This is a genomic window from Gaoshiqia sediminis (assembly GCF_025907915.1).
GTDB classification, from domain to species: Bacteria; Bacteroidota; Bacteroidia; order Bacteroidales; family Prolixibacteraceae; genus Gaoshiqia; species Gaoshiqia sediminis.
In genome coordinates, this window is the sequence record NZ_JAPAAF010000033.1 from 1 (window position 1) to 50,549 (window position 50,549).

At 47.4% G+C, this 50,549-nt stretch carries 41 protein-coding genes and 2 tRNA genes; 25 read left to right on the top strand and 18 right to left on the bottom strand.

The genetic code is table 11. The features are described from left to right. The first annotated feature begins 19 nt into the window (after positions 1–19). The 12 genes from N2K84_RS16130 to N2K84_RS16185 all read left to right on the top strand — a co-directional run bounded on the left by N2K84_RS16130 (position 20) and on the right by N2K84_RS16185 (position 13,076). A tRNA-Gly gene (locus N2K84_RS16130) sits at positions 20–92 on the top strand. An 85-nt stretch (positions 93–177) separates the two neighbouring features. Next, positions 178–249: transfer RNA gene (locus N2K84_RS16135), tRNA-Thr, on the top strand. A 37-nt stretch (positions 250–286) separates the two neighbouring features. Beyond that, positions 287–1,474: an elongation factor Tu gene (tuf, locus tag N2K84_RS16140; protein ID WP_282592863.1), complete on the top strand. Its 1,188-nt coding sequence runs from the start codon at positions 287–289 to the stop codon at positions 1,472–1,474. A 138-nt stretch (positions 1,475–1,612) separates the two neighbouring features. Then, entirely contained in the window at positions 1,613–1,804 is a 192-nt protein-coding gene (gene secE / locus N2K84_RS16145; protein ID WP_282592864.1) for a preprotein translocase subunit SecE, read from the top strand. A gap of 16 nt (positions 1,805–1,820) precedes the next feature. Then, positions 1,821–2,369, top strand: a complete 549-nt coding sequence (nusG, locus tag N2K84_RS16150) for a transcription termination/antitermination protein NusG (protein WP_282592865.1) — start codon at positions 1,821–1,823, stop codon at positions 2,367–2,369. Positions 2,370–2,390: 21 nt separating this feature from the next. Beyond that, entirely contained in the window at positions 2,391–2,834 is a 444-nt protein-coding gene (gene rplK, locus N2K84_RS16155) for a 50S ribosomal protein L11 (RefSeq protein WP_282592866.1), read from the top strand. Positions 2,835–2,848: 14 nt separating this feature from the next. Continuing rightward, positions 2,849–3,544, top strand: coding sequence for a 50S ribosomal protein L1 (gene rplA / locus N2K84_RS16160; RefSeq protein WP_282592867.1), 696 nt, complete (start codon positions 2,849–2,851; stop codon positions 3,542–3,544). Positions 3,545–3,559: 15 nt separating this feature from the next. After that, entirely contained in the window at positions 3,560–4,078 is a 519-nt protein-coding gene (rplJ, locus tag N2K84_RS16165) for a 50S ribosomal protein L10 (RefSeq protein WP_282592868.1), read from the top strand. Between the two features lie 39 nt (positions 4,079–4,117). Then, complete coding sequence (gene rplL / locus N2K84_RS16170; protein ID WP_282592869.1) at positions 4,118–4,498, top strand: 50S ribosomal protein L7/L12; 381 nt, start codon at positions 4,118–4,120, stop codon at positions 4,496–4,498. A 110-nt stretch (positions 4,499–4,608) separates the two neighbouring features. Then, positions 4,609–8,421 (top strand): DNA-directed RNA polymerase subunit beta, encoded by a 3,813-nt coding sequence (gene rpoB, locus N2K84_RS16175; RefSeq protein ID WP_282592870.1) that lies wholly within the window; start codon positions 4,609–4,611, stop codon positions 8,419–8,421. A gap of 51 nt (positions 8,422–8,472) precedes the next feature. Further along, positions 8,473–12,750 (top strand): DNA-directed RNA polymerase subunit beta', encoded by a 4,278-nt coding sequence (rpoC, locus tag N2K84_RS16180; RefSeq protein ID WP_282592871.1) that lies wholly within the window; start codon positions 8,473–8,475, stop codon positions 12,748–12,750. 2 nt (positions 12,751–12,752) lie between these two features. After that, positions 12,753–13,076 (top strand): DUF3467 domain-containing protein, encoded by a 324-nt coding sequence (locus tag N2K84_RS16185; protein WP_282592872.1) that lies wholly within the window; start codon positions 12,753–12,755, stop codon positions 13,074–13,076. A 110-nt stretch (positions 13,077–13,186) separates the two neighbouring features. On the opposite strand, the gene N2K84_RS16190 is transcribed toward N2K84_RS16185, so the two are convergent. Both N2K84_RS16190 and N2K84_RS16195 read right to left on the bottom strand, forming a co-directional pair. Beyond that, complete coding sequence (locus N2K84_RS16190; protein ID WP_282592873.1) at positions 13,187–13,402, bottom strand: dodecin family protein; 216 nt, start codon at positions 13,400–13,402, stop codon at positions 13,187–13,189. Positions 13,403–13,597: 195 nt separating this feature from the next. After that, on the bottom strand, positions 13,598–14,926 hold the full coding sequence (locus N2K84_RS16195) for a Gfo/Idh/MocA family protein (protein WP_282592874.1): 1,329 nt from the start codon (positions 14,924–14,926) through the stop codon (positions 13,598–13,600). A gap of 476 nt (positions 14,927–15,402) precedes the next feature. Between N2K84_RS16195 and N2K84_RS16200 the strand changes: the two genes are divergently transcribed. The 8 genes from N2K84_RS16200 (at position 15,403) to N2K84_RS16235 (ending at position 23,514) form a co-directional block, all read left to right on the top strand. Further along, positions 15,403–15,663, top strand: a complete 261-nt coding sequence (locus tag N2K84_RS16200; RefSeq protein ID WP_282592875.1) for an OadG family protein — start codon at positions 15,403–15,405, stop codon at positions 15,661–15,663. A gap of 54 nt (positions 15,664–15,717) precedes the next feature. Then, a complete protein-coding gene (locus N2K84_RS16205; RefSeq protein WP_282592876.1) occupies positions 15,718–17,628 on the top strand; it encodes a biotin/lipoyl-containing protein in 1,911 nt (636 codons plus the stop codon). 15 nt (positions 17,629–17,643) lie between these two features. Beyond that, positions 17,644–18,855 (top strand): sodium ion-translocating decarboxylase subunit beta, encoded by a 1,212-nt coding sequence (locus N2K84_RS16210; RefSeq protein ID WP_282592877.1) that lies wholly within the window; start codon positions 17,644–17,646, stop codon positions 18,853–18,855. A gap of 167 nt (positions 18,856–19,022) precedes the next feature. Then, positions 19,023–20,255, top strand: a complete 1,233-nt coding sequence (locus tag N2K84_RS16215; RefSeq protein ID WP_282592878.1) for an ROK family transcriptional regulator — start codon at positions 19,023–19,025, stop codon at positions 20,253–20,255. Positions 20,256–20,403: 148 nt separating this feature from the next. Then, on the top strand, positions 20,404–20,946 hold the full coding sequence (locus N2K84_RS16220) for an RNA polymerase sigma factor (RefSeq protein ID WP_282592879.1): 543 nt from the start codon (positions 20,404–20,406) through the stop codon (positions 20,944–20,946). Continuing rightward, positions 20,903–21,448 carry a hypothetical protein gene (locus N2K84_RS16225; protein WP_282592880.1) on the top strand — a complete coding sequence of 182 codons (546 nt, stop codon included), beginning with the start codon at positions 20,903–20,905 and terminating at the stop codon, positions 21,446–21,448. The genes N2K84_RS16220 and N2K84_RS16225 overlap by 44 nt, the downstream gene beginning before the upstream one ends. Before the next feature lie 2 nt (positions 21,449–21,450). Beyond that, positions 21,451–22,038: a DUF4252 domain-containing protein gene (locus N2K84_RS16230; RefSeq protein WP_282592881.1), complete on the top strand. Its 588-nt coding sequence runs from the start codon at positions 21,451–21,453 to the stop codon at positions 22,036–22,038. 375 nt (positions 22,039–22,413) lie between these two features. Continuing rightward, positions 22,414–23,514, top strand: coding sequence for a T9SS type A sorting domain-containing protein (locus N2K84_RS16235; protein ID WP_282592882.1), 1,101 nt, complete (start codon positions 22,414–22,416; stop codon positions 23,512–23,514). A gap of 64 nt (positions 23,515–23,578) precedes the next feature. On the opposite strand, the gene N2K84_RS16240 is transcribed toward N2K84_RS16235, so the two are convergent. From N2K84_RS16240 to N2K84_RS16270, 7 genes are all read right to left on the bottom strand, one after another. After that, positions 23,579–25,675 carry a hybrid sensor histidine kinase/response regulator gene (locus N2K84_RS16240; protein WP_282592883.1) on the bottom strand — a complete coding sequence of 699 codons (2,097 nt, stop codon included), beginning with the start codon at positions 25,673–25,675 and terminating at the stop codon, positions 23,579–23,581. A 145-nt stretch (positions 25,676–25,820) separates the two neighbouring features. Beyond that, the gene (locus N2K84_RS16245) at positions 25,821–26,984 is read right to left on the bottom strand and encodes a hypothetical protein (protein WP_282592884.1); all 1,164 of its coding nucleotides are present in this window, start codon (positions 26,982–26,984) and stop codon (positions 25,821–25,823) included. 4 nt (positions 26,985–26,988) lie between these two features. Beyond that, on the bottom strand, positions 26,989–27,672 hold the full coding sequence (locus N2K84_RS16250; protein ID WP_282592885.1) for an ABC transporter ATP-binding protein: 684 nt from the start codon (positions 27,670–27,672) through the stop codon (positions 26,989–26,991). A gap of 56 nt (positions 27,673–27,728) precedes the next feature. Then, entirely contained in the window at positions 27,729–28,949 is a 1,221-nt protein-coding gene (locus N2K84_RS16255; RefSeq protein WP_282592886.1) for an ABC transporter permease, read from the bottom strand. Between the two features lie 18 nt (positions 28,950–28,967). Then, positions 28,968–30,188: an ABC transporter permease gene (locus tag N2K84_RS16260; RefSeq protein ID WP_282592887.1), complete on the bottom strand. Its 1,221-nt coding sequence runs from the start codon at positions 30,186–30,188 to the stop codon at positions 28,968–28,970. A gap of 64 nt (positions 30,189–30,252) precedes the next feature. Beyond that, positions 30,253–31,002: an outer membrane lipoprotein-sorting protein gene (locus tag N2K84_RS16265; protein ID WP_282592888.1), complete on the bottom strand. Its 750-nt coding sequence runs from the start codon at positions 31,000–31,002 to the stop codon at positions 30,253–30,255. A 1-nt stretch (position 31,003) separates the two neighbouring features. Beyond that, a complete protein-coding gene (locus tag N2K84_RS16270) occupies positions 31,004–31,609 on the bottom strand; it encodes a TetR/AcrR family transcriptional regulator (protein WP_282592889.1) in 606 nt (201 codons plus the stop codon). Positions 31,610–31,834: 225 nt separating this feature from the next. On the opposite strand from N2K84_RS16270, the gene N2K84_RS16275 reads away from it, so the two are divergent. Beyond that, the gene (locus N2K84_RS16275) at positions 31,835–33,154 is read left to right on the top strand and encodes a Gfo/Idh/MocA family protein (protein WP_282592890.1); all 1,320 of its coding nucleotides are present in this window, start codon (positions 31,835–31,837) and stop codon (positions 33,152–33,154) included. 79 nt (positions 33,155–33,233) lie between these two features. Here the strand turns inward: N2K84_RS16275 and N2K84_RS16280 are convergent, their stop codons facing one another. After that, positions 33,234–35,951, bottom strand: a complete 2,718-nt coding sequence (locus N2K84_RS16280; protein WP_282592891.1) for a glycoside hydrolase family 78 protein — start codon at positions 35,949–35,951, stop codon at positions 33,234–33,236. A 243-nt stretch (positions 35,952–36,194) separates the two neighbouring features. Here N2K84_RS16280 and N2K84_RS16285 point away from each other — a divergent pair, with 243 nt between their 5' ends. Beyond that, entirely contained in the window at positions 36,195–36,623 is a 429-nt protein-coding gene (locus N2K84_RS16285; RefSeq protein ID WP_282592892.1) for a hypothetical protein, read from the top strand. 74 nt (positions 36,624–36,697) lie between these two features. On the opposite strand, the gene N2K84_RS16290 is transcribed toward N2K84_RS16285, so the two are convergent. Beyond that, on the bottom strand, positions 36,698–37,381 hold the full coding sequence (locus N2K84_RS16290) for a metallophosphoesterase (RefSeq protein ID WP_282592893.1): 684 nt from the start codon (positions 37,379–37,381) through the stop codon (positions 36,698–36,700). 146 nt (positions 37,382–37,527) lie between these two features. On the opposite strand from N2K84_RS16290, the gene N2K84_RS16295 reads away from it, so the two are divergent. Next, positions 37,528–38,928 (top strand): RtcB family protein, encoded by a 1,401-nt coding sequence (locus N2K84_RS16295; RefSeq protein WP_282592894.1) that lies wholly within the window; start codon positions 37,528–37,530, stop codon positions 38,926–38,928. Between the two features lie 120 nt (positions 38,929–39,048). On the opposite strand, the gene dnaJ is transcribed toward N2K84_RS16295, so the two are convergent. From dnaJ to N2K84_RS16325, 6 genes are all read right to left on the bottom strand, one after another. Beyond that, the gene (gene dnaJ / locus N2K84_RS16300) at positions 39,049–40,209 is read right to left on the bottom strand and encodes a molecular chaperone DnaJ (protein ID WP_282592895.1); all 1,161 of its coding nucleotides are present in this window, start codon (positions 40,207–40,209) and stop codon (positions 39,049–39,051) included. Between the two features lie 19 nt (positions 40,210–40,228). After that, the gene (locus N2K84_RS16305) at positions 40,229–40,819 is read right to left on the bottom strand and encodes a nucleotide exchange factor GrpE (RefSeq protein WP_282592896.1); all 591 of its coding nucleotides are present in this window, start codon (positions 40,817–40,819) and stop codon (positions 40,229–40,231) included. 158 nt (positions 40,820–40,977) lie between these two features. Further along, positions 40,978–41,502: a TlpA family protein disulfide reductase gene (locus N2K84_RS16310; protein ID WP_282592897.1), complete on the bottom strand. Its 525-nt coding sequence runs from the start codon at positions 41,500–41,502 to the stop codon at positions 40,978–40,980. Between the two features lie 99 nt (positions 41,503–41,601). Then, positions 41,602–42,909 carry a UDP-N-acetylglucosamine 1-carboxyvinyltransferase gene (murA, locus tag N2K84_RS16315; protein WP_282592898.1) on the bottom strand — a complete coding sequence of 436 codons (1,308 nt, stop codon included), beginning with the start codon at positions 42,907–42,909 and terminating at the stop codon, positions 41,602–41,604. Positions 42,910–42,924: 15 nt separating this feature from the next. After that, positions 42,925–43,536 (bottom strand): DUF4290 domain-containing protein, encoded by a 612-nt coding sequence (locus N2K84_RS16320; protein WP_282592899.1) that lies wholly within the window; start codon positions 43,534–43,536, stop codon positions 42,925–42,927. A gap of 185 nt (positions 43,537–43,721) precedes the next feature. Beyond that, entirely contained in the window at positions 43,722–46,031 is a 2,310-nt protein-coding gene (locus tag N2K84_RS16325) for an ATP-dependent helicase (protein ID WP_282592900.1), read from the bottom strand. A gap of 27 nt (positions 46,032–46,058) precedes the next feature. Between N2K84_RS16325 and N2K84_RS16330 the strand changes: the two genes are divergently transcribed. Both N2K84_RS16330 and N2K84_RS16335 read left to right on the top strand, forming a co-directional pair. Continuing rightward, a complete protein-coding gene (locus N2K84_RS16330; protein WP_282592901.1) occupies positions 46,059–46,229 on the top strand; it encodes a hypothetical protein in 171 nt (56 codons plus the stop codon). A gap of 109 nt (positions 46,230–46,338) precedes the next feature. Continuing rightward, the gene (locus tag N2K84_RS16335; RefSeq protein ID WP_282592902.1) at positions 46,339–47,622 is read left to right on the top strand and encodes a T9SS type B sorting domain-containing protein; all 1,284 of its coding nucleotides are present in this window, start codon (positions 46,339–46,341) and stop codon (positions 47,620–47,622) included. An 80-nt stretch (positions 47,623–47,702) separates the two neighbouring features. On the opposite strand, the gene N2K84_RS16340 is transcribed toward N2K84_RS16335, so the two are convergent. Continuing rightward, the gene (locus tag N2K84_RS16340) at positions 47,703–49,859 is read right to left on the bottom strand and encodes an elongation factor G (protein WP_282592903.1); all 2,157 of its coding nucleotides are present in this window, start codon (positions 49,857–49,859) and stop codon (positions 47,703–47,705) included. Positions 49,860–50,549 lie beyond the last annotated feature (690 nt).

Here is a 50,549-nt window from a genome sequence, read left to right on the forward strand (position 1 = left end):
CAAAAATCATCAATCAAAAGCGGGAGTAGCTCAGCTGATAGAGCATTAGCCTTCCAAGCTAAGGGTCGCGGGTTTGAATCCCGTCTCCCGCTCAAAAGGAAATGATGAGTGATAATTGATTAATGGTGATTGTGGCTTTAAGCCATGAAGTATCAATCAAAAATCATAAATCGAAACGCCGTGGTAGCTCAGGGGTAGAGCGCATCCTTGGTAAGGATGAGGTCGTGAGTTCAATTCTCATCCTCGGCTCAGATTAAAGATTGAATAAAAATTAAAATTATTTGTTATGGCTAAAGAACATTTTAATAGGGACAAGGACCATGTGAACATTGGTACCATTGGTCACGTTGACCACGGTAAAACTACCCTTACAGCTGCTATTACTACTGTATTGGCAAAAAAAGGTCTTTCTGAAGTAAAATCATTCGACTCTATCGACAGTGCTCCTGAAGAAAAAGAGCGTGGTATTACTATCAACACCGCTCACGTTGAATACCAAACAGCTACTCGTCACTACGCACACGTAGACTGCCCGGGTCACGCTGACTACGTTAAGAACATGGTTACCGGTGCTGCTCAGATGGACGGTGCTATTATTGTAGTTGCTGCTACTGATGGTCCTATGCCTCAAACACGCGAACACATCCTGTTGGCTCGTCAGGTAAACGTACCTCGTTTGGTCGTTTTCATGAACAAAGTTGACATGGTTGAAGACGAAGAATTGTTGGAACTGGTGGAAATGGAAATTCGCGAATTGTTGGATTTCTACGGATTCGATGGTGACAACGCTCCCGTTATCAAAGGGTCAGCGCTTGGTGCATTGAACGGCGAACCACAATGGGAAGAAAAAGTAATGGAACTGATGGACGCTTGCGATACTTGGATTCCACTTCCTCCGCGTGATATCGATAAACCATTCCTGATGCCGGTTGAAGACGTATTCTCAATTACTGGCCGTGGTACTGTTGCTACAGGTCGTATTGAAACTGGTAAAGTACACACAGGTGATGAACTCCAAATTATCGGTTTGGGTGCAGAAGGTCGCAAAACAGTTTGTACAGGGGTTGAAATGTTCCGCAAAATTCTTGATGACGGACAAGCTGGTGACAACGTAGGTTTGTTGCTTCGCGGTGTTGACAAAAAGGAAATCAAACGGGGACAGATTCTGGCAAAACCAGGTTCAATCACTCCTCACACTAAATTCAAAGCTGAGGTTTACGTATTGAAAAAAGAGGAAGGTGGACGTCACACTCCATTCCATAACAAATATCGTCCTCAATTCTACCTGCGTACATTGGACGTAACTGGTGAAATCTCATTGGAAGAAGGACGCGAAATGGTTATGCCTGGTGATAACGTAACCATCACTGTTAACCTGATTTACCCTGTTGCCTTGAACATTGGTCTTCGCTTTGCAATCCGCGAAGGTGGACGTACTGTAGGTGCCGGACAGGTAACTGAAATCTTAGAATAATTACTAAGAAAAAATCAATAGATAAGTCCCGGGTCTAAGGATCCGGGACTATTTACGGATGAAGCTCGGTAGGGAGTTTTTCTGCATTTATGAAAGTAAGTTCGACTCTTACCATCCGAACAACTAAAAAATAGTATAATGAAACTTAAACTATATTTCGAAGAGGCATACAATGAACTTGTACACAAAGTATCATGGCCTACTTGGAAAGAGTTGCAAAATAGTGCCTTTATTGTAATGGTTGCTTCCTTTATTATAGCACTTGTTGTATTCTTAATGGACATCTCTTTTGAGAACATTATGAACTTAGTGTACAGTTTATTCTATTAAGCGATTGGAGATCAACATGAGCGAAAACGTCAAAAAGTGGTATGTTCTGCGAACTGTGGGAGGAAAGGAGAAGAAGGTCAAGGAATATATCGATAACGAAATTGCAAATGCTGGACTTCAAGAGTACATTTCGCAAGTTTTAATTCCAACGGAAAAGGTCTATCAAATTCGTAACGGGAAAAAGATCAGCAAAGAGCGGAACTTTTTTCCAGGTTATCTTTTGATAGAAGCTGCCCTGGTAGGTGAGATTCCACACATGTTGAAAAATATTACCAACGTGATTGGTTTCTTAGGTGACACCAAAGGGGGAGAACCGGTGCCGATGCGCCAGTCTGAGGTAAACCGTATTTTAGGACGCGTTGACCAAATGGCTGAAGCAGATGCAGAGGTGAACATTCCTTACGTTGTGGGTGAAACAGTGAAAGTAACTGACGGTCCTTTTAATGGATTCAACGGAATTATTGAGGAAATCAATGAGGAAAAGAAAAAGTTGAAAGTGATGGTCAAAATTTTTGGACGGAAAACACCTTTGGAACTGAGCTTCATGCAAGTTGAGAAGGAGTAGTAAATTTTATCATTAATTATTATGGCTAAAGAAGTTGCTGGATTAATCAAATTACAAATTAAAGGGGGTGCAGCTAACCCTTCACCACCTGTTGGACCAGCATTGGGTAGCAAAGGGGTTAATATCATGCAATTCTGCAAACAGTTTAATGGCCGCACACAGGACCTTGCAGGTAAAGTGCTCCCGGTTATTATCACTGTTTACGCAGATAAATCGTTTGATTTTGTAATTAAACAACCCCCAGTAGCCATTCAATTGTTAGAAATTGCCAAATTAAAATCAGGATCAGCTGAACCGCACGCAAAAAAAGTTGCTAAGGTAAGCTGGGAACAGGTTAAACAAATTGCTGAAATCAAGATGGCCGACCTGAACTGTTTTACTTTGGAATCTGCTATGAAGATGGTTGCTGGTACTGCCAGAAGTATGGGTATTACTGTAGAAGGTGAATTCCCAGCTAATAACTAATTAAATTTTTAAAGATGGGCAGAATTACAAAAAATATGAAGCTTGCTCAGGAGAAGCTCGAAAAAGGGAAACTTTATACCATGTCCGAAGCCGCAAAACTGGTGAAAGAAATCACTTTCTCCAAGTTTGATGCATCGGTAGATATAGATGTTCGCCTGGGAGTTGATCCGAGAAAAGCAAATCAGATGGTTAGAGGCGTTGTTTCTTTACCCCACGGAACCGGGAAGGATGTCCGTGTACTGGCTCTTGTAACTCCGGACAAAGAAGCCGAAGCCAGAGAAGCCGGTGCTGACTACGTTGGTTTGGACGACATGATCGACAAAATCAAAGGTGGTTGGACTGATTTCGATGTTGTGATTACACAACCTCCTGTGATGGGTAAGATTGGCCCGTTGGGACGTGTTCTGGGTCCAAGAGGTTTAATGCCAAATCCAAAAAGCGGTACCGTGACTATGGAAGTTGGCAAAGCTATCAAGGAAGTTAAGCAAGGTAAGATCGATTTTAAAGTTGACAAATTTGGTATCGTTCATACTTCAATTGGAAAAGTTTCTTTCGATCCGGAGAAAATTGAAGATAACGCCCGCGAATTCGTCAACACGATCATCAAACTGAAACCTACCGCTGCTAAAGGTACTTATGTGAAAAGCATTTACATTTCAAGTACCATGAGTCCTGGAATTCAAGTTGAACCCAAGTCAGTAACTGACTAGTAAAAAGTAGTTGAAATGAAAAGATCGGAAAAATTAGAGATTATTGATAATCTGACGCAAGAGATCAATTCTTACAGCCATTTTTACCTGGCAGATGTTGCTGATTTGAACGCGGAAGCTACAAGCAATTTACGTCGGTTGTGCTATACAAGAGATGTAAAACTGATTGTTGTTAAGAACACCCTCTTGCGTAAAGCATTGGAAAATTCGGAAAAAAATGCCGAAGAGCTTTACGATGTACTTAAAGGCAATACCTCAATCATGTTTTGTGAGGTTGGGAATGTACCTGCCAAATTGATCAAAGAATTCAGCAAAAAGAATAAAAAGCCAATTTTAAAGGCTGCTTATGTTGAAGAATCAGTTTACGTAGGAGAAAACCAACTCGAGGCATTGACTTCAATCAAGTCTAAGGATGAATTACTGGGCGAACTGATCGGATTGCTGCAATCCCCAATCAAAACTGTATTGGGCCAATTGCAATCTGGCGGAAACACCATTCATGGTATCCTCAAGACACTTTCAGAAAAAGAATAATTTTAGTTACAAGTTTATCGCATAAAAATTTTAAGAAAAATGGCAGATTTAAAAGTACTTGCAGAAGAGTTAGTAAACTTGACTGTAAAAGAAGTTAATGAATTAGCTGACATTTTAAAAACAGAATATGGTATTGAACCTGCTGCTGCTGCTGTAGCTGTTGCTGCTGGCCCTGCTGCTGGCGGCGAAGAAGCTGCTGAAGCTGTTCAAACTGAGTTTGATGTGATCCTGAAATCTGCAGGACAATCAAAACTGGCTGTTGTTAAATTGGTTAAAGAATTAACAGGTTTAGGTCTTAAAGAAGCAAAAGAAGTAGTTGACGGTGCTCCTAAAGCAATCAAAGAAAAAGTTTCTAAAGACGAAGCAGAAGCATTAAAATCACAGTTGATCGAAGCTGGAGCCGAAGTTGAACTTAAATAAGAGACTTACGACCTCAATATCAGGTCTGTAATGGTTTAGAATCCCACTGTCGTGGGGTTCTAAGCCTTTTTGTATATTTATGTTTTAAGTTCACTTAATTTTGTTGATACATGTCATTTAATATTGAAAACCAGAGGATTAGTTTCTCTTCTACAAAAACAGTATTTGATTATCCCGATTTCCTCGAAGTTCAGATTAAATCTTTCAAGGAATTTTTTCAGTTGGCTACCACGCCCGAAAACCGGAAAAATGAAGGTTTATTCAAAGTCTTTGAAGAAAACTTCCCGATCACAGATACTAGAAATAATTTCGTACTTGAATTTATCGATTATCAGGTTGATCCCCCTCGTTACGCCATCGAAGAATGTATCGAACGAGGATTGACTTTCAGTGTTCCGGTGAAGGCAAAACTTAAGCTGTATTGTACTGACCCTGAGCACGAAGATTTCGATACTGTTGTTCAGGATGTATATCTGGGAACTGTTCCGTATATGACAGAGAAAGGAACTTTTGTCATTAATGGGGCAGAACGCGTTGTAGTTTCTCAGCTGCACCGTTCTCCTGGGGTTTTCTTCGGTCAAAGTGTTCACGCAAACGGCACCAAACTTTATTCCGCACGTATCATCCCGTTCAAAGGATCATGGATAGAGTTCGCCACAGACATCAACAGTGTCATGTTTGCGTATATCGACCGTAAAAAGAAATTACCCGTAACTACCTTGTTACGGTCTATTGGTTATGAAAGTGATAAAGATATCCTTGAAATTTTCGGTCTTGCCGATGAAATCAAAGTTTCAAAAGCTGGATTGAAAAAAGTAGTCGGACGCAAGTTGGCTGCCCGTGTCTTGAAAACATGGGTTGAAGACTTTGTGGATGAAGATACCGGCGAAGTGGTTTCCATCGAACGTAACGAAGTTTTGATCGACCGCGAAACGGTGATCGAAAACGAGCATATTGATGAAATCGTTGACTCGGGTACAAAAACGATCTTGTTGCACAAGGAAGATCACAATCTTCAGGATTTCGCCATTATATATAACACCCTTCAAAAAGACCCGTGTAACTCGGAAAAAGAAGCGGTGCTTCACATTTATCGTCAGTTGCGGAATGCAGAACCGCCCGATGAGGCTACTGCCCGCGATGTGATCGATAAATTATTCTTCTCTGAAAAGCGTTATGACCTTGGTGAGGTTGGACGTTACCGTATCAACAAAAAGCTAGGCCTGGATATTGACATGGGTACCCAGGTTCTGACCAAAGAAGATATTATTGAAATCATCAAATATTTGATCAAACTGGTGAACTCAAAAACCGATGTTGATGACATCGACCACTTGAGTAACCGTCGTGTGCGCACAGTTGGCGAACAGATGTACAACCAGTTTGGTGTCGGTCTGGCCCGTATGGCCCGTACGATTCGTGAACGCATGAATGTCCGCGACAATGAAGTCTTTACTCCAATCGATCTGATCAACTCGAAGACACTGTCGTCGGTTATCAATTCTTTCTTTGGCACGAATGCCTTGTCGCAGTTTATGGACCAAACCAACCCGCTGGCCGAAATGACGCATAAACGTCGTATGTCCGCATTGGGGCCAGGAGGTCTGTCGCGCGAGCGTGCCGGTTTCGAGGTGCGCGACGTTCACTACACACACTATGGACGTTTATGTCCGATTGAAACCCCGGAAGGGCCAAACATTGGTTTGATTTCTTCGCTTTGCGTTTTTGCTAAGGTAACCGACCTGGGGTTCATTGCCACGCCATACCGGAAAGTGACCGACGGTCAGGTTGACCTCTCTGAAAACGGAGTTGTTTATCTGACAGCCGAAGAAGAAGAAGGGAAAGTGATTGCACAGGCCAATGCACCGATCGATGATAATGGCTTTTTCGTGAATCAGCGTGTAAAATCACGTTTGGAGGGCGACTATCCGGTTGTTGACAAAGAGGAAGTTCAGCTGATGGACGTTGGCCCGAACCAAATTGCCTCGGTGGCTGCATCGTTGATTACCTTCCTGGAACACGATGATGCGAACCGCGCCTTGATGGGATCGAACATGATGCGCCAGGCAGTTCCGTTGCTTCGGCCTGAGGCCCCGATTGTGGGTACAGGCCTGGAAGGCAGCGCTGCCCGCGATTCACGCGTGATGGTTGCAGCTGAAGGCGAAGGCGTCATTGAGTATGTCGATGCCGATGAAATCATCGTTCGTTACGATATGACCGATGATGAAAAATACGTCAGCTTCGATCCGGAGCTGAAAAGTTATAAATTGCCGAAATTCCAGAAAACCAACCAAGGTACTGTAATCGACCTCAAACCGATTGTTTCGAAAGGACAACGGGTAACCAAAGGTCAGGTGCTCACCGAAGGTTACGCCACCCAAGGCGGCGAACTGGCGCTGGGCCGTAACCTGCGTGTTGCTTTCATGCCTTGGCAGGGATACAACTACGAGGATGCCATCGTAATTTCAGAACGTGTCGTGCGTGAAGATGTTTTCACGTCTATTCATGTTGACGAATATGCGCTGGAAGTTCGTGATACCAAACGCGGGGTGGAAGAATTTACCTCTGACATTCCTAACGTTAGCGAGGAAGCCACCCGGAATCTGGATGAAAACGGATTGATCCGGATTGGTGCTGTGGTTAAACCTGGCGATATCCTGATCGGTAAAATTACGCCGAAAGGTGAATCCGATCCTTCACCCGAAGAAAAACTGTTACGTGCCATCTTTGGCGACAAAGCCGGCGATGTGAAAGATGCTTCCTTGAAAGCTTCGCCTTCGCTAAACGGTGTTGTTATCGACAAAAAACTGTTCTCGCGCGTAGTGAAGGACAAAAAAGGTAAGATGGCCACCAAACCGCTGCTTGATCAGATTGACGAAGAATTTGATCGTCAGGTAAGTGCTTTGCGCGCCAAGCTGGAAGATAAGCTTTTCAACCTGGTGAACGGAAAAACCAGCCAGGGAGTAAAAGATTACTACGGTGGCGATGTGATTGCCAAAGGGGTGAAATTTACCTTAAAGCAACTGCAGGAAATTGATTATTTGACTGTTAATCCTGGAAAATGGACAACAGACAAAGATAAAAATGACCTGATTTATCAATTGATCCTGAATTATATTCAGAAATACAAAGAGCACGAAGCTGTTGCTCGTCGCAAGCGTTACAATGTAACGATCGGGGACGAACTTCCCGCAGGTATTATCCAATTGGCAAAAGTTTATGTGGCTAAAAAACGTAAGCTGCAAATTGGGGATAAAATGGCCGGTCGCCACGGTAACAAAGGTATTGTATCGCGTATTGTGCGTGATGAAGACATGCCCTTCCTGGCCGACGGAACCCCGGTTGATATCGTATTGAACCCGCTTGGTGTACCTTCGAGGATGAACTTGGGACAGATTTATGAAACTGTTCTTGGATGGGCCGGTAAAGAACTTGGGTTGAAGTTTGCCACGCCTATCTTCGATGGTGCCAGGCTGGAAGAAGTTACTGCCTATACCGATAAGGCCGGTGTACCTGCCTTTGGTAAAACGATCCTGCATGACGGTGAGACCGGTCAACCTTTCGACCAGCCTGCAACTGTGGGTATCATCTACATGTTGAAACTGGGACACATGGTTGAAGACAAGATGCACGCCCGTTCAATCGGACCATACTCGTTGATTACGCAGCAACCCTTGGGTGGTAAAGCCCAGTTTGGTGGTCAGCGTTTCGGTGAGATGGAAGTTTGGGCGCTCGAAGCATTCGGCGCTTCCCATATACTGCAGGAAATCCTGACTGTTAAGTCTGATGATGTACTTGGCCGTGCCAAAGCTTACGAAGCCATCGTGAAAGGTGAGCCAATGCCGCAGCCCGGAATTCCCGAGTCGCTCAATGTATTGCTCCACGAATTGCGTGGCCTGGGCTTGAGTGTGACTTTGGACTAATGACAACGGAACAGCGTTCCTCTTATTAATTGATATAATAGACATCGATATATGGCTTTCAGAAAAGATAATAAAGTAAAAAGCAGTTTTTCCAAGATAGCGATTAGTCTTGCTTCTCCCGAAGAAGTCCTCGAACGCTCACATGGTGAAGTGTTGAAGCCTGAAACGATCAACTACAGAACCTACAAACCCGAACGCGATGGTTTGTTCTGTGAACGGATCTTTGGGCCAGTAAAAGACTATGAGTGCCATTGCGGAAAATACAAACGCATCCGCTATAAAGGGATTGTTTGTGACCGCTGCGGGGTGGAAGTGACTGAGAAAAAGGTACGCCGCGAACGCATGGGACATATTTCCCTGGTAGTTCCGGTGGCACACATCTGGTACTTCAAATCATTGCCCAATAAAATTGGCTACCTGCTGGGTTTGCCGACCAAAAAATTGGATACCATCATTTATTACGAAAGGTATGTGGTGATCCAGGCTGGCGTTAAAGCGCAGGACGGGGTGAAAAACCTGGACTTCCTGACCGAGGAAGAATACCTGGATATTTTGGATACCCTTCCGAAAGAAAATCAATACCTGGACGACGATGATCCCAACAAGTTCATCGCCAAAATGGGTGCCGAAGCGCTGTACATGTTACTGGAACGGATCGAATTGGATGAACTTTCCTACGATCTTCGCCACAAGGCAGGTACCGAAACCTCGCAGCAACGTAAAAGCGAAGCGCTGAAGAGGCTGAACGTGGTGGAAGCTTTCCGGGCCAGCAAAAATATCAACCGTCCCGAGTGGATGATTGTAAAAGTTGTTCCGGTTATCCCGCCCGATTTGCGCCCGCTGGTGCCGTTGGATGGCGGACGTTTCGCGACTTCGGACTTAAATGACCTGTACCGTCGCGTAATTATCCGCAACAACCGTCTGAAAAGATTGATTGAAATCAAAGCGCCTGAAGTAATCCTGCGTAACGAAAAACGGATGCTCCAGGAGGCTGTCGATTCATTATTTGATAACTCGCGTAAATCCAACGCGGTAAAAACCGAAAACAATCGTGCCCTGAAATCTCTGTCTGACAGTTTGAAAGGGAAACAAGGTCGTTTTCGTCAGAACTTGTTGGGTAAACGTGTTGACTATTCTGCCCGTTCTGTTATTGTGGTTGGCCCAACCCTGAAATTACATGAGTGTGGTCTTCCGAAAGATATGGCTGCAGAACTTTACAAGCCATTCATCATCCGTAAACTGATTGAACGCGGCATTGTAAAAACGGTAAAATCGGCCAAAAAGATTGTTGACCGAAAAGATCCGGTGGTTTGGGATATCCTTGAAAATGTATTGAAAGGTCACCCCGTGATGCTGAACCGTGCACCGACACTGCACCGTTTGTCAATTCAGGCTTTCCAGCCGGTTTTGATCGAAGGAAAGGCCATCCAGTTGCACCCGCTTGTTTGTACCGGTTTCAACGCCGACTTCGACGGTGACCAGATGGCTGTTCACGTACCGCTCGGCAATGCTGCTATTTTGGAAGCACAGTTATTGATGCTGGCTTCGCAAAACTTGTTGAACCCGGCTAATGGTGCGCCAATTACCGTTCCTTCCCAGGACATGGTTCTTGGTCTGTACTACATGACCAAACATCGCGCTGGCGCCAGAGGCGAAGGCATGACTTTCTATTCACCCGAAGAGGTAATTATTGCTTATAATGAAGGTCGGCTTGAAATGCACGCCATCATAAAGGTGAAAGTGGAGGACGTGGACGATAACGGTGAGTTCTTTAAGCATATTATTGAAACGACTGTTGGCCGCATCCTGTTTAATCAGGTGGTTCCGCGCAAAGCCGGTTATATCAACGAACTGCTGACTAAGAAGTCGTTGCGTAATATTATCTCCGATATTTTCAAAACGGTTGGTAATGCCTCAACGGTGCGATTCCTGGACGACATCAAGGATCTTGGTTACAAAATGGCGTATCGTGGTGGTTTGTCGTTTAACTTGAGCGATGTGATCGTTCCGGTTGATAAAAAAGAAATTGTAGATGCCGGTTATGCCGAAGTTGAAGAAGTGATGAACAACTATAACATGGGTTTCATTACCAACAACGAACGTTACAACCAGGTGATCGATATCTGGACACATGCCAACGCCAAGCTGACCAATTCTGTGATGAAGACCATCAGTACCGACCGGCAAGGATTCAACTCAGTATATATGATGCTTGACTCCGGGGCCCGTGGTTCGAAAGAGCAGATTCGTCAGCTTTGCGGGATGAGGGGATTGATGGCAAAACCGCAAAAATCTGGTTCTACCGGTTCGCAAATTATCGAAAACCCGATTTTGGCAAATTTCAAAGAAGGCTTGTCCGTGTTGGAATACTTTATCTCTACCCACGGTGCCCGTAAAGGTTTGGCCGATACCGCGCTGAAGACTGCCGACGCCGGTTATTTGACTCGTCGTTTGGTGGATGTGGCGCAAGATGTGATCATCTCGGACGAAGACTGCGGAACGTTGCGTGGCTTGGTGGCTATGGCTATCAAGAACAACGAAGAAGTTGTGGCTTCTTTGGTCGAACGTATTATTGGACGTACCACTGTACACGATATTTTCCACCCGCTTACCGGCGAATTAATTATTCGCTCAGGTGAGGTTATTACAGAAGAAATTGCGAAAAAAATCGACGATTCGCCCATCGAAAGTGTTGAAATCCGTTCGGTGCTGACCTGTGAAGCCAAGATTGGCGTTTGCAGCAAATGTTACGGACGCAACTTGGCTACGGCCAACCTTTCACGTCGTGGTGAAGCCGTAGGTGTTATTGCCGCCCAGTCAATCGGTGAACCTGGTACGCAGTTGACTCTGCGTACGTTCCACGTGGGTGGTATCGCCGGTAACATTTCTTCTCAATCCATGGTTGAGTCGCGTTACGATGGTATCGCTGAAATTGAAGAATTGCGCGTGGTTGACTCGGTTGACGAAACAGGAAAGAAAATTTCCGTTGTTGTTGGTCGTTTGGCTGAATTGCGTATTATCGATAAAAATACCCGGATTCCATTATCCACGCATACCATTCCTTACGGTTCCAAATTGTACATTGAAAATGGACAAGAGGTATCTAAAGGACAAAAGATTTGTGAATGGGACCCTTATAACGGTGTAATCATCACTGAATATGATGGTAAAATTTCATTTGAAAACCTGATTGACGGGATTACTTTCCGCGAAGAATCGGATGAACAAACCGGTTACAAGGAGAAGGTAATCATCGAAACCCGTGATAAGACCAAAAACCCATCGCTCCGCATTATCGATGAGAAAGGTGAGGTGATCCGGTCGTACAACTTGCCGGTAGGTGGTCACATTTCAGTGGATGAAGCTGAGTTTGTGAAAGCTGGTCAGGTATTGGTGAAAATCCCGCGCGCCTCTGGTAAAGCAGGTGACATCACCGGTGGTCTTCCCCGTGTTACCGAATTGTTCGAAGCCAGGAACCCGTCAAACCCGGCCGTTGTTGCCGAAATCGACGGTGAAATTTCGCTGGGCAAAATCAAACGTGGTAACCGCGAAATCATTGTTACCTCCAAAGGTGGCGATGTGAAGAAATACCTGGTTCCGCTGTCGAAACAAATCCTGGTGCAGGAAAACGACTATATCAAGGCCGGTACGCCGCTTTCTGATGGCGCCACTACGCCTTCTGATATTCTGGCCATCAAAGGCCCTACTGCCGTTCAGGAATATATTTTGAACGAAGTTCAGGATGTTTACCGGATGCAGGGGGTAAAAATCAACGATAAGCATTTCGAGGTGATTATTCGCCAGATGATGCGTAAAGTTGAGATTGATGACCCGGGTGATACCCGCTTCCTCGAAAAACAAGTGGTTGACAAAAACGAGTTCCTGCACGAGAATGACTGGATTTATAACAAAAAAGTGGTTGTTGAACCAGGTGATTCGGAGTTGCGCGCCGGTATGATTATCACAGCTCGTCGTTTGCGGGATGAAAATTCCGTGCTGCGTCGTCGTGACAAGAAACTGGTGGAAGCCCGCGAGGCTATTCCTGCAACATCGAGCCAAATCCTGCAAGGGATCACCCGGGCTGCATTGCAAACCCGGAGCTGGCTGTCGGCTGCATCCTTCCAGGAAACTACCAAAGTGTTGAACGAAGCTGCCATTCAGGGTAAGGTTGACTACCTGGACGGACTGAAGGAGAACGTGATATGCGGTCACCTGATTCCTGCCGGTACAGGTCTGAAGGAATACAAAAACCTGGTGGTAGGTTCGCGCGAAGAGTATGATCGTCTGGTAGATGTGAAGGAAACGGAACATGCAAACCACGAAGATTAATTATGGAAGATAACAAGAATAAAAATCAGCTGAACATCGAGCTGAGTGAAGAAGTTGCTCAGGGGATCTATTCGAACCTGGCTATTATCACCCACTCCAGTTCCGAGTTTGTCCTTGACTTTGTTCGTATTATGCCGGGAATTCCCAAGGCCAATGTCAAATCAAGGATTATTCTGACTCCCGAACATGCCAAACGCCTGTTAATGGCACTGGAGGACAATGTGAAGAAGTTTGAAAAGATGCACGGACCCATAAAGGTTTCCGGTGGCGGGCACGACCCGATGATGCCGCCGATGAGCTTTGGTGGGCCAACTGCAGAAGCTTGATTTTTATAAACGATATGCAAAAAGCCGTTCCTGATTTCAGCGAACGGCTTTTTGCATGTTAATTTCTTCCCGACTGTTGAAAACAGCTAAACGTCATGGCATTTTTGCGGTTAATGGTGTCCTTCAAATTTGAAGGATACTTTCACTTTTGTTCGGTAGCTTTCAATTTTACCATCTTTAATGTGCAAATCCATCGCCGTAACTTCGGCAACGCGAAGATCGCGCAAGGTTTCGGATGCTTTGGAGATGGCATTGGCTGCTGCTTTTTCCCATGATTCATTACTGGTTCCTACCAGTTCAATAATTTTGTAAACGCTTTCTGGCATAATTTACTCCTTTCCTGATTGGTTTTCTTCTGTTTACACCGACAACCGTTTTTCTGTTTCAACTAACTTCATGCTAAACAATACAAAGTATGACAAAAACAAAAAACTGCCTTCAAAAGAAAACAGCTTTTCGCGTATTTCAGCACATTCGGTTGGATGATGTTTCTGTGTTCTCAGGAAGAGAGTCTGGGCGGTTTACATCAATTTCCAACCCTCGCGATAATGGTAATGAAGCTTAGCGGTTGCAGCGCCATCTTCGTCGTCCGCGAACGTTTCGGTAGCTGGGTTCCATTTAATGGTGCGCCCCAAATCAACGGCGATGTTTCCTAAAGTACAAACCGTGCAGGAACTATGACCGATTTCAACCGGAACAATCGGATCAACCCGTTTGCGTACTGCTTCGATAAAGTCTATCTGGTGCGGGATTTTGGTTTCGTAAGGAACACTTTCGTCAGTATCTTTGCCGGGCGGCGGCAGCAATGCATCGTCTGATGCTTTATAGTGGCCACGCGACACTTCAATCCATCCCTTATCGCCAATAAATTTTACCCCTTTGGTCAGTCCTTCATCAAAAGGTTCTGAGGTCATGACCACTCCGTTGGCATAGGTGTATGAAATGAATTCTGAATTTTCGCCAAGCGGTGAAATTTCAACGGGGCCACTTCCATCCATGCCCAAGCCCCATTGCGCAATGTCGAACATGTGTGCGCCCCAGTCGGTGGTGAAACCGCCTCCCATTTCCTTGTACCAGCGCCAGGCGCCCCATATTTTTTCGTGTTCTTCCGGATCCAGCGAAATTGGCGGGTTAAGTTCGTTGTTGAAGTGAATAGTTTCGGGCAATGGCCCTAACCAGAGATCCCAGTTCAGATCTTCAGGTAGCTGTTCTTCCGGCAAGTTATAAGGCGTTGGTGGAGCTCCTACGTAGGCATAAACTTTCTCGATGGCGCCCAGTTGGCCGGTTTGTACCATTTTTACGGCATGCTGGAAGTTGGGATCCGAACGTTGCTGGCTGCCAATTCCTAAAATTCGGTTGGTTTCGCGAACTACTTTTTTAAGTTGCTGCCCTTCAAAAATCGTGAAGGTCATCGGTTTTTCCAGGTAAACGTCTTTACCCGCCTTACACGCGGCGATAGCAATCATGGCATGGGCATGATCGGGTACGGCAATTACTACGGCATCAATGTCTTCGCGTGCGATCAGCTCTTCATATTTTTCGTACGTTTTTACGTCCACCTGAACGTTATTTTTTTGATAGAATTCATTCACTCGATTTTCAAAACGTTGACGCTTGCGTCCATACACATCGCATCCGGCAATAACACGGACACCCGGGATTTGAATAAAGCCATTCAGCAAGAACATCGACTGACGCCCCATGCCGATAAAGCCTAAATTGATGTGGTCGGGAGCGACAGTTTTTTGACATGCGGTAAGCGAGGGAAGTACTGTTAATCCGGCAAGCCCGATGGCTGCGGTGTTCAGAAATTGTCTTCTGGAGATGCCTTTTGAGAGCTGTTTTTTCATGTTAGTTGATTTAAAATTGGTTGAGATTGTTCGTGAGATATTTTTCAGACTAAAAATAAAGATTAAACGGAACCCGGAAAAGTTTAAGTGACTGTTTTTTGTATTCTGTCAGCCCTATTTTTGGGGTGAAGGCAACTTGAATTTTGGAGCACTCAGTTAATGAAAAAAAATGACAAAAGCGAAATGCCCAATAGTTTGTAAAGCATGTTCGGAAGAAAATGTAAGATAAACGCATCGATAACTATCGAAATGTAAAATTTAATGTTAATTTTTTGATAATTGTATTTTTTTGTAATTTCATCGGCCTGTTTCTATTTTAATATTTGCTTACATTGTAAGACCCCAAAACCCGGTAAATTCAACATTTCGGTGTTCGGCGAACGGACGAAAACGGCAGTTTTTCTTTTTATCGTAGTGGTGATTATATGGCAAGTCGTTTTGGGGTAGCTTCATGAAAACTATAAATACGGAATGAAATGAATGAATTAGGAATTGCTTTCGAAATGATGGGTGTGGGAATGATAACTGTTTTTGTTATTCTTGCCCTGGTGGTATTACTGGGGAATCTGATAATCCGGTTTGTCAATAAATATATTCCGGAGGTTGTGACACAAAAGGTACAGCCAGCAACAGTGAAGTCGGGCGGCATTAACCCCAAGAAGATGGCGGCCATCGTATCTGCCGTAAAAACGGTCACCGGAGGGAAAGGGCATGTGTCTAAAATTGAGAAACTTTGATCAAAAGAGAATTAACCCAATAAATCAAGAATCAATATAATTAAGGATAACCTTATGGAAAAGAGAAAGATTAAATTTTCATTGCTCTATCGCGACATGTGGCAGTCGTCTGGTAAATATCTGCCGCGCGTTGACCAATTGGTAAAAGTTGCCCCCCATATTATTGAGATGGGATGTTTTTCGCGTGTGGAAACCAACGGGGGAGGTTTTGAGCAAATCAACCTGCTTTTTGGCGAAAATCCCAATAATGCTGTCCGCCAGTGGACCAAACCGTTCCATGAAGCCGGCATTCAAACCCATATGCTCGATCGCTCCCTGAATGGCTTGCGCATGAGTCCCGTTCCGGCTGATGTCCGCCGGTTGATGTACAAAGTAAAAAAGGCTCAGGGAACCGACATCACCCGCCCGTTTTGCGGGTTGAATGATCCCCGTAACATTCTGGATTCGATTAAATATGCCAAGGAGGCTGGTATGATTGCCCAAGCTGCTTTGAGTTTGACGTATTCCAAGGTACATACGGTTGAATCGTATGTGAAGCTGGCCGATACGCTCATTAAAGGCGGGGCCGACGAAATCTGCCTGAAAGATATGGCCGGGATCGGTCGTCCTGCGTGGCTTGGAAAGATTGTGGCAGGCATTAAAAAGTTGCACCCCGAAATTCCTCTGCAGTATCACTCACACTCAGGTCCCGGTTTTGCGATGGCTTCCATCCTGGAAGTATGCCGTGCAGGCGTTGAGTATATTGATGTGGCTATGGAGCCGCTTTCGTGGGGAACGGGCCATGTTGACTTGCTTGCTGTTCAGGCCATGCTGAAAGATGCTGGTTTTGATGTGCCCGAAATCAATATGGATGCTTACATGAAAGTACGCAGCCTGACGCAAAGTTTTATCGACGATTTCCTCGGTTACTACATCGACCCGAAAAACCGCTATATGAATTCGCTGTTGATCGGCCCCGGGCTTCCCGGCGGTATGATGGGCTCGCTGATGGCCGACCTGGAAAGCAACCTCGACAGCCTGAACAAATGGAAGGTGAAAAATAACCAACCAACACTCACGCAGGATGATCTGCTGGTGAAACTGTTCAACGAAGTGGAATATATTTGGCCACTGGTGGGCTATCCTCCCTTGGTGACTCCTTACAGCCAGTACGTGAAAAACTTGGCGCTGATGAATGTGATGCAGCTTGAAAAAGGCAAAGAACGTTGGAGCATGATTGCTGATAACATTTGGGACATGCTGATGGGCAAAGGCGGTAAATTGCCGGGCGAACTGTCTCCCGAACTGAAAGCCCTGGCCAAAGAACACGGGAAAGAAGAATTTACGGCCAATCCGCAAACCTTGTATCCGGATGCTTTAGATACCTTCCGCAAAGAGATGGACGAGAAAGGGTGGGCATATGGTCCTGACGACGAAGAGCTTTTCGAGTTGGCCATGCACCCGCAGCAATATCGTTTGTACAAATCGGGCGAAGCCAAGAAAGCTTTTGAAGAAGATTTGGCCAAACGCCGCGAAGAAGGCGGTGGTTTGCTCGAAGGAACTAAAAAGGCTGTTGAAGTCGTTTCGGCTGCTCCGAACGGAAATTTTGCGCCCTCAACCATGTTTATTGATGTAGATGGTGAGAAATTCAAAGTTTCGGTTTCTTACGGTGAAAGCAATGGCGCCGAACCAGCCGCAGCTGCGGCCCCGGTTCCGGCATCCGTGGAGGCTCCGGCCCCATCAACCAACGGGTCGTCCAAAGAGATTGTTGCGCCGCTCGAAGGTAAGTTTTACCTCACCAAAGAAAGCTCCGAAACTCCGTTGAAAGTGGGTGATCAAATCAAAGAAGGTGACCTGATTGGCTATGTTGAAGCCATGAAAACCTACAATGCCATCAAGTCGGACTTGTCGGGCAAGGTGGTCGAAATTTTGTTTACCAGTGGTACAGAAGTGGAAGAAGATGATGTGTTGGTGAGAATCCAGTAACCCAAAATTGCATTCATGTCTATTATAGAAACGTTATATAAAATGACCGCTATCCAAGCGATCATTGATGGCCCGGGAACGCTTTTGATGTTGGCAATCGGTGGTTTGTTGCTGTATCTGGGAATCCGGAAAAAGTACGAGCCTCTGTTGTTGGTCCCGATTGCGTTTGGCCTGGTGCTGGCCAATTTGCCTGGAGGTGGAATGGGCGTTGTCCCCGCTGAACTTGTCCAGATTGATGAGCATCACTACATGAACTTGTTTGAGATTGCCCATGAATATGGAATCATGAACTTTGTTTACTACTCGCTGATCAAAACCGGATTTTTGCCACCCATCATCTTTATGGGGGTAGGTGCTTTAACCGATTTTGGACCGATGTTGCGTAATCTTCGCCTGGCCTTTTTTGGGGCAGCTGCCCAAATCGGCATTTTTACCGTGCTGGTGTCAGCGATCCTGATGGGATTTACCCCGGGTGAAGCGGCTTCGCTCGGTATTATTGGAGGTGCCGATGGCCCAACAGCCATTTACACCACCATCAAGCTGGCGCCGCACTTGTTGGGGCCAATTGCGATTGCTGCCTATTCGTACATGGCGCTGGTGCCGGTAATTGTTCCTTTGGTTACCCGGTTGACCTGTTCCGAAAAAGAACTACGCATCAACATGAAGGAGATGGATAAGTTATATCCGCCCAAATACACGATTAAAAACCTGAAAGCGGTGAAAATTGCTTTCCCCATCGTGTTGGGTATCGTTATTTCCATATTTGTTCCTTCATCGGTGCCTCTTTTGGGCATGTTGCTGTTTGGTAACCTGATCAAAGAAGTTGGCGTTACCGTGGCACGCTTGTCTGATGCAGCTACCGGTTCCATCATGAATACGGCCACCATTTTCCTGGGGTTGGCGGTTGGGGCTACCATGACCGCGGAGGTTTTTCTGGATGTGAAGACGATCATGATTATTGTAGGCGGTTTCATTGCTTTTGCAATTTCCATTGCAGGAGGTATTGTTGCTGTGAAGGTGTATAACATGATTGCCAAAAAGAAAATCAATCCGTTGATTGGGGCAACCGGTTTAAGTGCGGTTCCTATGGCATCGCGGGTAGCCAATGAAATTGCTATCAAATACGATCCTAAAAACCATGTACTTCAGTATTGCATGGCCAGTAATATTTCCGGGGTAATTGGCTCTGCCGTTGCTGCCGGTGTGCTGATCTCTTTTTTGGGATAAGATATTTTTCTATGAATGAAATGGCCTCATCTGTTGGATGGGGCTTTTTTTGTATGATGGTAACCAGTTGATAGCGTTTGGTTATTGGATTTTGACCTTCTTTTGAAATGGTAGGCAGGCGTTTGTTGAAAATTTAGTATTTTCACTTACCCAAAATCAACCGGTACATGATCCTCCATAAGAAAGAAGAAACCCAAAAGATGGCTATCAGCGAGCTGAAGCGGTACAAACTACGGATGCAGATCATCCGCCTGTTGTACAAGCGGAAATTGCAGTCGGCTTCGGAGCTGAGCAAAAAAATCAATGTCAGCCTGCCTACGGTGCGTTCCATCCTGGAAGATCTCATAGCGAAGAAGGTGGCCGTTGCCCTCGGTTCCGGCAACTCGCAGGGCGGACGCAAGCCCATCATATACAGTCTGGCCGCCGACGCCTTTTTTATCCTGGCCGTGGAGCTGGGCCAATACCGGGGCAAAGCCGTCATTTTTAACACGATGAACGAGGAGGTATCGCCGGTGCGGGGTTTCGATACCAGCATTGATGATCCCCTGCTGGAAGAAAAACTGGAGAAAATCGTTGATCAGTTATTGACAGAAACGGGACTTCCCGACATTAAAATAACTGCGGTCGGTATAAGCATGCCCGGATTGGTGGATTCGGAAAACGGGATCAACCGAACCATAAAAAGAACCGAGGATAGAAATATTGCTGCCCGTCTGACCAAACGGTTTGGCATCCGCACCTACATCGAAAACGATGCGCGGATGCAGGGCTTGGGTGAACTTATATTCGGGAAGGCCCGGAACACGAACAATACGCTGGTCATTAACTGGAACTGGGGGCTTGGGCTGGGCATGGTCCTGAACGGCGACATTTACAGCGGCGCAACGGGTTGTGCGGGCGAACTGAGCCACATCCGCATTATGGAAAACGGCAAGTTGTGCGAGTGTGGTAAACGGGGCTGTCTGCAAACCATTGCCGGGGCACAGCACTTGCTGGATATGGCCCGGGAGGAAATTGCCCGCGGCACCATCTCGCAGCTGACCAGTCAGTTCGGGGAACGTCCGCAGGAGCTCACCCCGGTCGACATTATCAACTGCGCCAAAAAGGGAGACGAGCTGTCCATCTCACTGCTCACCACCCTCAGCACCAACCTGGCCTGGGGAATCTCCATCCTCATTCAACTGTACAATCCCGAGCTGATTGTGCTGAACGGCCCGCTCACCCAAGCCGGACAATTCATCCTCATTCCGGTGCGGCAGGCGCTAAACAAGTATTGCCTGGAAAGTACTTCCGAAAGTGTCCGTATTGAAATTTCGGATATGGGCGAACATTCCGGGTTGAAAGGTGTGGCCGTGATGGTCTTCAAAAAAATCTTCCGCGACAAATCCATCGAAGTTTAGCTTTCAGGAAGGCAGTGGCGCTTTTCTAAATCTTTATCCGTCTTCGGAGTGGTTGGCGCGACTTCCTAAAAAACTTTCCCCTTTCTTGTAATGAAACTCCGGGCTGCCCGTCTTACCTTTGAAAACGAACGGAAACAGCGATAAACGGATGTTAGCCAGCGAATTTAAAACGACAATTTTGCCCCTCAGCAACAAGCTGCTGCGTTTTGCGGCCCAGCTGACTAAGGATGAGGACGAAGCCCGGGACATTATCCAGGATGTGTTCCTCAAGCTTTGGCAAAAACGCGATTCGCTTGGGCAGGTCGATAATATGGAGGCTTTTGCCATGCGCATGACCCGCAACCGTTGTCTCGATCTGTTTCGCGGGAAGCACACCATCGCGATGGACGATGAAAAGCTGAACCTGCATCGCGATGAGCAAAGCAACCTGCAACAGGAAATTGAGCTGTCTGAAACAGCTGTTCTGATTCGGAAACTGATTGGTCAGCTGCCCGATATGCAGCGCACGGTGATGCACCTGCGCGATGTTGAGCAGTACGAATACGAAGAAATTGCCCGGGTGACCGACCTGAACGTGAATGCAATCCGGGTGACTTTATCGCGGGCACGGAAAAAAGTGAGGGACGAATTGATAAAACATCAGCAATATGGAACTGGAAATCATCAAATACAAACTGCAGAAATACGTTGACGGCGAAAGCAGCCTGGAGGACGAAAAATTGCTCCACGACTATTTCAGCGGCGATGACGTGGCGGCCGAACTGATTCCTTACCGGGACTTGTTTACCGGTTTGGGTGAGCTTTCTACCCGGGAAGATCCATTGCTGGAAGAAGCGCTGATGGACTACATCCTGGAAACCGAACATCGCGAAAAGACAACATACCGCCGGTTGTGGCAAACGGTGAGTGGTATCGCCGCTATCCTGCTTGTTGCGCTGCTGGTAATCAACTATAACGACGACAAACCTGGCTGGAAAGATACGTATTCGGACCCTGAACAGGCCTATGCCGAAGCGACCCTTACCCTTCAATATGTAGCCGGCAAATACCAGAAGGGATTGGCACACCTGCAACCTGTAAGGAAACTGAACGAGGCTACCGCGCCGATGAGTACCGGGTTTGGCCTTGTAAACAAGGGATTTCAGCAAATTGAAAACCTCGATCGGATGAATGAAAAACTTAAAAATGAATAGCCATGAAAACAAGAATTGTTCAAAAGAAAAACCAAAGCTGTACGGGGCAAAATAAACCCGAAATGACGGTTGCCCGTGTAACCGGTGCCTTTGTTGTGAAGCTGATCTTCGTGTTGGTGATGCTGCTCCCTCTGGTTGGGATGGCCCAGAAAAGCCCGGTTGACAGGCTTTTCGAGAAATATGCCAACCGCGATGGGCTGACTACGGTAAACATCAGTGGTGCCTTGCTCAGTTTCGCCAGCAAAATGGACAGTGTTTCTCCCGAATCGGATTTTCTTTCGGGATTGGAAGGTATCCGCATTCTGGCGGTGGAAAATGATGAGCTGAACCGCTCGCTCGACTTTTACAAGGAACTGGAGGCCGACGGCTTTTTCAAAAACCACGACTATGAGGTGTTGATGGAAGTTACCGAAAAAAATGAAGTGGTCCGTTTTTACGGGCGCAGCGCCGGGAAAGGCAAATTTTCGGAACTGTTGCTGGTGGTGGGCGGCGACGATAATGCCCTGATCAGCATCCGCGGGCTGATTGACCCGGAAAATATCGGGAAAATTACCGGCGCCCTCAACATCGACGTCCTGCCTAAGAAGTAATACACCGAACACCTTCAGTAATACTTCAGCTACCACATCCATAATAACTCCGGTCATCTTTTTACCGAATTCAAGGGATAAAAAGATGACCGGAGTCGTTTTTTTGTGACTGCAGTTCTCTTTTTACCGAATTAATTCCTCTTTTTACCGAACTCGGTTCTCTTTTTTACGATCGTAGTCGTCTTTTTTTAACTTCATTCATCTTTTTACCGAATTCAGTCGTCTTTGAAAGTCAACGAATCGGTTTTGAAGTGGGAGGGGGTACTTCTGAAGTGGGGGTAGCCACCTCAAAACCGAATGAATTCGGTAAAAGAATAAGCCGTAACTTTAGGAAACCAATAGCTATTTTTCGATATACGTATAACACCTTGGCTTATGAAGCAGATTGTCTTTTTCCTGTTGATCAGTGTTGCTCCTTTTTTGGCAACAGGACAGCAGTTGTCGTTGGTTACAGCGCTTTCGGGAACGGTAAACGAAACATCGGGCTTGTTGTACCTGGATCAGAGGATCGTCACACACAATGATTCGGGCGGAGAAGCCGCTTTGTATGAAATTGACAGCGCCACCGGAAACGTACTGCGAAAAGTAACCGTGGCCAACGCCAGCATTGTGGATTGGGAAGCCATCTGCGCGGATGATACCTACCTGTACATCGGCGATTTTGGGAACAACTCAGGTTCGCGCACCAATTTAAAAATTTACCGGGTAGAATTGTCCGATTATCTGGAGACGGAAAATGATGTGGTAACCGCCCAATCAATCAGCTTTTCGTATGCCGACCAGACCGATTTTACGGCAACTTCATACAGTACCAATTTCGATGCAGAAGCTTTTGTCGCAGTTGGTAATCAATTGTATGTATTCACCAAGAACTGGGGAGACGGGAAAACCAATATCTATCCTGTTCCGAAAGCGCCCGGAACCTATCAGGTACAGAAATCGGGCAGCATCAACGTACAGGGTTTGGTGGCCGATGCTGCGTATGATCCGGAAAATAACACCCTCTTGTTGGTTGGCTATACGTTGCTGTCGCCATTTATGGTTGGCATCAGCGGGTTTTCGGGCGCTAATTTTTCGGATGGCGCCATCAGCCGCAGGCAGCTTTCCACCGTAAACAGTTATTCGTGGCAATACGAAGGGCTTGCTCTCATTGGCCAGAGTCAGTATTATCTGACAGCCGAAGAAAACGGGCAGCGGCAATCGGCGCTTTATCAGCTTACACCCGATATTTTTACCGGGGACGAATCGCAGCAGGTGCTGCCAGGGGTGATGTATCCAAACCCAACTTCTGGCATTCTGCATATCGATCAGCAAGGCTTTGCTTTGGCCGAAATCTACGATCTGAAAGGCTCTCTGCTGAAAACCTTCACCACCACCGATGCCAATCTTACCGAATTGTCGCAGGGGCTTTACGTCATTGTTCTGAAAAACAGCGCTGGTGATCGTATTTGCGCGCACAGGCTGGTTGTCCGCTAGCTTAAGTTCGGGAGCAAAGACTGTTGTTCGGCTATTGGAGAACTGGTCTTGCCCGGATAATCAGTTATTTGCGCGCGAGAGCGCTGGTGATCGCCTCAAACAGTAACCCGGGTTCAAGGGGCTTGCTGAGGGTGGCTTTGCAGCCGGCGTGCAGCGCTTTTTCTTTTTCATCCAAAAGCGAGTGGGCCGTTAGGGCAATGACCGGATAAAAATACGGGGCTCCCGACAGTTGTTTCGCCGCTAGCAAACTTTCCTCATCCGGCATTTTCAAATCAAGCAGTACCAAGTCAACCGGATGATTTTCGGTTAAAAAGGAAGTCACATTTTTGCTGTTTTCCAGATGAAGCAGATCTGCCTTGGTTTCTTGCAGCAGGTTTTTCAACAGGAATAAGCTGCTGGGGTCATCATCAATCATGAGTAGGCGATGGCCCGATAAATCGGGGGGAGCCATCGTTTTTGTCCGGGTTTGCAGCACCTGCATCGAATCGGTAATCGTTTCAACCGGTACAGAAAACCGAAAGGTGCTGCCTTTTCGCGGCGTTGATTCTACGGTCAGTTGGCCTTTCAGGATGCCGGTAATTTTTTTTGAGATGGATAACCCAATGCCAATGCCACTGTGTAACCGGGTGTGCGAGTCATCTCCCTGGCGGAAGAACTCAAAAATCAACTCTTGCTGACTTTTGGGAATACCCATGCCGCTGTCTTTTACATAGAAAGTCAGTTGTTGCGGGTTGTCAAGCTGTATGCCGTATTCAACCGAACCGGTATCGGTGAACTTGATGGCGTTTTTAAACAGGTTGAGAATAACCTGGTTGATCTTGTTTCTATCGGCGATGAACCTGTTAGACAGAAACTCCGTTGACGGGTTGTATATTAGTGTAATATCTTTTTCTTTGTTTGAAACGAACAGGATTTCTTCCAGTAACGATTTGTGCTGAATAAACAGGTCGGGGCCGCTAAATACTTCATTCCGGATTTTAATTTCTGATTGGTCTGCCAGGGCTAAACTTAAAATGTCTTCGATGATCTGAAGTAGGTTTTTGCCACTTTCATAGATCTTGTTGGCAAAAATTCCGGTTTGTTCCTTCGGAAACTGGTTGCTTCGGAGTAACTCGCTAAAACCAAGGATGTGGTGAAGTGGCGTACGCAATTCGTGGTTCATGGTGGCGAGGAAGGCCGATTTCAGGCGGTTGCTTTCTTCGGCAGCTTCTTTTGCTTTCACAAGCATTTCCTGGTTACGTTTGGCATTCAGCGCGTTGGCAATGGTGTTGCCCACTGTTTCAAGCAGGTGGATATCAGCTTCGGGCCATTCTTTATGGCGCCTTACCGAATCGAAGCCCATGAAGCCAAGCAGGTTTTTTTTATAGTGAATTGGTACTACCAGCAAGGATCGAATGTCTTGTGCCTTAAGTGTCTCTTGTTCTTGCGACGCTTCTTTGGGCATGATGGCTGTATCGCTGATGTGGATATGTTCCAGCCGGTTCATTTTTTTCATCCACCACGGAAAAATCGAAGTGGGCAAATCCTGAAGGTTTTGAATTTCCGGATGAATGCCCGGGGCGCACCATTCATGGGTATTGTCCATGACGGTATTGTTTTGCTTCAGTAAAAAAACATAACACCGGTCGATACAGGCAAACCTGCCGATTTTTTCCAGTGTTTTTTGGATGGTGAAGTTGAGCTTTCGATTCGGGATACCCACAAAGTCGGACGAAATAGAGGCTACCAACTTCTCAATTTCGTACCGGTACTGTAAGTGCTTCCGGGAGTGGTGCAGCTCGCTGATGTCGATAAAGGTGCCAGCCATGATGCTGGGTTTCCCTTCGGGGCTGTGTTTGGTAACCCTGCCGTTGCTTTGGACAGTAACCCAGTTTCCGTTTTTATGCCGGAGCCGGTGTTCAAACAAAAAACCGGAACGTTCCCCTTTTTTTAGCTGCTCGTAAAAATGTTTTGACACCGTTGCGTCATCGGGGTGTTTGAGTTGCATCCATTTTTCCAGGGTAATCGGGCTTAGTTCATGAACCGTATATCCTATAATTTCTGCCAGTGTTGCATTGATATTGATTATTTCTTTATCAATATCCCAGTGCCACAAGCCAATTTTTGCGCCTTCAACAGCCTTCAGAACAAAATCATCACCGTCAACATCGTGTTTAACCATCCTTCTTTTTTCATTTATTGGTGCAAATTAATCTATTTTTCAGATATGGCGTGCACCGGGAAGTCAGTTTAACATTTTTAATTGTTGATATTGTTGATATTCACTGGTGCAGAAAGATAAATTGTTGGGAAATAGGTAGCTGTGCTTAAAAACTCCATTTCAGCCGGGTAAAAATGAGCTGGCCGATGTCGCCAAATTCGCTTCCCGATTGTCCGAAAAACAATTGGCCTGTGAGCATGAATTCCAGGTTGTTTTGCAGGGAATAGGTGAATGACGGACCGGCGTACAAAGAACCATCGCCGGGGTTTACAATGGCTGAGAGTCCGGAGCCAAGTAAGGGGGTGATCGGATACGAGACCTGCCCGAACAGCGACCAGCGTGCAAACGACAAGTTTTTGGCCGACATGGCTGGATTGAAAAGAAGATCCATGCCCCCGGCCTTGCCGGTTTTTCCGTGGCTATTGTATAAAAGGCCGGTATGCAGGTAGAGCGAGCTTTTCAGCGTGTAGTCGCCAGAGATCGAAATGACCGTCGCTTTTTCTGATTCCGAATGTTGCTTGCGGGGTTCAAAATGGGTGATTTCGCCCCGGAAACCGCCACCCCGGATATCGCCGGCCCAACCGGCGCCAATCATCCAGTCGGGGCCGACCCTCCCGCCAAGAAACTGAAAGTCGTAGCTCCATTTCGAAAAGCGGTACAGTCCGGCTATTGCTGTTTCGTGTGCATGGTCCCCCGCTTTGTACACCAATTCTGCTGATGAGGTTTGCCCGGTGTAGTATTGCAGCTTCACGGCATCGGTACCCGGGCGTTCTTCATAGTCAAAATCGAAATAAGAAAAGGAGTTGAATACATCGTTCGGGTTCCAAACCAGGTTGATGCCCCAGTTGATGCGTTGCCGGCCCACTCGCAATTGCCAGTTTCCCGAGGACCAGTCGATGTAAGCCCGGTCGATCATCGAATGAACATACCAGCTGTCGCCATAAAAGGAGATAAACGACAAATCGAGGTACCCTTGATCGGTATCAACCAATTGGCGGTATATCGGATATTCGGACAGCAGAGAGCCCATCAACAGCCGGTTTCGCATCCCGGCCTCCACGGTTATTTGTTCTGAAGTGTACCATTTAAAATTTAACCGGTTGTGCAAGGTGTTTGTTGTCAAGGAAGCCTTGTTAGATCCAGGCATCGGTTGTTCCGGCTTGTACAGCATGAAAAGGTCTTTTACATAGCCGTGCAGGCTTAGTTTGCTTTCCTGTGCGATGCCCTGTAAAAAAGCCAAGGTCAGTATGATCAGCAATACCTGCTTCATTGGTTTATTTTCGTTCGTCACTGATTACCAATCCGTCTTCGAGCGTTATGACTCGCCGTGCCTTGTGTACCACCCGTTGGTCGTGGGTGCTGAAAATGAAGGTAACCTGTTCTTTCCGGTTCAGTTCCTCCATCATATCGAGCAGGTTTTCAGTCGATTTGGAGTCGAGGTTGGCCGTGGGCTCATCGGCCAGCACAAACTTGGGTTTTGAGGCCAGGGCCCGTGCCACGGCCACGCGCTGTTGCTGGCCACCCGAAAGTTTGGCCGGTCGGCTGTTCATCCGGTCGCCCAGCCCTACCTGGTGTAACAGTTCCTTTGCACGGGTTTCGCGTTCTTGTTTTGGGGTGCCCTGCAATTGCATAATGAACTCTACATTTTCGATGGCCGTCAGCACCGGGATGAGGTTATAAGCCTGGAAAACAAAGCCGATGTTGCGTAACCGGAAGTCGATGAGTTGCGATGATGAGAGGCCGCAGATGTCGGTACCGCCAACCCGTATTTCGCCGGCAGTGGGCATGTCCAGTCCACCCAACATGTTCAGGAAGGTGGTTTTCCCGGATCCGGAAGGTCCCACTATCGCTGTAAATTCGCCCTCTTCGATGCCAAGATCGATACCATTGAGGGCGTTCACTTTAACTTCCGATTCGTTGTATATTTTTATGAGGTTGGTGACTTCGATTACCTTCATGGTTGTTCGTTTTTTTCGGTTCGTTTGTATTTTACTGAACGTGTTGATTTCATTGGTTACATATCAATCCTGACGGCTTCGGCTGGCTTTAGTTTCAGTGCTTTGATGGCCGGGTAAATGGCTGCCAGAATTCCGGTGACCATGACCATCCACGCAATTTGGAGCGAGACGGACAGGGGTAAATGGGTGTAAATCAGGGTGTCGAATCCCATGGATTCATAGGCGGTTGACCAAGCGCCGAGATCGATTCCCTGAATGCCGAACCAGAAATTGAGCAGCCAACCCAGTAAAATTCCCCACATTCCGCCAAACAGCGCTAACATAGCGGTTTCCAGCAAGATCATCATAAACACGCGGGTTTTGTTCATGCCGATGGCCATGAGCATGCCCAGTTCTTTGGTCCGTTCCAATACGGCCATGAGCATGGTATTGATAATACCGAAAAGCAGTGCCAACAGGATGATACCAATAAAAATAAACATGGTGAGGTTAAAACTACTTTCCAGTAAATATACTTCCGGCATAACTTCCCGCCAATTCTTTATATCCAGGTCAGGAAATTTCCCGATCAGTTCGGTATTTACTTGATCGAGCAGTGCATTGTCGTTAAGCAAAACGGCTATCTCGTGACAGGCATTTTCTTCCATTACCATCACCCGTGCCAGATCGGCTTTTTGCACAAACACACAATTTTCGTCGTAGGCCGTGTTCGATGTTTCAAAAATGCCTTCCACCTTAAATGCGGCAGCGGTCATATTACCTTCCATGTCCTGCAAGGTGATTACCACTTTCGATTTGAGTTTCACCTTCAACTTGTCTGCAAGTTTTCGGCCTATGACAATCGGGTTGCGCTTTCCGTCTTTAAACCACGAGCCTTCGGCGATCTTGGTGTACAGGTTGGTCACCAGTTTTTCGTTTTCAGGGACAATACCGGTTATCTTCACTCCCGAGCCGGTAGCGGCCGACTGGATCATGGTGTTCAGGATGATCCGGCTTGAAACCGCGTTTACGCCGGTCTCTTTTCTGATGGCATCAAGAGTGGAATCGACTTGTGTAATGAAGAATTTTTTATCCGGGTTTTCCAGGTAGCTTTTATGATGCACCTGGATGTGCGAAGCTTCCGTGGCTATGGCTGTTTGGATACGCTGATCCATCATGCCCCGGTAAAAACCCATATAGAAAATCCCGGAAGCCAGTCCCAGGCTCATGGCGATGGTAATTACCAGGCTTCGGGTTTTGTTTCGCCAAACATTTCTCCAGGCTACGGCTATCATCATGGCAACATGTTTTTTAAGTTATGCATGAAGGGCTTTGGTTAATTTCATCCGATATATTTTTACCAGGGGGTATAGGTACACCGTGAGCGTAAGCAGGAAAACGATAAGTACCTGCCGTGCAAATACAAACCATTGCGACGAGAAGTACATTACCGCTTCAAAGCCGAATTGTTCGTAAGCTTCGGCGGCTTCGCCGGTAATGGGGATGGGATGGTAAACCAGGTATAGGATGAGCGGGTAGCTGATAGCAAAACCGGTGAACACGCCTACCAAGCCGATCAATGTGGTTTCGTAGAACAGGATTTTGGCCAGCCGGCTTTTTTGCATGCCAATGGCCACCATGATGCCCATTTCCTTGCGGCGTTCGGCAATCATCATAATCACCGTTCCGAAAATACCGAAACCAACCAACAGGTATAGAATCCCTTTCGAGATATATGCGCCCGATCGGTCGGCATCAATCATGTTTTTGGTTACCGGATCCATCTCGTCCCAGGTCATCAGCTGGTAAGCGGAGCCCAGCTCCCGTTGTAATTGTTGTCTGGTCTGGCTGACATTTCCGTAGTCATCTACCATGAAAACCAGAGATGTCAGACGTTCGGGAACAGAAAAAAACTCCTGTGCGGCATTCAGGTCGATGTATCCGCCGAGGTTGTTCATGGTAGGGGCGGGGAATTTCAGGATGCCCCTTACCGGGAAAAGGGCGGCTGCACTGGCGCCGTGGTAGCCTTGGCTGATCATCACTAACGTGTCGCCCACCTGAATGCTCAGGTTTTTCGCCAGGTTTTTCGCCAGCAAAATTCCGTTGTCCCCCGGCTGCAGGTACGTTCCTTTTTCAATCCAATGAGACAGGCGGGTCATCCTGTTTTCTTTTTCAGGGTCAATGCCAATCAGTGCGGCCCCCTTGGTGTTGTTGCCGAACGACATCAGCGTAAATGACTCCAGCCGGGGAACAATTGCAGTAACTGTCGGTATTCTCCGGATTATCCGGTAAAGAGAATCGTTGGGCTGAAACGTGTTATCAATGGTTTTGTTTTCCCAGTATTCGGGATGGTGCTGCTGGATGTAGCCGGAATAAAAACCTACCACGTTGTCGATCATTTTCGAATAGGTCCCTTCCTGCATCGAGGTCATGAATGTATTCAGCAGCACCCCGAAAAAGATGGACGCCATGGTAATCAGCGTTCGCCGCTTGTTGCGCCAGATATTGCGCCAGGCTAATTTCAGGTCGGTATTCATGGTTTTCAGGTTGAAGTTTGATCAAGTTACAGGTTTCTTCCTATTGAAAGCAACGGAATCCGGATTATTTGATCCGTTTCATGTTTTGGATAGAGAAAAACGACTCATCCAGCTTAACGTTGAATTTGATGTTTTCGAAAATCATGATTGTTTTTTGGCCGGGTTTGTCGGCTGGTATCATCTCCAGACGGGTGGGCATGATCCGGTCGTCCATCCATTTGATGTCCGACAGGATTTCGGTGTTCACCAGCTCATCGTCTTCGTCGTAGAATTCGCCTTTCAGCGAGAGAAGGTCTTCCTCTGTGATCCACATGACGATTCTCCCCCAAACAACGGCGGCATCTTCCAGTGGAACCAGTTCAATTTTGTAACAATTGTAACCTTCCAGTATTTCCATGCCAAGCAGTTTTTGGTCGTAATCCTTCACCAGCGACGATTCTTTTACCAAGTCGTCGTTGGTGAAATCCGATCCCATCCAGGATTGCATCATCATCGAGGGTGGAATTTTGATCATCCGCTCGATGCTGGGCACCCAATTCCACATTTCGTTGTGGCGTTTCAGAAAAACCTGGCCCCGTTCTTTGGCCGGTTCCGTAATGTAGATCAGCGAAAATTCTGTTCCCAGGGTCCAGTTTTTCATGGCAATGGTACGCGACCAGGTGGGGCGTTGGATGGTCATGCGGAGCATTCCCTCGCTGGAGGTGCCCCTGAACTTTTCATCGGCCTGTTTGACGATGGCTTTTACGTCAATTTCCTGGGCCCGGGCATGATAAGCCGAAGCAAACAATGTAAGCAGGAGCAATAAGGTTTTCATCTCAGTTGGTTTTATCGGGTTGATGACTGATTAAACGAAAGCAGGCCGCGATAGTTTTTTCCTCAAAATCGGCTAGTGGAAAAAAATCAGGGGAGGTGACCAGCACCAACGCGGTGCCTTTGATCAAGGAAGAGATGGCCAGCAGGTCGCCATCGGGGTCGCAGCTGCCTTGCGATTCGATGAATTCGCGCATCAATCGGCCAAACTCATGGCCCTTACCGGCGTATTTCCGGGTAAACGATTCGAGCATGTGCGGCTGAAAAATCAAGGCGTAATATAGCTTCCAAAATTGCCGGTTTTCGCTGGTGGAACGCAAGGTGTTCCGAATGAAAGTAATAAACTCATCCCGGCTTAGAATACCATCGTGGTTGAGGTCGAACTGTGAGTAGATGTTATCGAACGCCTGATGGCTGATTTCTTCCAGAATGTCGTTTTTACTTTCGAAATAATTGTAAACAAGGCCTTTCGAAATGCCTGCCTTTTTGGTGATCTGGCTGATTGACGTTGCATGGAACCCGTTTGTGGCGAAAAGTTCTAACGCAACATCCAAGATTAGTTTCTTCTTTTCTTTTCTGATGTGTTCCAATTGTTCTTCGGTCCTGGGCATGTTTTTTCTTTTTTATGACTAAACGGTTGGTCAAAGGTACGATGTGGTAGCCTTGCTTTTCAAGTATTTTAGGTTAACGGATTGTTAAGAATGACCACTTGGTCATTATTTGCTTTTGTAAAAATCGATTGACATATACTGGCATAGCTTTTCTATGCTTTCTTACAAATCTACTATCTTTACTGACCGTAGAATTTTCATGATCCAATAAAATGACAAACCGATATGAACGAAACTGACAGAAGAAATTTCTTAAAGCAATCGGCCGTGCTGGCTGCTGGCGTTGCTGCTGTTCCTACTTTGCTGAACGCTGGTTGTTCTCCTAACGAAAAAGTGAATGTAGGCTTGATCGGCTGCCGGGGAATGGGCTTCAATAACCTGGAATCATTCCTGAAAAACGACCATGTGGAATGTGTTGCCCTTTGTGATGTGGACAGGCGCGTGCTGGATTTGCGTGCCGCCGAAGTTGAAAAGAAAACGGGCAAGAAACCATTGCTCTACAGTGATTTCCGTCAACTGATCGAGAATAAGGACATTGATGCGGTAATCATTGGCACCCCCGACCATTGGCATTGTCTGCCCATGGTGTACGCTTCGGAGGCGGGCAAGCATGTGTATGTTGAAAAACCAATTGCAGCCACCATTGAAGAATGCAACGTGATGGTTGCTGCCCAAAAGCGATATAAAAACGTGGTGCAGGTGGGGCAGTGGCAGCGCAGCCATCAGCACTGGCGCGATGCGGTTGATTATATCCAGGCAGGTAACCTGGGGCGGGTTCGTTCGGTCCGTTCATGGTCGAACGTGGGATGGAAAACCTCGATCCCGGTGGAGCCGGACACCGAAGCTCCCGAAGGTGTGGATTACGACTTTTGGCTGGGGCCTGCCCCCAAGCGCCCGTTCAACAAAAACCGGTTTCATGCCTCGTTTCGCTGGTACTGGGACTATGCGGGCGGCGTAATGACCGATTGGGGAGTACATTTGCTCGACTTCGCCTTGTTCGGTATGAACCAGTATGTGCCCAAATCAGTAATGGCCGTTGGGGGCAAATATGCTTTTCCCGAGGATGCCATGGAAACCCCCGACACCATGACCACCGTGTATGATTTTGGCGATTTCAACCTGGTGTGGGATCATACCATTGGTATTTACGGGGCTAATTACAAACAGCGCGGCCACGGCGTGGCTTTTGTCGGCGAATACGGTACGTTGGTGATTGACCGTTCGGGCTGGGAAGTAATCCCGGAAACCAAGAGTACCAGCGCCAAAGAAGGATTTGCCGGACTTGAGCTGCAAAAAGTGCAGGGAGATGGTCTGGATTTACATGTGCGCAATTTTCTGGATTGCATTAAAAATGGCAAAACGCCCAATTGCGACATCGAAACCGGCGCCCACATTGCCCGCATTGCTCACCTGGGAAATATTGCCTACCGAACCGGACGCAAAGTTTTTTGGAACCACGAGAAGCAGGAATTCGAAAACGATCCTGAAGCCAACGAATTGGTGAAAGCCCGATACCGTGCCCCTTGGACCTTGCCGAAGGTGTAATATTCTGAAAATAGTAAGAGGGGTGCCAATGGCTTTTTTTGACACCCCTCTTTTATGCTCAAACTGTACTTGAATTTTTTTAATTTGCCGAAAACTGCCACAACCCGGAACCAACTTTTACGATGACGTAACCCTCTTCCGATCCAACCAATTCCAGATCTTTGTGTCCTGTTATACTCCTTCCGCTTTCCTTTACTTTTGAAGCATCAGTAGCCGGAACGTAAACGGTAGCGGTGGTATTCACCGGGATTTCCACATTCAGGTTTAGTCTTCCGCCGATACGCTCCCAAGCCGAGCTTACCTTGCCGTAATAGGTTTCGAGCGTGGCTTTGGCATGTGTAAGTTTATTGCTTACCTGCGGTTTTATCCGAATCGCCTTGTAGCCCGGTTGTTCCTCGTCGGTATCGATGCCGGTCACCACACGGTAGAGCCAATCTCCAATTGCCCCATAGGCATAGTGGTTGAAGGAGTTCATGGATGGGGTCTGGAAGCTGCCGTCGGGTTTGATGCCGTCCCAGCGTTCCCAAATGGTAGTAGCGCCCATGGTAACCGGATATAGCCACGACGGATAGGATTTTTGCAACAACAGGTCGTAGGCCACATCATTATAACCGAACCGCGAAAGCACATGACACAGGTATGGGGTGCCCAGGAACCCGGTAGTTAGGTGGGTGTCGTAAGCCCGGATATTTTCCACAAGCCGCTGGGCCGCTTGCACCCTCATATTTTCCGGGAGCATGTCGAAATGCAGTGCCAGTACATAAGCTGTTTGGGTACCCGAAACCAGGCGTCCGCTGGCTGTTGCGTATTCATGGAGGAAGGCCGATTTGATTTCTTGTAAAAGAGCTTCGTAGGCCTCTGCATCAGCATCATTTCCCAATACACGGGCGGCGTTAATTAACAGTTGCGTAGAGTGCGCAAAGAAGCATTGGGCAATCAGGTTTTTATCGGTAACGGCCGATAGCCCTGAGTTGTCGTCAAATGGGCGGTAAAACAGCCAGTCGCCAAACGAAAATTTTGGGGACCAGAGATTATTCTGACTGACACTGCGGATATAGTCCACCCATTTTTTCATGCTTTCATATTGGGATTCCAACAACGGTTTGTCGCCGTAAGCCAGGTACATGGCCCAGGGGGCAATGGTGGCCACGTCGCCCCAACCGGGGCTGCACTGGCCGTTGTTCAGCACATCGGGGACCACAAAGGGAACACCTCCGTCGGGGTATTGATCTGCCGCTACATCTTTCATCCATTTGTTGAAGAAACTGTGCACCCGGAAGTTGAAACTGGCGGTGCGGGCAAAAGCCTGCGCGTCGCCGGTCCAGCCCAAGCGTTCGTCGCGCTGAGGGCAATCGGTTGGCACATCTACAAAGTTGCCGCGCTGCCCCCATTGGATATTTTGCTGAAGCTTGTTCACCAGATCATCGGAGCAGGAGAATGTGCCGGTAAGCACCATGTCGGAATACAAGGCGGTAGCGGTAAAATTTTCGGCCTTCAGTTCACCGGGATAACCTTCCACCTTGATGAAGCGAAACCCTTGCCAGGTAAACCGGGGCTCAAATTCTTCCACACCTTCTCCTTTCAGGATAAAGGTGTTTTTCTGTTTGGCCGAGCGCAAACTTTCAGTATAGAAGTTTCCGTCTTTGTCAAGCACTTCCGAGTGGAAAATGCTGATTTGGTTGCCCGCGTTGCCCGATGCCTTCATTTTGACCCAGCCAACCAGGTTTTGCCCAAAGTCGATCACTTTTTCACCTGTTGGGGTAGTCAGTATTTTTACAGGTTTAAATACCTCGCGTTTGCGTACCGGTTCGTTTTTAGTGGCCACCAGGTTGATTACCGGATAGTTGGCCAGTCGGATGTTCTCCCAGTCGGTATCGTTGTACCCAGGCATTGTCCAGCCTGCTTTTTCGAGGCGGGCATCGTAGGTTTCGCCGTGGTAGATCTCGGAATACTGTATGGGGCCGGTTGATGAGCGCCACGATCCATCCGAAATTACATTTTCAACTGAGCCATCGGTATAAATAATCTGCATCTGAAAGAGCAGGGACAGATTCTCGCCATAGAAGTTTTTCTGACCGTCGAAACCGATATTGCCGCGGTACCATCCGTTTCCAAGCGTTACGCCGACGGCGTTTTTGCCGTCCAGCAGCAGATTGGTCACATCGTAAGTTTGGTATTGCAGGCGTTTGTTGTATGATGTCCAGCCAGGGGCCAGGCAAATGTCACCCACACGTTTGCCATTGATCTCGGCTTCGTACATGCCACGTGCGGTGATAAAAGCCACAGCCAGTTTCACCTTCTTATTGGTTGTAAATTCTTTTCGGAAGATCGGGGAAGGGCGGTTCTCCGGTTCGCGTACAGTGGATTCAATCCACTTGGCTGTCCAGTTTTCTGGTCCCATGATACCCATCACCCAAAAGGCAGGCTCGCTCCATTTCGACATCTTGTCGTTCTGGTCCCAGGCACGAACTTGCCAGTAGTATTTGCGTCCCGGTTTCAGTGTACTGCCGGTAAATTGTACATATACCGACTGGTCGGACGGAATCTTGCCGGTATGGAAAATCAGGTTGGCGCCCCTCAGCAGGGAGTTTAAATCTTCGCTGACCCGGATTTCGAAGGCGCTTTGGGTGACATTCCGTTTGGATGACTGTAGCTGCCAGCTTAGCCTGGGATACATTTCGCTGATCCCAACCGGGTTGACTTTATTCTCGACCAACAATCCGGAAACGCTGATTTGCGCGAAGATGAATGAGGTAAGGCATTGAAAGGCAAAAGCAAGAAAAATAGTTTTTTTCATAGTCGTTTCAGTTAGATTTTCCTGAATAGCAAAAATCTGTCGTTAGGTTTTTAGAAATCTCAAGATACAAAAGAAAACATGTTTTTTGAAATTGCTATCAGGTTGTTTCCTGTTTTAAAAAATAGGTTTTGAAATCAAACGGATTTGGCGGCCTTTCATTTTCCTGGTCACTTATAAAAAACGCACATTTAGGTTGGTAACAGTATATCTCTGCATGTCGTAAAAGATTCAAAATCAATAACGATGAAAGCAATAGTTGTTTTTTTGATTTGCGTTTTTATGGCAGTTAATACCTATAGTCAAGACCGTCGTGCAGAAAATGAGTTTGCACGGAATTTTTATTTGGAAAGAAGTGCAAAGCAAAGCAGAACTGGATTGATATTATTGGGAACAGGTACGGCATTCTTGGTTGTTGGGGCTGCGGGCTTTGATTCGAGTTGGGAACATGGTTCAGCGTCTCAAACCGATGTTTTTGGTTTTATTATTCTTGCGGGGGTTGTTGCCGACTTAACCAGTATTCCCGTTCTTATTAGTGCTGGAGTAAATAAGCGCCGTGCGATGAAAATTACGGTTTCTTTAAATAACTTAAATGGGCAGTATCCCCAAAGCATACGAGGGTGCATATCATCAATTGCATACCATCCGGGGCTAACATTAATAATTAGGTTGTGATGTTTGCACCTGGCTGATAGCCATGGTTTTCCTTCAGTCGTGAAACCAGTTGTAATTTTCGGGAAGATTTTTCTTCACCTTCCTTGGATTCCCGGATATAACAAATCTACCCGGCTGCTTTGCCAATATTCGCCTGTGTGAGTGTCCATGATCGTCAGATAGCCGCCAGTCCAGCCAGCCCCGGTGTCGAGCATCCAGATGTCGTTTAGCTGAATGGGCTCTGTGGTGCCAAATGTTTGCGTGGGGGTATGGCCTACAAAAACGCGTTGGTAGCAGGTAAGTTTTTGGCCGATGGCGCGGTTGTCCCAGGCATTGGCTACTAATGTGCGATCCCAGATCAGGTCGTGCAGTGCTTGCCGGCTGACCGGTAAATTCGGGTCGAAGCCGCCGTGTACAAACAGTAGGTTTTCGGATTCGAACCAGGGCAGGGCCTTTTTCAGGAAATAGAGGTGCTGCTCAGGGATACCTGCAGCATAGCTTTTGACGGTTGCCGCGCCTCCTTGCACCAGCCATACAGAGGGGGCCAGACCTTTTTCCATCCAGTTCAGCGCCCACTGGTCGTGGTTGCCCAGGATATACACCAGGTTTTTGATGCTCATCAGCTTGTCGATGCTTTCTTTTACCTCGGGCCACCCATCGCACACATCGCCCAGGCAAATCAGCTGATCGTCTCCGCGCGAAAAGCCCGATTTTTGCAGGCATTCCTGCAAGGCCCTGCAAGCGCCGTGAATGTCGCCTATGACAAACTGTTTTCCCACAAATAACTTTGTTTTTGAACCTTTTACGAAACAGGAATCTTGAAGTTAACGCAATTCAAAGCTGGTTTTCGCTTCTTCGAAATACAACCATAATCGGGGGCACATCGTTTAAAACAGTACTTTTGGTTGGTGTAGAAGTAATGGTTATGAAGAGATTGAAGTTACGCGCAAAGGAATTAAAACGGCTGGGATTTGCAGATGATAAATTGCTTTCTCTGGTCTTGAAGTTGGCCCACAACCATTTTCGGCGTACCGACAAGGAAGAGGTGCTGGATTTGGTGGAGAAAGTTTTCCTGCATCCGGAGAACTATCTGAAAGATCCGGTTTTTGGAGAGTTGGCCTGGCAGATGACACAAAAACCTGAACTGCCGAAGAAGACCAAAGTTCGCTTGAACACCGCGGCCTTGGAGTTCACTGTTTTTGGCGGGGAGAACATTGATCCCGAAGCCATCCGCCAGATGGAAACGGCCATGAAACTGCCGGTAGCTGTGAAAGGCGCCTTGATGCCCGATGCGCATTTGGGCTACGGACTGCCCATCGGCGGCGTGTTGGCCGCCTACAATGCGGTCATTCCCTATGGGGTGGGGATGGACATCGGTTGTCGCATGTGTTTGTCGGTTTATCCGCTCAACCCGGATTTGATCCGGAAAGAGAGCGGCCACCTGAAAAATATGTTGCTGAATGAAACCCGGTTTGGCCAGGCCGAATTTAATGACTTGGAGCAGTATGCCATCGTTGACCGACCTGAGTTCAGCGAAATAAAATTCCTGAGAACCTTGCAGCCCCGGTTTGCGGCTCAGCTGGGTACCTCGGGGCACGGAAATCATTTTGTGGATATTGGCGTGGTGGAAATCAGTCATTTTTCACCGTTGGTGAACCTTCAGCCCGGAAAATATCTGGCCGTGTTGAGCCACAGCGGTTCGCGCAATTTTGGTTCGGAAGTGTGCAAACACTACACAAATGTGGCAAAGCAAAAGCTGGAGTTGGAAGGTGAAGCATCGCGTTTGGCCTGGCTCGACCTGGATTCGGAAGAAGGGCAGGAATATTGGGCAGCTATGCAGTTGGCTGGCGATTATTCGCACACCAACCACCGGATCATCCATCAGCGGTTGGCAAAAGCTTTGGGCGTAAAACCGGTTACCATCATTGAGAACCATCATAATTTTGCCTGGAGAGAAAAATTACCCACCGGAGAAGAGTTGATCATCCACCGTAAAGGGGCCACACCCACCCGGATTAGCGATGTGGGCATCATCCCCGGCACGATGGCTTCGCCTGCCTATATCGTTGGGGGAAAGGGGAACGAGGCCTCGCTACAGTCTGCCGCGCACGGTGCTGGCCGGTTGACTTCGCGACGGCAGGCCAAACGGACTTTTCAGGATGAGCAACTTCGGAAATACTTAGTGGAACAGGGCGTGGAACTGATCGGCGGCGGAATCGACGAATCGCCTTTCGCCTACAAAGACATCCGCGAAGTGATGAAATACCAGAAAGATCTGGTGGAGATACTTGGTGTTTTTCATCCCCGGATTGTGCGGATGGAGTAAATGTGCTTTACAGGTTTTAGGATGTGTTTCGTTTTCTGCCAACCGAATTTGCTGTCCAAATTTCAACAAAAAAGGCTTCCCGCAACGGAAGCCTTCCAGTTGTTATCACAGGCGTATCTTTTATTCAAACATATCACGCATCTTCTCGAAGAAATTTTTATCCCCGGCTCCGGGTGTATTCTGGAAGTTGGGCGATTGTTGCAGTTTTTCAAGCATTTTACGTTCTTCCGGAGAAATTTTTCTGGGTGCCCAGGCATGAATGCGAACGAGTAAATCCCCTTTCCCATATCCATTAACATCGGGTAGCCCTTTGCCACGCAGACGGAGGATTTTTTCAGGTTGGGTACCTGCTTCAATTTTCACCTTTACCTTGCCTTCCACTGTTGGGATTTCGGCTGTGGTTCCCAAAATGAAATCGGGCATACTGAGAAACAGGTTGTAGATAAGGTTGTTTCCATCGCGGATCAGGTCGGGGTGAGATTCTTCCTGAATAACGACCAGCAAATCGCCGTTGACACCACCGCGGCGACCGGTATTACCTTTGCCCGAAACGTTCAGTTGCATTCCTTCGCCCACGCCCGCCGGAATACGTACTGAGATTACTTCTTCTTCGCGAACAACCCCTTCGCCCTGACAATGCGTACACTTGTTCCGGATTGTCTGGCCTTCGCCGTTACAGGTTGGACAAACAGTTGTTTGCTGCATCTGCCCCAGCAGAGTGTTTGTAATGCGGGTAACATGTCCGCTGCCACGGCAAGTAGAGCAAGTCTCGTAGTCCGAACCGTTCTGGGCGCCTGTTCCCTGGCAATGGGTACAGGCAACATATTTCTTTACTTTCAGTTTCTTCTCAACGCCATTGGCAATTTCATTCAGGGTGAGGGTCACTTTTATGCGTAAGTCGGAGCCTCGGTGTACGCGGCGTCCTTGACTGCGTGAGCTGCCAAAACCTCCAAAACCGCTAAAGCCGCCTCCAAATCCGCCTCCAAAAATATCCCCAAACATGGAGAAGATGTCGTCCATCGACATGTCGTGCTGGCTAAAGCCGCCGCCAGCCCCGCCCATCCCAGCGTGTCCAAACTGGTCGTAGCGCTGTTTTTTTTGCGGGTTGCTTAGTACTTCGTAGGCCTCAGCAGCTTCCTTGAATTTTTCTTCAGCCTCCTTATTGCCCGGGTTTTTGTCGGGGTGATACTGGATGGCTTTCTTTCGGTAAGCTTTCTTGATTTCTTCAGCCGAAGCATCTTTGCTAACGCCCAGAATCTCGTAAAAATCTCTCTTTGTCATGCTTCTCAGGGTTTTTAGGTTATTCGCCAATTACTACTTTGGCAAAACGAATAACCTTTTCATTAAGCAGGTATCCTTTCTGAACGACATCGACTACCTTGCCTTTTAGCTCTTCTGTCGGAGCGGGTATTTTGGTGATGGCCTCGTGCAGGTCTGTATCAAAATCCTGTTCTTTCGCTTCAATTGCTTTGACGCCGTTCTGCTTCAGGAAGTCCTGAAATTTGTTGTATATCAGGGTAACACCTTGTTTTAGCGGGTTTTCGTCTTCTGCTTCGCCAAAAGCGGTGAGCGCCCGTTCAAAGTCGTCAATCACAGGCAGAATACCCGTCAGAACCGTTTCTCCACCCGATTTCATCAGCTCCATCTTTTCTTTCAACGTCCGCTTGCGGAAATTGTCAAATTCGGCTTGTAAACGGATGTGCCTGTCCTTGATTTCTGCCAGTTCGTTTTGCAATTTTTCCAACTGTTCGTGGGTTTTATCTTTTTTGCTTTTCTTTTCATTTTTGTGTTCCGGTTCTGTTTCAGCAGTTGTTTCAGTCGCCGGCTGAGTGGTTTCGTTCAGTTCTTCAGCACCTTGTTCTTGCTCGTTGATCAATTTTTCTTCTGCCATTTTTTAAAATTTTACTTTGTCGGATTGACAGTTTACAAAAATGCTGCCATCGAAAAATAAGGGACAATTTGACACTTATTTTCTGGCTGGGCTGCCAAAAGTATAAAAAAGAAAGGCAGCACCCGTGTACTGCCCTTGATTTATCGGTTGTTGTAATGTTATTTTAATAATTGTTCCAGCGCATGTTCCAGGTTGGGGCCACGCAGGTTTTTGGCAACGATAATGCCATTTCCGTCAATTAAAAAGTTGGACGGGATGCTCCGGACTCCATACACAGCGGCGTATTTGGAGTACCAACCTTTCAGATCGCTCACATGGTATTCCCACATCAATTTGTCATCTTCGATGGCTTTCTCCCAGGCCGGTTTTGTTTTATCGAGCGAAATGCTGTAAATGGTGAAGCCATCTCCGTTTTTAAATTTTTTATTTTTGAATTTTTCATAAGCGGCCACAACGGCTGGATTTTCGCGCCGGCAAGGGCCGCACCATGACGCCCAGAAGTCGATCAGTACCACTTTCCCGTGTAGTGAGGAGAGTTTTATTTCGCTTCCCTTGATGGATTGTTCTGCAATCTCAGGTGCTTTGTCGCCAACATTCAGTCCAATTTTTACATCGTTGCCGGCTTGGCTTTGGATGAAAATCCCCAGAACAGCCACCACGATGGTTATCATTCGTTTTTTCATATTCAACTATTTAACTATTTGTGTGGCAATAATAGTAAAAAATGCGGGCAACCCCATCGGGTTTAGTCTGTCTTTTAGAATTATTAACATTCTGATTTGTTAGTCGATGCGGGTAATGGCAGCACCGACTTGGTTGAGGCGTTCATCGATTTTCTCGTAGCCACGGTCAATTTGTTCGATGTTGAAAATTTTGCTTTTCCCTTGTGCCGAGAGCGCTGCGATCAGCAAAGCCACCCCTGCCCGAATGTCGGGCGACGACATGGTGGTGCCGCGAAGCTGGAATTTTTTGTTTAGCCCGATGACCGTTGCCCTGTGTGGGTCGCAAAGGATGATTTGCGCACCCATGTCAATCAGTTTATCGACAAAAAACAGCCGGCTTTCAAACATTTTCTGATGGATGAGCACACTGCCTTTGGCTTGGGTGGCCACCACCAGGAAGATGCTGAGTAAGTCGGGGGTGAGGCCTGGCCAAGGAGCATCGGCGATGGTCATGATGGAGCCGTCGATGAAGGTTTCTATTTCGTACTCATCCTGTGCCGGGATGAAAATATCATCGCCCTGAAGTTCAAGTTTTATCCCTAATCGTTTGAAGGATGCAGGAATGATGCCCAAGTGGTCGATACCGGCGTTGGGAATGGTGATTTCGGAGCCGGTCATAGCGGCCAATCCGATGAAACTGCCTACTTCGATCATATCGGGCAGGATGCGGTGATTGCAGCCTCGCAGCTGCTCTACCCCGTCAATGTATAACAGGTTGGAGCCAATGCCGGATATGTTGGCGCCCATCATCACAAGCATTCTCGAAAGCTGTTGCAGATAGGGTTCGCAGGCCGCATTGTAAATGGTTGTGCGTCCTTTGGCCAGCACTGCAGCCATCAAAATATTTGCCGTTCCGGTTACCGAAGCTTCATCCAGTAACATGTAATTGCCGGTGAGCCTGTTTGCGGTTACGTTGAAAAAATGCTTTTCGGCATCGTAAGTGAATGATGCGCCCAGGTTCTGAAGGCCCACAAAGTGGGTGTCGAGGCGGCGGCGCCCGATTTTGTCGCCACCGGGCTGTGGGATGCAGGCCTTGCCAAAACGGGCCAGCAGCGGGCCAACGATCATGATAGAGCCGCGCAGGCTAATTGCCTGGCGGGCAAATTGTTCAGTTTGCAGATAGTCCAAGTTGAGCTCGTCGGCCAGAAAAGTATACTCACCTTTGGAAAGACGCTCGGTTTTTACACCCAGGCCAGACAGGACCTCTATTAATTTTAAGACATCCCTGATTTCCGGGATATTGGAGATTGTAACTTTTTCGCTGGTGAGCAGGCTGGCACAAATCACCTGCAGGGCTTCGTTTTTGGCGCCTTGGGGTTCAAGCGTTCCATTTAACTTTCTGCCCCCTTCAATTTGAAATGTTGCCATCTCGGAAGAACGTTTTTAGTCGTGTTTGCGGTGTTTTTTCTGGTTACGGGTCGCTACGATTGTTTTTTTACGGTTGCGGAACAGAATATCCTTGGTTTCCGTCAATCCCAGGTCGGAGCGTTGGATGCGGCCATGAGAAAGGACTTCCAGATCGGCGTAGATTTTCTCGTCGTCCACGGTGTCCTTGTTCCATACCAGGTAGCTTTTCTTCATGTGGTTTGCCAACAGCTTGATCAGCAATTCTTTTTCCTCGCCGGTTTCGTATTTGGCTGCTTTGTCTACCAACAATTCCAGGATCTTTCCGTAGTGCCGTAATTTGATTCTACCGGTCTCGTAAGGAACTCTTTTCGGAGGTTCGTTAAATGTTTCGCGTTTGGGCGGATCATAGGGATAGTCAATGTCGAGCTGAAAATCGGACATGATGGCCAGATGGTCCCATAATTTGTGTTTAAAGTCGTTGATGTCCCTTAGGTAAGGATACATGTTCCCCATGATATCGATAATGGTCCTTGCCCCGCGGTTTCTTTCGTCCCGATCCTCAATGGTCATAATATGTTCAACCATATTTTGAAGATTTCTGCCATACTCGGGCAGGGGCATTTTCTTCCGATTTGAATTGTAATCCATCTAAAATGTATAAAATAACTTTTTGAATTGTGCTTCAGGTTGAGCTAATCCGGTAATAAAGTTGATAATCAGCAGTGAAGGCGATTCTCTGCTGCAAAACTAACTTAAAATATTCAGCTGTCAAATCTTTTTGCCAAAAATCTTGTATCCTGTCGTTTGCAAGGGTTTCAGGGCTTTTCCCGATGTCATCGCATGATGCGGAGTTTGGCAAATTTCAGCAATAATTGTTTTTGTCCGGCATTCTGGAAGAAAACAGTGGCTTTCAGGTTCGGAAAGGCGCCCTCCACCTGAAGTACTTTTCCCGTGCCAAAACGCTGGTGTTCTACCATCATTCCGCTTTGGATGTCGCGCGGGTCGTCGCCATCGATGGTCTGGCTTTGCTTTTTGGCTTCGCGCAGCTTGACCAGTTTCTGACTGATGGCCTGTGTGTTTTCCACCACCGGGCGTTTTCCCGGCAATACCGGTTTCGAGAAATTGGCAGTAACCCGGGCCGCTTGAGGTTCGTTGTCGAAGTTGAAGTCGTCTTCATCGGGGATGTCGAGGTATTGTCCGTCAATTTCCGTAATAAAGCGGCTGGGGTTGCAAAAGTCGAGCTTGCCCCAGCGGTAGCGCTGTTTGGCGTAGCTGAGGTAGGCGTTTTCTTCGGCCCGTGTCAGGGCAACATAAAACAGGCGGCGTTCTTCCTCAAACGATTCAATGCTGGGGTTAGCTCCCATCGGCGCCGAGGGGAACAGGTTTTCCTCCAGTCCTACCACGAATACATTTTTGAATTCCAGTCCTTTGGATGAATGCACGGTCATGAGTGTCACCTTATCCCGATCCTCATCTTTGTCGTTGTCCTGATCGGTTAGCAAAGCCACGTCTTCCATGTAGTTGGCAAGGCTGTTTGGCAAGCCTTCTTCGCGAGCATTGATAGTGAATTCCTGAATACCGTTCAACAATTCCTGAATATTGTCAAAACGGTTGCGGCCTTCCGGGGTTTGGTCGCGGTACAGGTCTTTCATGATGCCGGTTTGAGTGGCAACGGAACCGGCCAGGTCGTAGGCGTCGGCAGTAGCGGCCATTTCAGCAAATTGACTGATGATACCTGCAAAGTCCATCAGTTTGCTTAGTGTTCCTTTGTTTAGCCCGGCCGGGTTTTCGCGTTGGCTGCGTTGTACAACCTCAAAAATACTTGTTCCTGCGGCAAGGGCAGCCTGTTCGAGTTTGCCCAGGGTGGTGTCGCCAATTCCGCGGGCCGGGTAATTGATGATGCGTTTCAGCGCTTCGTTGTCCTTTGGGTTGATCACCAACCGGAAATAGGACAGCAGATCTTTGATCTCTTTGCGTTGGTAAAATGAAAGTCCACCGTAGATTTTGTAAGGAATGTTGCGTTTGCGCAGGGCCTCTTCAAAAATACGCGACTGGGCATTGGTGCGGTACAGAATGGCATAGTCCTGATAGTGATAATGCTGGCGCATGCGCGTTTCGCTGATTTCGTTGGCCACCAGGTAGCCTTCTTCGTTATCGGTGAGCGCCGAAAAAACCTTGATGCGGTTTCCGTGGCTTTTTTCGGAGAACACATTCTTCGGGATTTGCCGTTTGTTTTTGGCAATGATGCTGTTGGCCGCGTTAACAATATTTTGGGTAGAGCGGTAGTTCTGTTCCAGCTTGAAAATATGGTGTTTGGGATAGTCCTTTTGAAAATTCAGGATATTTTCGATCCGTGCCCCGCGGAAGGAATAGATACTTTGCGCATCGTCGCCCACCACGCACAGGTTATGGTGCAGGGCGGCCAGGTTTTTCACAATCAGGTACTGGGCGAAGTTGGTATCCTGGTACTCGTCAACCAATAAGTAATCGAAACGTTTTTGGTATTTTTCCAGTACCTCTTTGTGGTCGCGGAACAGGATGTTGGTCTTCAGTAGCAGGTCGTCAAAATCCATGGCCCCGGCCAAAAAGCAGCGGCGGTCGTATTCCTTGTAAATTTCGGAGATGCGGGGCATACGGATGCTCATGTCGTATTCCATGATTTGCCCGTTTTTCTGATAAGCGGGCGGGGTGATCAGGCTGTTTTTTGCTGCCGAAATACGGCTGGCCACGACATTGGGCTTGTAGGTTTTTTCGTCCAACTGCATGTCCTTGATGATGGTACGGATCAGGCTTTTCGAATCGGCCGAGTCGTAAATGGTGAAGTTCGAAGGGAAGCCGATGACTTCGGATTCCGTTCGCAGGATACGGGCGAAGATGGAGTGAAAGGTTCCCATCCACAGGTATTTGGCAGTATTGTGACCCACGATGGCAGAAATACGTTCTTTCATTTCTTTCGCCGCTTTGTTGGTGAAGGTCAGGGCCAGGATGCTTCCCGGTTTGGCGCCTTTCTGCAACAAGTGGGCAATCCGGAAAGTCAGTACCCGGGTTTTTCCCGAGCCTGCACCCGCGATTACCAGCGAGGGGCCGTCAATATTTACAACTGCGTTGCGTTGGGCTTCGTTTAATCCGTCTAAATAGTTCATGCTAAAAATTTCTCAAAATCACGGGTTATGGCAGATATCCTGACGTTGCCGGGGGCAGTTTCCGGTATCTTTTCCGGTGTTCCGGGATGTGGCGCAATTTTCAAATTAATTTTCAAAATTATAACCTATTTTTCAGAATCAAGGTTCGGTGTGCTTATAGTTTTCAACAATCTTTCAGCCGGGCGCTTAATCGGCTGAAACCTCCGGGCCTGGGATTTCCGGATCTCACAAAAAATCAAATCACTGCAAAAGATAAATCAATTTTATGCGTTAATATTGTAATTAAATCAATTTGATACGTCATAAAATGAATTTACATCCGATCAGGCTTGTTATTTTACTGTGTTTTGCGCTGTTGTTGAACGGAAAAACACAGGCACAACTTACGGCCAATGCCGATGCCGTGTTGCCAACGGAATATAGTAGCGGGCCGCAAGATCAAATGTATTTCTTTTGTTCATCCCCGGGTGAAAATCCGGCTTCGCTCACCGCTGCGTTTTCGGGCGGAGGAGGTGCTACCTTTGACTGGTTCAAATACAACCCGGCTAGCGGAACGTTTGATGCGTATGTTTCGGACAATTCCGGAGCGACTTCTTCAACCCTTACCATTTTGCCGGACGGTGGCTATCGTGTAAATGTTACTTCGGGCGGAATTACAGAAACCTACACGGCCTGGGTGTTCAATAATTGGTACACTGCTACGGCAGAAATCAGCGAAACTACCTGCGATTATTTCCAGGTGCAGGCGGTCTTTGAAGGTGTGAGCCTGGTGTATTATGACTTGGGCACTGGTTCACCCAAAGAAATTTTTAAAGATGTGAAGGTTCGGTGGACAGTAGGCGGCGACCAGGTGGCAACCGTGCTGAGTCCGCAGATTTTCAACCCGCCACCACGAAACACCGACTACTTGCTGACGGTTTATGACCGTCTGGGCTGCGAGGTACAGGTTCCGTTAAATTATCAGTCGATCGTTACAAAGGCTTCTTTCACGGCGAGTCCCATGAGTGGGGAAACTCCCTTGCAAGTTGCATTTACCAGTACTTCCGAAAATGCCGATCAGTATGAATGGTTCTTTTTCCGCGATTTGGATGAAATGAAGCTCGAAGCGGAACAAACCGGTTCGGTATCCGACAGTATTATGGACCGGGCCATTGATGCCAATCCGGTGTATGTGTACCAGAATTCAGGCACTTATGGGGTGAAGCTGGTGACCACGAAAAATTCGGAATTCGGTGCGTGTACCGACACCGTTTATCTGGACGATTATCTGGTTGCCGATTCCTCGTTTGTTGAGGCGCCGAATGTGTTTACCCCGAACGGCGACGGCGATAATGATCTGTTCGTGGTGAAATACCGGTCGCTTAAGCAAATCAGTATTAAAATCTTCAACCGGTGGGGGAAAGAAGTCTTTGCCTGGGAAAATAATAATGTCCAGAGCTTTGATGCTTCGGTGGCCGAATCGGTTTGGGACGGAAAGATTGGTGGACGGCTGGCCAGTCCCGGCGTATATTATTATGTGGTGGAGGCACGTGGCCGCGATGACAAAAAGCGCAATGCGCATGGTTTTGTACATCTTTTTAGAGAGAAATAAAAACAGAAAACCCCGAAGTGGCTAGCTCCGGGGTTTTTCAATTTAGTTTAATCAGTAAATTATAAAGGATTAGAATTGGTCTATTCTTCGTCCTGTTCAGCAGCGTAGGTGGCGAGCAGTTCGTCCTGTACTTCCTGAGGCACTTTCTCGTATCCGTCAAACTTGATGCTGAAGCGTCCGCGTCCCTGTGTGATGGAACTCAGTGAAGTGGAGTATTTGTACATTTCTTTTAGCGGCACTTTGGCATTGATTTTTTCGTAACCTTTTTCGCTGCCCATACCCATAATCAGCGCCCGGCGTCCTTGCAGGTCGCTCATGACGTCGCCCATGCGTTCGCTTTGCACCATCACTTCCAGGTCGTAAATCGGTTCCAGGATTTTTGGTCCGGCTTCCTTGAAGGCTTTCGAGAATGCGTTGCGGCCAGCCAGTTTGAAGGAGATTTCGTTGGAGTCAACCGGGTGCATCTTGCCATCGTACACATACACGCGGATGTCGCGGGCATATGATCCGGTTAACGGGCCTTCTTCCATCTTTTCCATAATCCCTTTCAGGATAGCCGGCATGAAGCGTCCGTCGATCGATCCGCCGACAATGCAGTTGTGGAAGATCAGTTTGCCGCCCCAGCTCAACGGATATTCCTGGGTGTCGCGGACCGACAGCTTCATGTCCTTTCCGTTAATGCTGAACGATGTTTTCGGGTCAACCCCTTCCACGTAGGGTTCAATCATCAGGTGTACCTCGCCAAACTGGCCGGCGCCGCCCGATTGCTTCTTGTGGCGGTAATCTGCCTGAGCCGACTTGGTGATGGTTTCGCGATACGGGATTTTGGGCGTTTTAAATTCGATTTCAATTTTGAAGATATTTTTGTAGAACCAGTTCAGCGCGTTCAGGTGGTACTCGCCCTGGCAGTGCACGAGCATTTGTTTCAGTTCTTTGGAGTACTCCACGCGATAGGTTGGGTCTTCGTCGTGCAGTTTCTGGAACATTTCGCCCACTTTCTCATCGTCGGCTTCGTTCACGGCTTTCAGGGCCACGGTGTGCCGCGAGGTCGGGAACTCAATGGGTTTGAAGGTGTAGGCTGCTTCTTTTTCGCTCAGCGTATGGTTCACTTTTGTTTCGCGCAGTTTCACGGTGGCGCCTATGTCGCCGGCAATCATTTCGGGCACTTTGACGCGGTTTTTCCCGGCGGCCACAAAAATCTGCGAGATGCGTTCTTTGTTGCCCGACTTGGAGTTGGTCAGGTCCTGTCCTTCTTTTACGGTGCCGCTCATCACTTTGAAGTAGGTGATTTCGCCCACGTGCTGCTCAATCGATGTTTTGAAAACGAATAGCGCAGTAGGGGCCGCGGGGTCCATTTTTACCTGCTTGCCGTTAAGTTCGGGAACTTCCACTGCTTCGGCAGGCGATGGGGTGATGTTGGTGACAAATTCGAGCAAGCGCCCCACGCCCATATTGTGTTTGGCGCCGGTGCAGAATACCGGGAAAAAGCTGCGGGCAATCATGCCCAGTTTGATCCCCTGGCGCATTTCATCTTCGGTAAGCTCGCCTTTCTCGAAATACAGCTCCATCAGGTTTTCGTCGTTTTCGGCGGCCATTTCCACCAGCTCGTTGTGGAGCTCGTCGGCACGTTCTTTTTCGTCGGCGGGAATTTCGAGCACTTCGGGTTTGCCGCCATCTGCCGGGTATTTGTAAAGCTTCATCTTCAACACATCAATAATGGCGTTGAAGCCAGGGCCTGCATTTACCGGGTATTGTATCGGGGTAACTTTGTTTCCGTAGATGTTTTTCGCCTGATCGAGGGTTTGCTCGTAGTTGGCGTTTTCGTGGTCGAGGTGGTTAAAAACAAAGATCAAGGGTTTGCGGGCGGCAGCGGCATAACGGCCAACAGCTTCGGTGCCCGACTCAATGCCGTGGGGGGTGTTGATCACCAGCAGGGCGCTGCCCACCACGTGCAAGGATGAAATAACGGCCCCGCGAAAATCGTCCATCCCCGGGGTGTCGATAATATTGACTTTTTTATTGTTTACTTCTGCATGAAGAACGGTTGAGAAAACCGAGTTGCCATAGTCTTGCTCGATAGGGTGATGGTCGGATACCGTATTTTTGGCATTTACCTCACCTCGGCGGTTAATTACTCCACCCTCAAGCAGCATGGCTTCCGCGAGGGTGGTTTTCCCACTGCCGGCATTGCCAATCAAAGCAATGTTCCGGATTTCACTGGTCGTATATACTTTCATGGTGTCAGTTTTTATTGGTTAAAAATCTCAGTTTTTGGTTGATTTTACCGTGGAAGTCATCAAAATTAGTAATAATTACTTAACAAACAACCGCGCTGTATTTGGGCAAATATGTTATTAAAATGTTTTTGAAATCGGTTGTTGTAGTTGGATTAAATAATTTGTTTATGTAAGGGTTTTGGCTTTTTTCTCTGTCATGACAGATAGGCGCCCTCTTTTCGTTTGGCGGAACCATGGCGGCGTGCCACGCTTTCACTTTTCAGTTGGACAGGCAATGGCGGCATGCCACGCCTCCACTTTTTGGTTGGACAAGCAATGGCGGCATGCCACACCATTACTTTTCCTTGGGCGGGAGCTTCATTAAATGATGAAGCCTTCCTTTTTCAGATTTCCGGCTTTCATTAAATCTTCAAACCATCACCTTTCGGTTGGTGGAGGCATGAAGAAATCTTCACGGCTTCCTTTTTCTCTTTTTGGGCGTTTGAAGAAATCTTCACGGCCTCCCTTTCCTCTTTTTGGGCGCTTGAAGAAATCTTAACGGCCTCCCTTTTCAGTTTTGCGGGCTATGCAGAAATCTTCATTGTTCCTCCACTCTTTTCCCCAAGGCATGAAGATATCTTTACGGCTCCACTTTTCAATTTTTCGGCTTTTAAGAAATATTTTGAATATGTTTTGTAAATTGGGGTGCGG

Excerpts from the sequence above, each read along its gene's own strand:
- rpoC (WP_282592871.1), top strand. The coding sequence starts at position 8,473 with ATGGCTTTCAGAAAAGATAATAAAGTAAAAAGCAGTTTTTCCAAGATA.
- nusG (WP_282592865.1), top strand. The coding sequence starts at position 1,821 with ATGAGCGAAAACGTCAAAAAGTGGTATGTTCTGCGAACTGTGGGAGGA.
- N2K84_RS16195 (WP_282592874.1), bottom strand. The coding sequence starts at position 14,926 with ATGAAAAAACAGCTCTCAAAAGGCATCTCCAGAAGACAATTTCTGAAC.
- N2K84_RS16280 (WP_282592891.1), bottom strand. The coding sequence starts at position 35,951 with ATGAAAAAAACTATTTTTCTTGCTTTTGCCTTTCAATGCCTTACCTCA.
- rplL (WP_282592869.1), top strand. The coding sequence starts at position 4,118 with ATGGCAGATTTAAAAGTACTTGCAGAAGAGTTAGTAAACTTGACTGTA.
- N2K84_RS16320 (WP_282592899.1), bottom strand. The coding sequence starts at position 43,536 with ATGGATTACAATTCAAATCGGAAGAAAATGCCCCTGCCCGAGTATGGC.
- rplK (WP_282592866.1), top strand. The coding sequence starts at position 2,391 with ATGGCTAAAGAAGTTGCTGGATTAATCAAATTACAAATTAAAGGGGGT.
- N2K84_RS16190 (WP_282592873.1), bottom strand. The coding sequence starts at position 13,402 with ATGCCAGAAAGCGTTTACAAAATTATTGAACTGGTAGGAACCAGTAAT.
- N2K84_RS16245 (WP_282592884.1), bottom strand. The coding sequence starts at position 26,984 with ATGAAGCAGGTATTGCTGATCATACTGACCTTGGCTTTTTTACAGGGC.
- N2K84_RS16285 (WP_282592892.1), top strand. The coding sequence starts at position 36,195 with ATGAAAGCAATAGTTGTTTTTTTGATTTGCGTTTTTATGGCAGTTAAT.
- N2K84_RS16335 (WP_282592902.1), top strand. The coding sequence starts at position 46,339 with ATGAATTTACATCCGATCAGGCTTGTTATTTTACTGTGTTTTGCGCTG.
- N2K84_RS16205 (WP_282592876.1), top strand. The coding sequence starts at position 15,718 with ATGGAAAAGAGAAAGATTAAATTTTCATTGCTCTATCGCGACATGTGG.
- N2K84_RS16225 (WP_282592880.1), top strand. The coding sequence starts at position 20,903 with ATGGAACTGGAAATCATCAAATACAAACTGCAGAAATACGTTGACGGC.
- N2K84_RS16330 (WP_282592901.1), top strand. The coding sequence starts at position 46,059 with ATGGCAGATATCCTGACGTTGCCGGGGGCAGTTTCCGGTATCTTTTCC.
- N2K84_RS16220 (WP_282592879.1), top strand. The coding sequence starts at position 20,404 with ATGTTAGCCAGCGAATTTAAAACGACAATTTTGCCCCTCAGCAACAAG.
- N2K84_RS16230 (WP_282592881.1), top strand. The coding sequence starts at position 21,451 with ATGAAAACAAGAATTGTTCAAAAGAAAAACCAAAGCTGTACGGGGCAA.
- N2K84_RS16310 (WP_282592897.1), bottom strand. The coding sequence starts at position 41,502 with ATGAAAAAACGAATGATAACCATCGTGGTGGCTGTTCTGGGGATTTTC.
- N2K84_RS16240 (WP_282592883.1), bottom strand. The coding sequence starts at position 25,675 with ATGGTTAAACACGATGTTGACGGTGATGATTTTGTTCTGAAGGCTGTT.
- N2K84_RS16265 (WP_282592888.1), bottom strand. The coding sequence starts at position 31,002 with ATGAAAACCTTATTGCTCCTGCTTACATTGTTTGCTTCGGCTTATCAT.
- N2K84_RS16340 (WP_282592903.1), bottom strand. The coding sequence starts at position 49,859 with ATGAAAGTATATACGACCAGTGAAATCCGGAACATTGCTTTGATTGGC.
- N2K84_RS16210 (WP_282592877.1), top strand. The coding sequence starts at position 17,644 with ATGTCTATTATAGAAACGTTATATAAAATGACCGCTATCCAAGCGATC.
- rplJ (WP_282592868.1), top strand. The coding sequence starts at position 3,560 with ATGAAAAGATCGGAAAAATTAGAGATTATTGATAATCTGACGCAAGAG.
- N2K84_RS16325 (WP_282592900.1), bottom strand. The coding sequence starts at position 46,031 with ATGAACTATTTAGACGGATTAAACGAAGCCCAACGCAACGCAGTTGTA.
- secE (WP_282592864.1), top strand. The coding sequence starts at position 1,613 with ATGAAACTTAAACTATATTTCGAAGAGGCATACAATGAACTTGTACAC.
- dnaJ (WP_282592895.1), bottom strand. The coding sequence starts at position 40,209 with ATGACAAAGAGAGATTTTTACGAGATTCTGGGCGTTAGCAAAGATGCT.
- tuf (WP_282592863.1), top strand. The coding sequence starts at position 287 with ATGGCTAAAGAACATTTTAATAGGGACAAGGACCATGTGAACATTGGT.
- murA (WP_282592898.1), bottom strand. The coding sequence starts at position 42,909 with ATGGCAACATTTCAAATTGAAGGGGGCAGAAAGTTAAATGGAACGCTT.
- N2K84_RS16305 (WP_282592896.1), bottom strand. The coding sequence starts at position 40,819 with ATGGCAGAAGAAAAATTGATCAACGAGCAAGAACAAGGTGCTGAAGAA.
- N2K84_RS16215 (WP_282592878.1), top strand. The coding sequence starts at position 19,023 with ATGATCCTCCATAAGAAAGAAGAAACCCAAAAGATGGCTATCAGCGAG.
- rpoB (WP_282592870.1), top strand. The coding sequence starts at position 4,609 with ATGTCATTTAATATTGAAAACCAGAGGATTAGTTTCTCTTCTACAAAA.
- N2K84_RS16255 (WP_282592886.1), bottom strand. The coding sequence starts at position 28,949 with ATGATGATAGCCGTAGCCTGGAGAAATGTTTGGCGAAACAAAACCCGA.
- N2K84_RS16270 (WP_282592889.1), bottom strand. The coding sequence starts at position 31,609 with ATGCCCAGGACCGAAGAACAATTGGAACACATCAGAAAAGAAAAGAAG.
- N2K84_RS16200 (WP_282592875.1), top strand. The coding sequence starts at position 15,403 with ATGAATGAATTAGGAATTGCTTTCGAAATGATGGGTGTGGGAATGATA.
- N2K84_RS16235 (WP_282592882.1), top strand. The coding sequence starts at position 22,414 with ATGAAGCAGATTGTCTTTTTCCTGTTGATCAGTGTTGCTCCTTTTTTG.
- rplA (WP_282592867.1), top strand. The coding sequence starts at position 2,849 with ATGGGCAGAATTACAAAAAATATGAAGCTTGCTCAGGAGAAGCTCGAA.
- N2K84_RS16295 (WP_282592894.1), top strand. The coding sequence starts at position 37,528 with ATGAAGAGATTGAAGTTACGCGCAAAGGAATTAAAACGGCTGGGATTT.
- N2K84_RS16260 (WP_282592887.1), bottom strand. The coding sequence starts at position 30,188 with ATGAATACCGACCTGAAATTAGCCTGGCGCAATATCTGGCGCAACAAG.
- N2K84_RS16275 (WP_282592890.1), top strand. The coding sequence starts at position 31,835 with ATGAACGAAACTGACAGAAGAAATTTCTTAAAGCAATCGGCCGTGCTG.
- N2K84_RS16250 (WP_282592885.1), bottom strand. The coding sequence starts at position 27,672 with ATGAAGGTAATCGAAGTCACCAACCTCATAAAAATATACAACGAATCG.
- N2K84_RS16185 (WP_282592872.1), top strand. The coding sequence starts at position 12,753 with ATGGAAGATAACAAGAATAAAAATCAGCTGAACATCGAGCTGAGTGAA.